The organism is Isoptericola halotolerans (assembly GCF_003003075.1).
In the GTDB taxonomy this organism is placed as follows: domain Bacteria; phylum Actinomycetota; class Actinomycetes; order Actinomycetales; family Cellulomonadaceae; genus Isoptericola; species Isoptericola halotolerans_A.
Genome location: NZ_PVTX01000005.1, coordinates 228,797 through 280,589, shown reverse-complemented (window position 1 = coordinate 280,589; position 51,793 = coordinate 228,797). Strand labels below are relative to the sequence as shown.

At 72.4% G+C, this 51,793-nt stretch carries 44 protein-coding genes, 4 tRNA genes and 1 riboswitch (1 of these 49 only partly in view); of the genes, 39 read left to right on the top strand and 9 right to left on the bottom strand.

What is annotated here, in order from left to right; genetic code table 11:
- Positions 1 to 68: 68 nt before the first annotated feature.
- From BCL65_RS09535 to BCL65_RS09510, 6 genes are all read left to right on the top strand, one after another.
- On the top strand, positions 69 to 365 hold the full coding sequence (locus tag BCL65_RS09535; protein WP_106265076.1) for a WXG100 family type VII secretion target: 297 nt from the start codon (positions 69 to 71) through the stop codon (positions 363 to 365).
- A 298-nt stretch (positions 366 to 663) separates the two neighbouring features.
- On the top strand, positions 664 to 2,031 hold the full coding sequence (locus tag BCL65_RS09530; RefSeq protein WP_106267382.1) for an FAD-dependent oxidoreductase: 1,368 nt from the start codon (positions 664 to 666) through the stop codon (positions 2,029 to 2,031).
- Between the two features lie 167 nt (positions 2,032 to 2,198).
- A complete protein-coding gene (locus BCL65_RS09525) occupies positions 2,199 to 2,582 on the top strand; it encodes a DUF952 domain-containing protein (protein ID WP_106267380.1) in 384 nt (127 codons plus the stop codon).
- Between the two features lie 22 nt (positions 2,583 to 2,604).
- Entirely contained in the window at positions 2,605 to 2,832 is a 228-nt protein-coding gene (locus tag BCL65_RS09520) for a hypothetical protein (protein ID WP_106267378.1), read from the top strand.
- 79 nt (positions 2,833 to 2,911) lie between these two features.
- Entirely contained in the window at positions 2,912 to 3,805 is an 894-nt protein-coding gene (htpX, locus tag BCL65_RS09515; protein ID WP_106267376.1) for a zinc metalloprotease HtpX, read from the top strand.
- A gap of 50 nt (positions 3,806 to 3,855) precedes the next feature.
- Positions 3,856 to 4,716, top strand: a complete 861-nt coding sequence (locus tag BCL65_RS09510) for a potassium channel family protein (protein WP_106267374.1) — start codon at positions 3,856 to 3,858, stop codon at positions 4,714 to 4,716.
- A gap of 1 nt (position 4,717) precedes the next feature.
- Here BCL65_RS09510 and BCL65_RS09505 read toward each other — a convergent pair whose 3' ends face one another.
- The 3 genes from BCL65_RS09505 to rarD all read right to left on the bottom strand — a co-directional run bounded on the left by BCL65_RS09505 (position 4,718) and on the right by rarD (position 7,124).
- Entirely contained in the window at positions 4,718 to 5,611 is an 894-nt protein-coding gene (locus tag BCL65_RS09505) for an HAD family hydrolase (RefSeq protein WP_106267373.1), read from the bottom strand.
- A gap of 7 nt (positions 5,612 to 5,618) precedes the next feature.
- Positions 5,619 to 6,113, bottom strand: a complete 495-nt coding sequence (locus tag BCL65_RS09500) for a YajQ family cyclic di-GMP-binding protein (protein ID WP_106267371.1) — start codon at positions 6,111 to 6,113, stop codon at positions 5,619 to 5,621.
- Positions 6,114 to 6,176: 63 nt separating this feature from the next.
- Positions 6,177 to 7,124, bottom strand: coding sequence for an EamA family transporter RarD (gene rarD / locus BCL65_RS17985; protein WP_165799972.1), 948 nt, complete (start codon positions 7,122 to 7,124; stop codon positions 6,177 to 6,179).
- 106 nt (positions 7,125 to 7,230) lie between these two features.
- On the opposite strand from rarD, the gene BCL65_RS09495 reads away from it, so the two are divergent.
- The 13 genes from BCL65_RS09495 (at position 7,231) to BCL65_RS09435 (ending at position 21,095) form a co-directional block, all read left to right on the top strand.
- Positions 7,231 to 7,312: transfer RNA gene (locus BCL65_RS09495), tRNA-Tyr, on the top strand.
- Positions 7,313 to 7,429: 117 nt separating this feature from the next.
- Positions 7,430 to 7,502, top strand: a tRNA-Thr gene (locus BCL65_RS09490).
- Between the two features lie 65 nt (positions 7,503 to 7,567).
- A tRNA-Met gene (locus BCL65_RS09485) sits at positions 7,568 to 7,644 on the top strand.
- Between the two features lie 94 nt (positions 7,645 to 7,738).
- Positions 7,739 to 7,909: a 50S ribosomal protein L33 gene (gene rpmG, locus BCL65_RS09480; protein WP_106267369.1), complete on the top strand. Its 171-nt coding sequence runs from the start codon at positions 7,739 to 7,741 to the stop codon at positions 7,907 to 7,909.
- A 30-nt stretch (positions 7,910 to 7,939) separates the two neighbouring features.
- On the top strand, positions 7,940 to 8,416 hold the full coding sequence (locus BCL65_RS09475; RefSeq protein WP_106267368.1) for an FAS1-like dehydratase domain-containing protein: 477 nt from the start codon (positions 7,940 to 7,942) through the stop codon (positions 8,414 to 8,416).
- Positions 8,416 to 8,847: a MaoC family dehydratase gene (locus BCL65_RS09470; protein WP_106267366.1), complete on the top strand. Its 432-nt coding sequence runs from the start codon at positions 8,416 to 8,418 to the stop codon at positions 8,845 to 8,847. The genes BCL65_RS09475 and BCL65_RS09470 overlap by 1 nt, the downstream gene beginning before the upstream one ends.
- Before the next feature lie 125 nt (positions 8,848 to 8,972).
- Complete coding sequence (locus BCL65_RS09465) at positions 8,973 to 10,433, top strand: Tat pathway signal sequence domain protein (RefSeq protein ID WP_243400899.1); 1,461 nt, start codon at positions 8,973 to 8,975, stop codon at positions 10,431 to 10,433.
- Positions 10,434 to 10,485: 52 nt separating this feature from the next.
- Positions 10,486 to 10,591: riboswitch (TPP riboswitch) on the top strand.
- Positions 10,587 to 12,353: a phosphomethylpyrimidine synthase ThiC gene (gene thiC / locus BCL65_RS09460; RefSeq protein ID WP_106267365.1), complete on the top strand. Its 1,767-nt coding sequence runs from the start codon at positions 10,587 to 10,589 to the stop codon at positions 12,351 to 12,353. (Overlaps the previous riboswitch by 5 nt.)
- Before the next feature lie 559 nt (positions 12,354 to 12,912).
- Positions 12,913 to 14,493 (top strand): pyridoxal phosphate-dependent decarboxylase family protein, encoded by a 1,581-nt coding sequence (locus BCL65_RS09455; RefSeq protein WP_243400903.1) that lies wholly within the window; start codon positions 12,913 to 12,915, stop codon positions 14,491 to 14,493.
- The gene (locus tag BCL65_RS09450; RefSeq protein WP_106267363.1) at positions 14,490 to 15,872 is read left to right on the top strand and encodes a lysine N(6)-hydroxylase/L-ornithine N(5)-oxygenase family protein; all 1,383 of its coding nucleotides are present in this window, start codon (positions 14,490 to 14,492) and stop codon (positions 15,870 to 15,872) included. Before BCL65_RS09455 ends, BCL65_RS09450 begins: the two co-directional genes overlap by 4 nt.
- Complete coding sequence (locus BCL65_RS09445; RefSeq protein ID WP_243400908.1) at positions 15,869 to 18,343, top strand: GNAT family N-acetyltransferase; 2,475 nt, start codon at positions 15,869 to 15,871, stop codon at positions 18,341 to 18,343. The genes BCL65_RS09450 and BCL65_RS09445 overlap by 4 nt, the downstream gene beginning before the upstream one ends.
- Positions 18,340 to 20,502, top strand: a complete 2,163-nt coding sequence (locus tag BCL65_RS09440; RefSeq protein WP_106267361.1) for a penicillin acylase family protein — start codon at positions 18,340 to 18,342, stop codon at positions 20,500 to 20,502. Before BCL65_RS09445 ends, BCL65_RS09440 begins: the two co-directional genes overlap by 4 nt.
- The gene (locus BCL65_RS09435) at positions 20,499 to 21,095 is read left to right on the top strand and encodes a GNAT family N-acetyltransferase (protein WP_106267359.1); all 597 of its coding nucleotides are present in this window, start codon (positions 20,499 to 20,501) and stop codon (positions 21,093 to 21,095) included. Before BCL65_RS09440 ends, BCL65_RS09435 begins: the two co-directional genes overlap by 4 nt.
- 4 nt (positions 21,096 to 21,099) lie before the next feature.
- Here BCL65_RS09435 and BCL65_RS09430 read toward each other — a convergent pair whose 3' ends face one another.
- The gene (locus BCL65_RS09430; RefSeq protein ID WP_106267357.1) at positions 21,100 to 22,176 is read right to left on the bottom strand and encodes a LacI family DNA-binding transcriptional regulator; all 1,077 of its coding nucleotides are present in this window, start codon (positions 22,174 to 22,176) and stop codon (positions 21,100 to 21,102) included.
- 104 nt (positions 22,177 to 22,280) lie between these two features.
- On the opposite strand from BCL65_RS09430, the gene BCL65_RS09425 reads away from it, so the two are divergent.
- Together BCL65_RS09425 and BCL65_RS09420 are read left to right on the top strand one after the other, a co-directional pair.
- A complete protein-coding gene (locus BCL65_RS09425; RefSeq protein WP_243400910.1) occupies positions 22,281 to 23,570 on the top strand; it encodes an MFS transporter in 1,290 nt (429 codons plus the stop codon).
- An 8-nt stretch (positions 23,571 to 23,578) separates the two neighbouring features.
- Positions 23,579 to 24,805 (top strand): UDP-N-acetylmuramate dehydrogenase, encoded by a 1,227-nt coding sequence (locus BCL65_RS09420; RefSeq protein ID WP_106267439.1) that lies wholly within the window; start codon positions 23,579 to 23,581, stop codon positions 24,803 to 24,805.
- Positions 24,806 to 24,823: 18 nt separating this feature from the next.
- On the opposite strand, the gene BCL65_RS09415 is transcribed toward BCL65_RS09420, so the two are convergent.
- Positions 24,824 to 25,885, bottom strand: coding sequence for a L,D-transpeptidase family protein (locus BCL65_RS09415; protein WP_106267355.1), 1,062 nt, complete (start codon positions 25,883 to 25,885; stop codon positions 24,824 to 24,826).
- Positions 25,886 to 26,098: 213 nt separating this feature from the next.
- On the opposite strand from BCL65_RS09415, the gene BCL65_RS09410 reads away from it, so the two are divergent.
- Both BCL65_RS09410 and BCL65_RS09405 read left to right on the top strand, forming a co-directional pair.
- A complete protein-coding gene (locus BCL65_RS09410) occupies positions 26,099 to 27,391 on the top strand; it encodes a phosphotransferase family protein (protein ID WP_106267354.1) in 1,293 nt (430 codons plus the stop codon).
- Between the two features lie 120 nt (positions 27,392 to 27,511).
- On the top strand, positions 27,512 to 27,946 hold the full coding sequence (locus BCL65_RS09405) for a hypothetical protein (protein WP_106267352.1): 435 nt from the start codon (positions 27,512 to 27,514) through the stop codon (positions 27,944 to 27,946).
- Positions 27,947 to 28,090: 144 nt separating this feature from the next.
- Here the strand turns inward: BCL65_RS09405 and BCL65_RS09400 are convergent, their stop codons facing one another.
- The 4 genes from BCL65_RS09400 to BCL65_RS09385 are packed head-to-tail and all read right to left on the bottom strand — an operon-like array spanning position 28,091 to position 31,641.
- Entirely contained in the window at positions 28,091 to 28,747 is a 657-nt protein-coding gene (locus BCL65_RS09400) for a response regulator transcription factor (RefSeq protein ID WP_106267351.1), read from the bottom strand.
- Positions 28,744 to 30,255: a sensor histidine kinase gene (locus tag BCL65_RS09395; RefSeq protein WP_243400912.1), complete on the bottom strand. Its 1,512-nt coding sequence runs from the start codon at positions 30,253 to 30,255 to the stop codon at positions 28,744 to 28,746. Before BCL65_RS09395 ends, BCL65_RS09400 begins: the two co-directional genes overlap by 4 nt.
- Positions 30,255 to 30,596 carry a hypothetical protein gene (locus BCL65_RS17980; RefSeq protein WP_106267349.1) on the bottom strand — a complete coding sequence of 114 codons (342 nt, stop codon included), beginning with the start codon at positions 30,594 to 30,596 and terminating at the stop codon, positions 30,255 to 30,257. Before BCL65_RS17980 ends, BCL65_RS09395 begins: the two co-directional genes overlap by 1 nt.
- Positions 30,597 to 30,603: 7 nt before the next feature.
- Positions 30,604 to 31,641, bottom strand: coding sequence for an adenosine deaminase (locus tag BCL65_RS09385; RefSeq protein WP_165799974.1), 1,038 nt, complete (start codon positions 31,639 to 31,641; stop codon positions 30,604 to 30,606).
- A gap of 194 nt (positions 31,642 to 31,835) precedes the next feature.
- Here BCL65_RS09385 and BCL65_RS09380 point away from each other — a divergent pair.
- The 16 genes from BCL65_RS09380 to fusA all read left to right on the top strand — a co-directional run.
- Positions 31,836 to 31,911 (top strand) — tRNA-Trp (locus tag BCL65_RS09380).
- 134 nt (positions 31,912 to 32,045) lie between these two features.
- The gene (gene secE / locus BCL65_RS09375) at positions 32,046 to 32,300 is read left to right on the top strand and encodes a preprotein translocase subunit SecE (RefSeq protein WP_106267345.1); all 255 of its coding nucleotides are present in this window, start codon (positions 32,046 to 32,048) and stop codon (positions 32,298 to 32,300) included.
- Between the two features lie 64 nt (positions 32,301 to 32,364).
- A complete protein-coding gene (gene nusG / locus BCL65_RS09370; RefSeq protein WP_106267343.1) occupies positions 32,365 to 33,201 on the top strand; it encodes a transcription termination/antitermination protein NusG in 837 nt (278 codons plus the stop codon).
- Between the two features lie 96 nt (positions 33,202 to 33,297).
- Positions 33,298 to 33,729 carry a 50S ribosomal protein L11 gene (gene rplK / locus BCL65_RS09365; protein ID WP_106267341.1) on the top strand — a complete coding sequence of 144 codons (432 nt, stop codon included), beginning with the start codon at positions 33,298 to 33,300 and terminating at the stop codon, positions 33,727 to 33,729.
- 109 nt (positions 33,730 to 33,838) lie between these two features.
- Positions 33,839 to 34,546 (top strand): 50S ribosomal protein L1, encoded by a 708-nt coding sequence (gene rplA / locus BCL65_RS09360; protein ID WP_106267435.1) that lies wholly within the window; start codon positions 33,839 to 33,841, stop codon positions 34,544 to 34,546.
- Positions 34,547 to 34,817: 271 nt separating this feature from the next.
- Complete coding sequence (locus BCL65_RS09355; protein WP_243400917.1) at positions 34,818 to 35,426, top strand: RNA polymerase sigma factor; 609 nt, start codon at positions 34,818 to 34,820, stop codon at positions 35,424 to 35,426.
- Complete coding sequence (locus BCL65_RS09350) at positions 35,417 to 35,917, top strand: hypothetical protein (RefSeq protein WP_106267338.1); 501 nt, start codon at positions 35,417 to 35,419, stop codon at positions 35,915 to 35,917. The genes BCL65_RS09355 and BCL65_RS09350 overlap by 10 nt, the downstream gene beginning before the upstream one ends.
- A 64-nt stretch (positions 35,918 to 35,981) precedes the next feature.
- The gene (locus tag BCL65_RS09345; RefSeq protein WP_125206513.1) at positions 35,982 to 37,724 is read left to right on the top strand and encodes a S8 family serine peptidase; all 1,743 of its coding nucleotides are present in this window, start codon (positions 35,982 to 35,984) and stop codon (positions 37,722 to 37,724) included.
- Positions 37,725 to 37,826: 102 nt separating this feature from the next.
- Positions 37,827 to 40,316 carry a CHAT domain-containing protein gene (locus BCL65_RS09340; protein ID WP_106267334.1) on the top strand — a complete coding sequence of 830 codons (2,490 nt, stop codon included), beginning with the start codon at positions 37,827 to 37,829 and terminating at the stop codon, positions 40,314 to 40,316.
- A gap of 437 nt (positions 40,317 to 40,753) precedes the next feature.
- Entirely contained in the window at positions 40,754 to 41,284 is a 531-nt protein-coding gene (gene rplJ / locus BCL65_RS09335; RefSeq protein WP_106267332.1) for a 50S ribosomal protein L10, read from the top strand.
- 84 nt (positions 41,285 to 41,368) lie between these two features.
- Positions 41,369 to 41,758 carry a 50S ribosomal protein L7/L12 gene (gene rplL / locus BCL65_RS09330; RefSeq protein WP_106267330.1) on the top strand — a complete coding sequence of 130 codons (390 nt, stop codon included), beginning with the start codon at positions 41,369 to 41,371 and terminating at the stop codon, positions 41,756 to 41,758.
- Positions 41,759 to 42,251: 493 nt separating this feature from the next.
- Entirely contained in the window at positions 42,252 to 45,764 is a 3,513-nt protein-coding gene (rpoB, locus tag BCL65_RS09325) for a DNA-directed RNA polymerase subunit beta (protein WP_106267328.1), read from the top strand.
- A gap of 56 nt (positions 45,765 to 45,820) precedes the next feature.
- Positions 45,821 to 49,702: a DNA-directed RNA polymerase subunit beta' gene (locus BCL65_RS09320; protein ID WP_106267326.1), complete on the top strand. Its 3,882-nt coding sequence runs from the start codon at positions 45,821 to 45,823 to the stop codon at positions 49,700 to 49,702.
- Positions 49,703 to 50,283: 581 nt separating this feature from the next.
- On the top strand, positions 50,284 to 50,658 hold the full coding sequence (rpsL, locus tag BCL65_RS09315; RefSeq protein WP_106267324.1) for a 30S ribosomal protein S12: 375 nt from the start codon (positions 50,284 to 50,286) through the stop codon (positions 50,656 to 50,658).
- The gene (gene rpsG, locus BCL65_RS09310; RefSeq protein ID WP_106267322.1) at positions 50,658 to 51,128 is read left to right on the top strand and encodes a 30S ribosomal protein S7; all 471 of its coding nucleotides are present in this window, start codon (positions 50,658 to 50,660) and stop codon (positions 51,126 to 51,128) included. The genes rpsL and rpsG overlap by 1 nt, the downstream gene beginning before the upstream one ends.
- A 112-nt stretch (positions 51,129 to 51,240) precedes the next feature.
- Positions 51,241 to 51,793, top strand: the beginning of a protein-coding gene (gene fusA, locus BCL65_RS09305) for an elongation factor G (protein ID WP_106267321.1). The gene runs 1,550 nt beyond the window's last position; the window shows 553 of its 2,103 coding nt (coding positions 1-553); its start codon is at positions 51,241 to 51,243; its stop codon lies off the right edge, out of view.

Sequence of the window (51,793 nt, the reverse complement as noted above, 5' to 3'; positions counted from 1 at the left end):
TAGGGTCGTGCTCGACGACGGGCGGCCGGCAAGGGGGCCGGCCGAGGCGACGAACGAGGAGTTTTGTCATGGCGAACATGAACGTGACGTACGACGAGCTGCGGTCCCAGGCGGGGCAGCTGCGCAACGGTCAGCAGCAGATGACCGACATCCTGCACAACCTGCAGACCCAGGTGAACAACCTGGTGTCGTCGGGCTTCGTGACGGACCAGGCCTCGGGGGCGTTCCAGACGTCGTACGAGGAGTTCACGACGGGGACCACGCAGGCCATCGAGGGTCTCGAGGGCATGGCGTCGTTCCTGGAGCAGGCGGCGCAGACGCTGTCGGACGCGGACGCGCAGCTGGCGCAGGGTATCCGCGGCTGACGTCGTTCAGCTCGGTCGGCCCGGTGGGTCGGCTTCTCGAGGGGTGGTCCGGTGCGTCCGGGCCGCCCCTCTGCGTCGTCAGCTGGGGGGAGGAGCCGGGTGACGCGCTGCTGACACTGCGTGACCATCTGCTGCTCGCTATGTGAGATGACCTGTTCACCTCTCGGGACAGATGTGAGAACCTGGGCGTCGAGCCAGCATCCTGGGTGCCAGAGTGAGGTAACCCTCACCAACAAGCCCGGTGAGCCTCGTAGAATCGACACCCACGCAAGCCCCGATCCGGAAGGCGTACCTCGCAGTGAGCAGCTCCCGTCCTCTGCGCGTCGCAATCGTCGGTGCAGGTCCCGCGGGCATCTACGCCGCGGACATCCTGTCCAAGACCGACCTCGACGTCAGCATCGACCTCTTCGAGCGTCTGCCCGCCCCGTTCGGTCTCGTGCGCTACGGCGTCGCCCCTGACCACCCGCGCATCAAGGGCATCATCGGCGCCCTGCACAAGGTGCTGAGCAAGGGTGACGTGCGCCTGCTCGCGAACGTCAACTACGGCGTCGACCTCAAGCTCGAGGACCTGCGCCAGTACTACGACGCGGTGATCTTCTCGACCGGTGCCATCCGGGACGCCGACCTGACGATCCCCGGCATCGACCTCGACGGCTCCTACGGCGCCGCGGACTTCGTGTCCTGGTTCGACGGGCACCCCGACGTGCCGCGCACCTGGCCGCTGGAGGCCCAGGAGGTCGCCGTCCTCGGCGCCGGCAACGTCGCCCTCGACGTCGCGCGGATCCTCGCCAAGCACCCGAAGGACCTCATGTCCACGGAGATCCCGGCCAACGTGCAGGCCGGTCTCGAGGCGTCCCCGGTCACCGACGTGCACGTGTTCGCCCGCCGCGGCCCGGCCCAGGTGAAGTTCTCCCCGCTGGAGCTGCGCGAGCTCGGGCACGTGCCCGACGTCGACATCGTCGTCTACCCGGAGGACTACGACTTCGACGAGGGCTCGATGGCCGCCATCGAGGCGACCAACCAGACCAAGCAGGTCGTCAAGACCCTCACGGACTGGACGCTCGTCGACCCGTCGCAGCAGACGGCGTCGCGGCGCATCCACCTGCACTTCCTGCAGGCGCCGGCCGAGGTGCTCGGCGAGGACGGCAAGGTCGTCGGTCTGCGCACCGAGCGCACCGCCCTGCAGGGTGACGGCACGGTCAAGGGCACCGGCGAGTTTCACGACTGGCCGGTCCAGGCGGTCTACCGTGCGGTGGGCTACTTCGGTTCGCCGCTGCCGGAGATCCCGTTCGACGACCTCAAGGGCGTCATCTCCAACCGGGAGGGCCGCGTCGTCGACCTCGACGGCGAGCACCTGCCCGGGGTGTACGCCACCGGCTGGATCAAGCGTGGGCCGGTGGGCCTCATCGGGCACACCAAGTCCGACGCGTCCGAGACGGTGCGCCACCTCGTGGAGGACGTCGCCGACGACGGCCGGACGGCCCCGCACGGCGAGCCGCAGCAGATCCTCGACTTCCTCGCCGAGCGCGGCGTCGACGTCGTCACCTGGGACGAGTTCTCCCTGCTCGACGCGCACGAGCTGTCGCTCGGCGAGCCGCACGGGCGCGAGCGCATCAAGGTCGTCCCGCGCGAGGAGATGATCGACATCGCGAAGGGCCGCGCCTGACCGCTCTGCTGCCCTCGGTCGAGCTGCACATCGAGGTCCTCGGACGCGAAGACGTCGTGGACTGAGGTCCGCGCATGCGGACCAAGTTCGCTACGTGGTCTCGATCATGTCGTCCATGGGCGGTTGCTCACCGGGGCCAGATCTCGTCGCACCTCTAGTCTGGTCGGATGCCTACCATCTGGCACCTGACCGACCCTGATACCTGGACGCAGGCCCAGGTGCGAGGTGTGTTCAGCGAGTCGACCCGCGGCGCGTCGATCGAGCAGGTGGGCTTTCTCCACGGCTCCTACGCCGACCAGCTCGCGCTGGTCACGAGCTTCGTCTACGGCGACGTCACCGGCCCGATGGTCGCCCTGGGCATCGACCCCGTACTGCTGTTGGCGCGCGGGCTCGAGGTGCGTGAGGAACCGGGCGACCCCGACGACCGGACGCACTTCCCCCACGTCCATGGCGGCGACCTGCCGCTGGACGTCATCACGAAGGTGATCCCGGTGACGGTCACCGACGGGGTCCTCGGGGGGTGGGCGCTGTCCAGGGGCCCCGGAGACTGAGCCCAGGGTCGACCGAGACGGCATGACACCGTTCACGGTCGACGCGACCGTGCAGGACGGGTTCGACGTCTGGTGGGCCGCCGGGCGACCTGACGGGTTCCCCGTGCCTCCGGATGACGGGATCGGTGCGCTCGGTTGGGGTGGTCTGGTGATCGCGATGGCGGCGGTCGTGTGGGGGATCTCCTCCGTCCTGCACGGCTTCCGGCGGTTCGGCTCGGGAAGGCGGGCGGTGGTCCGCACGCCCGCGTGACCCGAACCCGCTGCGCGGCACGGGAACCGGCGACGTAGCCTGCGCGTTGCACTGGTGTCGTCACGGAAGGAGAACAGCGGTGGGTCGTCAGCACTTCAACGGGCTCAAGACGGTGCTCCTCTTCGGAGTCCTGTGGGCGGTTCTCCTGGGCCTGTGGGCGGTGTTCTTCCGCGGCAGCCAGGGCATGCTGTTCCTGTTCACGGCGCTGGGCCTCATCGGCACGTTCGTCGGCTACTGGAACTCGGACAAGATCGCCATCAAGGCGATGCACGCCTACCCGGTCACGGAGCTCGAAGCGCCGGAGATGTACCGGATCGTGCGTGAGCTCTCCACCGTGGCGCGGCAGCCCATGCCCCGGCTGTACATCTCGCCCACCCAGGCGCCCAACGCCTTCGCCACCGGCCGCAACCCCAAGAACGCCGCGGTGTGCTGCACGGAGGGCATCCTGCGCATCCTCGACGAGCGGGAGCTGCGCGGCGTCCTGGGCCACGAGCTGATGCACGTCTACAACCGCGACATCCTCACGTCGTCCGTGGCCTCGGCCCTGGCGGGCGTCATCACGTCGCTCGCGCAGTTCCTGCTGATCTTCGGCGGCGGCGACCGGCGCGAGGGCGGCAACCCGCTGGCCGCGCTCGCGCTCGCGATCCTCGCCCCGTTCGCCGCGATGCTCATCCAGATGGCGATCTCCCGCACCCGCGAGTACGACGCCGACGAGGACGGCGCGAAGCTCACGGGCGACCCGCTGGCCCTCGCCTCCGCGCTGCGCAAGCTCGAGCAGGGCACGGCCGCGGCCCCGCTGCCGCAGACCCGCGACCTCGAGAACGTCTCGCACCTGATGCTCGCCAACCCGTTCCGCGGCGGCGGCCTGGCCAAGATGTTCGCCACCCACCCGCCGATGGCGGAGCGCATCGCCCGCCTCGAGAAGATGTCCGGCGGCACCGGGTTCGGACCCGGCGGCATCACCCGGTACTGAGCTCGGAGGTCAGGTCGACCGTGGTCCGGGCTTCGTTACCCTGAGGCGCGATGACCGACCACACCTCGCCACCGTCCCGTGCCCTGCCGCCGCACCTCGCCGAGGATCCCCGCGTCGCCGACTGGGAACGCCGCCTGGAGTGGCCGCTGATCGCGGTCGCGGGCGTCTTCCTCGTCGCGTACGCCGTCCCCATCGTGTGGCCGCAGGCGTCCGCCACGGTGCAGTCGGTGTGCTCGGCCGTCGTCTTCGGATCCTGGCTCGTGTTCGTCGTCGACTACCTCGCCCGGCTGCTGCTGTCTCAGCAGCGCTGGCGGTTCGTGCGGGGGAACCTGCTCGACCTCGCCGTGGTCGCGGTGCCGCTGCTACGGCCCCTGCGGCTGCTGCTCCTGGTCAAGGCGATCAAGCGGCTCAACCGCGCCGGCGCCACGGCGATGCGCGGGCGTGTCGTCCTCTACGCCGTGGCCGGGTCGGCGCTCCTGGTGCTCGCCGGGGCGCTGGCCGTCACCGACGCCGAGCGTGGCGCCGCCGACGGCACCATCGAGAACGTCGGGGACGGGTTCTGGTGGGCGCTGGTGACGATGGCGACCGTCGGGTACGGCGACACGTACCCGGTGACGATCACCGGGCGGTTCGTGGCGGTCGGCATGATGCTGGGCGGCATCGCCGTGCTCGGCGTGGTGACGGCGACGCTGTCGTCCTGGCTGGTGCAGAACGTCGAGGAGCGCAGCGAGGAGCAGCGCGCCGAGCGTCGGGACGGCACGGACGACCTGTGGGCCCGCCGCGGCGACGTCGAGAGTCTCGTCGCCGAGGTCCGCGCCCTGCGCGAGGAGGTGTCGAGACTGCGGTCCGACGACGGCCCTGGAGTCGGCGCGGCGAGCGGCGCGGCGCGGGGGCACCACCCGCCCGGCTGACTCAGCCGCGCGCCAGCAACGCCTCGAGCGCCTCGGCGACGCCGTCCTGGGCGTGGTGCCCGACGACGACGTCCGCCTCCGCGAGCACGTCCGGGTGGGCGTTGGCGACGGCGTGGCCCCGGCCGGCCCACCGCAGCATCGGCAGGTCGTTCGGCATGTCGCCGAAGGCCCAGACATCGGCGGCCGCCACACCGCGGCGGGCGCACCACCGGGCCAGAGCGGCGTCCTTCGTGACGTGCGGCGCGAGCAGCTCGGCCAGGCCCGCGGCGCCCGAGAAGGCCAGGTGCGCGCGGTCCCCGACGGCAGAGCGCACCGCGGCGAAGAAGGCCTCCTGGGCGTCGTCCGGGGCCGAGCCGCCGTGCTGCACGTCGCCGGGGCGGGTCGAGCCCGCCGCCCGCGGTCGCACGGCGAGCAGCTTGCCGACCGGGGTGCCCAGCGCGGCCGGGGTGCCGCCGTCGGGCAGCGTCTCCTCGACCGGGACGGCGCGCACCGTCGCCGGCAGGCCCTCCTCGTCGCGCGGGAACCACGGGTCGAACGCCGGGCCCTCGGTCCGCTCGAACGCGAGGGCGACGTCCGGCACCGCTGCGCGCAGGTCGGCGACCAACCCGCGGAGGTCCTGGTCGGCGAAGCCGCCCACCTCGAGCGCCGCGCCCGTGGCGAGGTCCCACACGGCGGCGCCACCGAGGCAGACCACGCGACCGTGACCGCCCACGCAGTGGGCCAGGCCGGGCAGCCAGCGCGGTGGTCGGGCGGTGACGAACACGATCTCGACCCCGGCCTCCTCGACGGCGCTCAGCGTCGCGCGGGTGCGCTCGGAGACGGACCCGTCGGGCCCGAGCAGCGTGCCGTCCAGGTCGGTCGCCACCAGCCGGGGGAGGGGGAGGGGCGTCGTCACCGGGCGGTCACCTGTAGTTGACGAACTGCAGCGCCACGTCGAGGTCCGCACCCTTGAGCAGGGCGATGACGGCCTGCAGGTCGTCGCGCTTCTTGGAGCTGACGCGTACCTCGTCGCCGGTGATCTGGGTCTTGACGCCCTTGGGCCCCTCGTCGCGGATCAGCTTGGTGATCTTCTTGGCGTCCTCGCTGCTCAGCCCCTCCTTGAGGGTGGCCGGCAGGCGGTACTCCTTGCCGGAGGGCTGCGGCTCACCCTCGCCGGTGTCGATCGCCTTGAGGGAGACGCCGCGCCGGATGAGCTTGGTCTGGAAGACGTCCAGGACGGCGTTGACCCGGTCGGCGGAGTTGGCGACCAGCACGATCGCGTCACCGCTCCACGAGATCGAGGCACCGACGCCGCGGAAGTCGTAGCGCTGGTTGATCTCCTTGGCAGCCTGGTTCAGGGCGTTGTCGACCTCCTGGCGGTCGACCTTGGAGACGATGTCGAACGACGAGTCGGCCATGGCGTTGCTCCTTGCTGTGTCGGGTGTGTGACAACCGTAGTCGGCGCGCTGGCCGTACCGGGCTCAGCCCGGCCGCGCGGCCCCCGTGGCGACCGCGGCGGCGGCCAGCCGCGTGGCCCGTGCCGAGCGGGTGCCGTCGACCGTGAGGACGACGAGCGCGACCCAGACGAGGGCGAACCCCGCCCATCGGGACGGCGACATGTGCTCACCGAACAGGAGCAGGCCCACGAGGAACTGCAGGGTCGGCGTGAGGTACTGGAGCAGCCCCAGCACGGACAGCGGCAGCCGGCGTGCGGCGGCCCCGAAGAGCAGCAGCGGCACCCCGGTGACGATGCCGGCACTGACCAGGAGCAGCGCGTGGCCGACGCCCTCCTGGCCGAAGGTGGAGACGCCCGTGACGGTGAGCCAGGCGAGGTAGCCCAGGGCGAACGGCGTGGCCACCGCGGTCTCCACCGCGAGGCTCGGCAGCGCGCCGACGGTGCGCCCGACGCGGTTCTTCGTCAACGAGTAGCTGCCGAACGAGAACGCCAGCACCAGCGAGATCCAGGGCAGCCCGCCGACCCCGGTGGAGATGACCACGACCGCGGCGGCGCCGAACCCGAGCGCGACCCACTGCGCCGGGCGCAGCCGCTCGCGGAGCACCAGCACACCGAGCAGGACGGTGACCAGCGGGTTGATGTAGTAGCCCAGCGCGGCGTCCAGGACGTGCTCGCTGAGGACCGCGTGGACGTACGTCACCCAGTTGGTGACGATGAGGACGGCCGCCACCGTGAGCACGCCGAGGGTGCGCGGGCTGCGGAACACCGCGGTGAAGGTCCGCAACGACCGGGTGACGCTCAGCAGCAGCACGCAGAACACGAGCGACCACACGATCCGGTGCGCGATGATCTCCACGGCGCCAGCCGGCTCGAGGAGCGGGAAGTACAGGGGCATCGCGCCCCAGAGGAGGAACGCTCCGAGCCCCAGCGGGAGGCCCCAACGGGCCGCGGGAGGGGCGGCGGTGGTGGTCACCAGCGCAGGATATGCCGTGGGGTGACCAGTGCCACCGCGGACGGATTTCCGCAGCGGCCGACGGGCCGCTATGGTTGTCTCCGCAAGGTCGTCCGCGGCCTTGCTCGGCAGGTTGCCCGAGCGGCCAAAGGGAGCTGACTGTAAATCAGCCGTCATCGACTTCGGGGGTTCGAATCCCTCACCTGCCACCGCACGGAGCGGTCCTCATCTCGGTGAGGTTGCTCCGGCACCCGGGGAGGGTGCAGGTGCGGCCACGCGAGCTGGATTTCGTCCGGACCGCCCAGGCCGTGTAATGTTCTCTCCGCGCCCCGATAGCTCAGTCGGTAGAGCATCTCCATGGTAAGGAGAAGGTCAAGGGTTCGATTCCCTTTCGGGGCTCTGTGACACGACGCGGGTCCGCCTCCCGAGACAACGGGTGGACGGTCCCGCGCTGAGTCACGCGCGGCGGGGTAGCTCAGCTGGTCAGAGCGCACGACTCATAATCGTGAGGTCGCGGGTTCGAGCCCCGCCCTCGCTACCAACCACACGGCAACACACGGTTCGACGGCCGGCGTCGGACCACCCAGATCCTTGACGCACGTTGCGCCTTCCGGGGGCGCGAGAGGTGACACACCATGGCTTCCAAGAGCGCGGACGTCCGCCCGAAGATCACGCTCGCCTGCGTGGACTGCAAGGAGCGGAACTACATCACCAAGAAGAACCGCCGCAACAACCCGGACCGCCTCGAGATGGCGAAGTTCTGCCCGCGTTGCGGCAAGCACACCGCTCACCGCGAGACCCGCTGACGCGGTCTCGTCGCGAGACTCCACACCGACGTGGCGAACACCCAGCCCGACACCGCCTTCGCAGGCCGTGAGTACCCGGCCACCGAGCCGTACCAGGTAGGGCGCGAGAAGATCCGCGAGTTCGCCGCCGCCGTCGGCGCCCAGCACCCCGCGCACCACGACATCGTGGCGGCGCGGGGTCTCGGCTATCCGGACCTCGTCGCGCCACCCACGTTCGCGGTGGTGATCGCCCAGCGTGCCGAGTCCCAGTACGTCGCCGACCCCGCGGCCGGGATCGACTTCTCGCGCGTGGTGCACGCGGACGAGAAGTTCGAGCACCATCGCCCCATCGTCGCCGGCGACGAGCTGGTGACGATCCTGCACGTCGACTCCGTGACGCAGCGGGCCAGCATCTCCATGGTCACCACGCGGTGCGAGATCTTCGCCGCCGGGACCGACGGCGCCGCTCCGGGCGAGCACGTCGCCACGGTGACCTCCAGCCTGGTCGTCCGCGGGGAGGACTCCTGATGTCCGAGCAGGGACCCGAGCTGGCCTCGCTCACGGTCGGCGACGTCGTCGCCTCCCGCGCCATCGAGCTCGACCGCGCCACGTTGGTCCGCTACGCGGGTGCCAGCGGCGACTTCAACCCGATCCACTGGGACGAGGGGTTCGCGACCGAGGTCGGGCTCCCGGGCGTGATCGCTCACGGCATGTGCACGATGGGCTCCGTGATCGGCGTCGTCACCGACTGGGTCGGCGACCCGGGCGCGATCGTCCGGTACGGCACACGCTTCACCAAGCCCGTGCCGGTGCCGGCCCGCGGCACCGCCGTCGTCGACGTCGTCGCGACGGTCGGCGCGGTCGACCCGGACGCCGGCACGGTCCGCGTCGACCTCACGGTCACCCACGAGGACGTCAAGGTTCTCGGCCGGGCGCAGGCCGTCGTCCGCCTGGCCTGAGCCCTCCTGCGAGAGCAGCCCCTCCGGAACCGCCCGGTGACGCCTCTTCACGCCGGCGGGTGACACGAGTAACCTTTGAGTGCTGCCCCCAACGGTGGGGGTGCGGACCATCGAAGGAGATGCTCATGTCCAGTTCGTCACGCGTCCCACCCGCCCCGACCGCCGAGGTCGTCCCCGCCCCGCCCGCGGCGATCTCACGCCGCGGCGTGCTCGTCGCGGGTGCCGCCGGAGCGTTCACGATCGCCACCGGTGCCGAGGCGTGGGCCGCCGGGCGCACCGGCCGAGGTGGCCCGCCGTGGCCCGGCCACGGCGGCGGGCACGGCGGGTCCGTCCGGCGGGCCCACGAGTTCCTCGGCGTGATGACCGACGCCTACCCCGAGGTCAACACCGGTCCCCGGCTGGCTCAGTCCTACGCCGACCAGCTCGGCCTGTTCTCGACCGCCTTCGTCTACGACGTCGCCCTGACGATCTGCGCCTCGCTCGCCGGTGGCCACGTCGAGCGTGCCGCCGTCTTGGCCGACGGCCTCGTCTTCGCCCAGGAGCACGACCCGGCCTACGACGACGGCCGCCTGCGCCAGGGGTACAACGCCGGCCCGTACACGTTCTACGACGGTTCGGAGCAGGCCTACGGACTCGAGCTGCCTGACGGCACCGCGAACATCGGCTGGCAGTTCGGGTTCCTCGGGACCGCGGTCGGCGACATGGCGTGGCCCGGGATCGCGCTGCTGCACGCCTACGACGTGACGGGCGAGCGCCGCTACCGGGACGCCGCCGTGCGGATCGGCGAGTGGATCCTCGACAACACCTGGTCCGAGCGCCCGCTCGGTGGATTCTCCTTCGGCGTCGACGCCGCGAACGCCCCGGTGCCCAACGGTTCGACCGAGCATAACGTCGACTGCGTGGCGTTCTTCCGCCAGCTCGACGCCCTCGCGGGTGGACGGCGGTGGCGCCGGGCGGAGCGGCACGCGCGCGAGTTCGTCGACCGCATGTGGGACCGGCGCGGCGGGTACTTCTACACCGGGACGAACGACGGCGAGGAGATCAACCCCGACCCGCTGCCCCTGGACCCGGCGACCTGGAGCTGGCTCGCGCTGCGGGCGAACCGGTACGGCCGGGCCGTCGACTGGGCGGCCGCGGACCTCGCCGCCCGCGACGTCGCGGGCACCGGGAACTCGCAGCTACCCGAGGGAACCTCCATCTCCGGCGTGACGTTCTCGAGCGCGAGCCTCACGACGACGGCCTCGTACGAGGGCATCCCGGCGCACCAGGACGCCGTCTGGCTGGAGGGCACGGCGCAGCTCGCCTGCGCGCTGACCGATCGCGGGCGCGGGCGACGCGACGCCGGACGCGCCGAGGACCTGCTGGCCGAGGTCCGCCGGACGCAGGACCTGCTCGGCGGCGGCCAGACGGTGGGCGGCGCCCCGCTGCCGGCGCGCTCCGGCGTCGTGGCCGCCTCGAGCCTCGTCGACACCGGGTTCGGGTTCGGCTACTTCCAGGTGCAGCACACGGGGGCCACGTCCTGGTACCTCATGGCAGCCGCCGGGGCGAACCCGCTGCAGGTCGGAGGCCTGCGCCGGGGCAGGTGACCGGCGGGCAGGGTGCCTGAGCAGGGCGGCGGTGCGTCGTGCTACGTTGCGGGTGATCCCACGGGAGCCTCACGCAGGGGCTGAGATCGGGCTGACGCGGCCCGGACCGTCGAACCTGACCGGGTCATGCCGGCGTAGGAAGATGGAGTACACATGTCGCACGACGCACCGTCGCGCGCGCTCGCCTTCGAGCGCGACACCGAGACCGGGATCGTCGTCCCGGTCACCGAGATCACCCTGGCCGACGCCCCCGACGGGTCGGCCAACCCGCCGGTGCGGATCTACCGCACCGACGGCCCGGGCGGCGACCCCACGCAGGGGATCCCGGGCCTGCGCACGGCGTGGATCGCCGAGCGGGAGGACACCGAGGAGTACGAGGGGCGCGAGCGTGACCTGGCCGACGACGGCCGGGGAGCCCGCCGGCGGGGCGCCGCGTCCGCCGAGTGGCAGGGCGAGCGGCGCACCCCGCGTCGTTCGTTGCCGGGCCGCACGATCACCCAGATGCACTACGCCCGCCGCGGCGAGATCACCCCGGAGATGCGGTTCGTCGCCATCCGGGAGGGCGTCGACGTGGAGCTGGTGCGTTCGGAGGTCGCGGCCGGACGCGCGATCATCCCCAACAACGTGAACCACCCCGAGTCCGAGCCGATGATCATCGGGCGCGCGTTCACCGTGAAGGTCAACGCCAACATCGGCAACTCCGCGGTGCACTCCACGATCGCCGAAGAGGTGGAGAAGCTGCAGTGGGCCACGAAGTGGGGCGCGGACACGGTCATGGACCTGTCCACCGGCGACGACATCCACACCACCCGCGAGTGGCTGCTGCGCAACGCCCCGGTCCCGATCGGCACGGTGCCGATCTACCAGGCCCTCGAGAAGGTCGACGGCGACGCCTCCCGGCTCACCTGGGAGATCTACCGCGACACCGTCATCGAGCAGTGCGAGCAGGGCGTCGACTACATGACGGTGCACGCCGGCGTGCTGCTGCGCTACGTCCCGCTGACGGCGAACCGGGTGACCGGCATCGTCTCGCGCGGCGGGTCGATCATGGCCGGCTGGTGCCTCGCCCACCACCAGGAGAACTTCCTCTACACCCACTACGACGAGCTCTGCGAGATCTTCGCGCGGTACGACGTCGCGTTCTCCCTCGGGGACGGCTTGCGGCCCGGCTCGATCGCGGACGCCAACGACGCCGCCCAGTTCGCGGAGCTGGACACGCTGGCCGAGCTGACCAAGCGGGCCTGGGAGCACGACGTCCAGGTGATGGTCGAGGGCCCCGGTCACGTCCCGCTGCACCTGGTGCGCGAGAACGTCGAGCGGCAGCAGGAGCTGTGCGACGGTGCCCCGTTCTACACGCTCGGGCCGCTGGTCACGGACATCGCGCCGGGCTACGACCACATCACCTCGGCCATCGGCGCCACGGAGATCGCCCGGTACGGCACGGCGATGCTCTGCTACGTCACGCCGAAGGAGCACCTCGGCCTGCCGAACCGCGACGACGTGCGCACCGGCGTCGTGACCTACAAGATCGCGGCGCACGCGGCCGACGTCGCCAAGGGCCACCCGGGGGCCACGGAGCGGGACGACGCGCTGAGCAAGGCCCGGTTCGAGTTCCGGTGGCGCGACCAGTTCAACCTCTCGCTGGACCCGGAGCTGGCCGAGTCGTACCACGACGAGACGCTCCCGGCGGAGGCGGCCAAGACGGCGCACTTCTGCTCGATGTGCGGGCCGAAGTTCTGCTCGATGCGCATCTCGCAGGACATCCGCGACGAGTTCGGCGACGCCGGTGCGCAGCAGGACGTCGTGGCCGCCGCCGAGTCGGAGATGGTGGCGGGCATGGCCGCCAAGTCGGCGGAGTTCCGCGCCGCCGGGGGAGAGGTCTACCTCCCGACCCCGACGATGCCCGCCCCACCGAGGTAGTGCCCCGCCCGCCGAGGTAGTAGCGCTCGCTCCGAGGTAGTGGGTCGTCCGCCGAGTTAGTAGCGCTAGGCCCGGGGAGTGGGTCGGTCGCGCGAGGTAGTAGCGCGCGGCGCGAGGTAGTGCCCGACGGCGTGAGGTAGCGCCGGGCGGGAACGTCGAAGCCGGGTGTCGGGTCCCGTGCACGGTCGTCAGTCCCGAAGTGGAGGGCGCCCTGCGCCCGTGAACGCGACCGTGCACGGGACCCGACACCCGGCGGAACCCGAACCGCCCCGCGCTACCTCGGCACGAGCGCTACTACCTCGGCACGAGCGCTACTACCTCGGCACGAGCGCTACTACCTCGGCACGAGCGCTACTACCTCGCGCGACGCGGCGCTACCTCGCGCAACCGCGCACTACCTCGGAGCGAGCGCTACTACCTCGCGCAACCGCGCACTACCTCGGCGCGAGCGCCACTACCTCGCGGTCTCAGATGGTGGCTCGTCTGGACCTGCGACTTAGGGGAGGCTAAGTTAGGTGAGCCTGACCAACCCATCCCCTCCTGCGAGGAGCACACGGACGTGTCCACCACTCCGCCCGACGCGACGCTGACCTGCACCGACGCCCTTCTGAACAGCAGCACGGCGGGCACCTACGCCCGCACCGTCGGCCGCGTCGTCGACGACGTCGCGGCCCGTCTCGCCGTCGTCGACCAGCCCTGGAGCGGGGCGAGCCGCACCGAGCTGGCCGCCCTCGTGGACGGTGTCGACCTCGACGCGCCGGGCATCGGTGCCGACGACGCGCTGCGCGAGACGGCAGACCTCTACGCGACCCACGCGGTGTGGTTCCACGACCCCGCGTACGCGGCGCACCTGAACTGCCCCGTGGCGATCCCGGCCGTCGGCGCGGAGGCGATGCTCGCCGCGATCAACACGTCGGTGGACACCTACGACCAGTCCACGGTGGCGACGCTCATGGAGCGGCGCCTGATCGCCTGGACCAACGAGCGCATCGGCTTCACCGGCGGGGACGGCGTATTCACCTCCGGCGGCACCCAGTCCAACCTGCACGCCCTCCTGGCGGCGCGGGAGAGCGCGCTGACGGGGCCGGACGGCACGCGCCTGCGGGGTGTCGCGCGGCACGGCCTGCAGGACCGGCTGCGCATCCTGACCACGAGCAGCAGCCACTTCTCGGTGGCGAAGTCCGCCATGATCCTGGGCCTGTCCGACGACGCCGTGGTCACTGTAGGTGGGGACGCCGACGGCCGCATGGATCCGGGGGCGCTCGCCGCGGCGCTGGCGACGACGGCGAGGGCGGGCGACGTCGTCATGGCGGTGGTGGCCACGGCGGGCACCACGGACCGCGGCTGCCTCGACCCGATCACGGCGATCGCCGAGCTGTGCGACGCCACCGACGTGTGGCTGCACGTCGACGCGGCCTACGGTGGCGGACTGCTCGTCTCGAGGGAGCGGCGCCACCTGCTGCGGGGTATCGAGCGGGCGCGCTCGGTCACGGTCGACTTCCACAAGACGTTCTTCCAGCCGGTGTCGGCCAGCGCGGTGCTGGTGCGTGAGCCGGCCGACCTGGCGCGGACGTCCTGGTACGCCGACTACCTCAACCCGGTGCCGGAAGCGGGCGCGGCCGACGCCGAGATCAACCAGGTCGACCGGTCGCTGCAGACCACGCGCCGGTTCGACGCCCTCAAGCTGTGGGCGACGCTGCGGGCGGTGGGTGCCGACGGGATCGGCGAGATGGTCGACGCCGTCTGCGACCTGGCCGCCGCGGTGCACGCGGACCTGGCGGGCGACCCGGAGCTCCACCTGATCGGCCGCACGGACCTGTCCACGGTGCTGTTCCGCTACCAGCCCGAGGGGGTCACGGACGCCCAGGCGGACGCCCTGGTGGCCCGCGTGCGCCGGGTGCTGTTCGACTCGGGGCGCGCGAGCGTCGCCCGGACGGTCGTCGACGGCCGGCCGTGCCTCAAGCTCACGCTGCTCAACCCGGAGGTCACGCTTGCCGACGTCCGCCGCGTCCTGGGGCTGGTGCGCGGGGCGGCGCACGGCATCCTGGCCGGTCAGGCGCTCGCCGACGAGCAGGAGCCGCCGTGCCGGGACGTGCACCCGCACCTCGACCGCTACGACACCGTGGAGGCCGCGCGATGAGGACCTACGACGTCGTCGGCATCGGCATCGGCCCGTTCAACCTGGGTCTCGCCGCGCTCGCCGACCCGTTGGCTGACGTGGACGCCGTGTTCCTGGACCAGGCGGACGGGTTCCGCTGGCACCCCGGCATGATGCTCGAGGGCGCCACCATCCAGGTGCCCTTCCTCGCGGACCTGGTGACGATGGCGGACCCGACCTCGCCGTTCTCCTTCCTGGCGTTCCTCAAGGCGACGGGACGGCTGTACCCGTTCTACGTCCGCGAGTCCTTCTACCCGCTGCGGGCCGAGTACGACCAGTACTGCCGCTGGGTGGCCGGGCAGCTGGACACCCTGCGGTGGGGCCGCCGGGTGGTGGCGGTCGAGCACGATGCCGCGCGGGACCTGTACGTCGTCACGGCGGAGGTCACGGCCGGCGACGCCGGCACCCCGGGGGCTCGCCGTGAGCAGTACCTCGCCCGCCACGTGGTGCTCGGCGTGGGCACCACGCCGCGGCTCCCCGCCCCGCTGGCCGAGCTCGCGCGGTCCGCCGCCGGTCTCCCCGGTGCGGGCCCGGTGGTCCACACGGCCGACTACCTGCCGCACCGGGACGCGCTGCGGGCGAGCGGCGCGGTCACGGTGGTGGGCTCGGGGCAGTCCGCCGCGGAGGTGTACCGCGACCTCCTCGAGGACGCCGGCCCCTACCGGCTCGACTGGGTGACCCGGTCACCACGGTTCTTCCCGATGGAGTACACCAAGTTGACCCTCGAGATGACGTCGCCGGAGTACACCGACCACTTCCACGGTCTCGCGCCGGAGCTGCGCGACCTGGTGGGCCGCGAGCAGCGCAACCTCTACAAGGGGATCAGCGGCGACCTGATCGACGACATCTACGACACGCTGTACCGCCGCACCGCGCTGGGCCGCGAGGTCCCGACCACCCTGCTCAGCGACACCGAGGTGGTCGCGGCCCGCACCGAGCCGGCCGACGACGGCGGGCTCGAGCACGTGCTGACGCTGCGGCACGCGCAGCTCGGCCGCACGGTGGAGCACCGCACCCGCGCGGTGGTGGCCGCCACGGGCTACGGCGCAGGCGTGCCGGGGTTCCTCGACCCGGTCCGCGACCGGCTGCTCCTCGACGACCGCGGCCGGTTCGACGTCACCCGTGACTACGCGGTGAGCGCCGACGGTCGCCTCCACACCCTCAACGGGGAGGAGCACACGCACGGCGTCACCGCGCCGGACCTCGGGTTCGGGCCCTGGCGCAACTCCGTGGTCCTCGCGAAGATCACCGGGCGCGAGCCCTACGCGGTGGAGCGGCGCATCGCCTTCCAGCAGTTCGGCCTGCCCGACGGCGGCACCGCGGTCGCGTCGTCCGCGCCGGCGACGGAGGTGGCCCGGTGAGCGCCACCACCGCCTCCGCCGTCGTGCCCGCCGCGGAGCGGGCCGTGTTCGTCGCGCCCACCGGGCTCGGGGACCTGACGTTCACCGCGGTGTCGCCGGTCCGGGACGCCGCGACGGTCCAGTCCTGGCTGACGCACCCGGCGTCGTCGGCGTGGGCGATGGCCGATCTCGACGTGGACGGCGTGCGCGACTACCTCGCGGCGGTGGCCGCGGACGAGGCGCAGGAGGGCTGGCTCGGCCGGCTCGACGGCGAGCCGGTCGTGTACACCGAGACGTACGACCCGGCCCGGGTGCTGCTCACCGCGGTGCACGCCGCGGAGCCCGGGGACATCGGCATGCACCTGCTGGTCGCACCGCCGCCGGACGAGCCGGCCCGCCGCCGCACGGGGCTGACCGACGCCGTCATGGGCGCCGTCGTCCGCTTCTGTCTCACGGACGTCGCAGCGGGAGGTCGTGGGGGAGCGCGCGTCGTGGTCGAGCCCGACGTGACGAACGCGAAGATCGCCGCGAAGAACGCGGCGGCCGGGTTCCGGGTGCTGCGCGAGGTGCCGGTCACCGACGCGGGCCGCACGAAGACCGCGGCGCTGAGCGTCTGCACCCGGGCCGACTTCGCGGCGTCGCCGCTGGGTGCCGGTACCCCGGTCGCTGCCCACCTGCGCGGCGACCTCGCGGAGGTGGCCCACCGGCACCTGGCCGCCAAGGCGCTCGCGGAGCTGGCCCACGAGCGGCTCTTCGCGCCGGCCCCGGACGGCCCGGCCGGTTCCGGGAGGTACCGGCTCGACCTGGCAGGGGCGAGCTACGCCTTCGCAGCCCGGACGTTCGCGCTCGAGCACTGGGTGGTGGATCCGGCGTCGATCACCCGGACCTCCCCGGACGGGGCGGCCCTGCCCGTGGACGTGCTGGACCTGGTCGCCGAGCTCCAGCCGCTGCTGCAGGTGCCGGACGCGCTGCTCGCCACGTACCTGGAGGAGCTGTCGAGCACGTTGGCCGCGGCGATGGCCAAGCGGGAGCGGGAGCTGACGGGCGTCACGCCGAACGCCGCCCGGCTGGTCGCCGGCCTCACGGCACCGGTCCCCGCGGCGCGGGAAGAGGACCACCGCCGGACCGCAGGCACCTTCCAGGCCGTCGAGGGTGCGATGAGCGAGGGGCACCCCGGCTTCCTCGCGAACAACGGGCGCATCGGCTTCTCCCTGGACGACTACGCGGCGTTCGCGCCCGAGCGCAGCGGCCGGCTGCGGCTGCAGTGGGTCGCGGCACGCCGCGAGCACACCCACCTGGCCCTCGGGGGGGACCAGACCGAGGACGCGCTGTACGGCGCCGAGCTGTCCGGCGCGGAGCGTGCCGCGTTCGCCGGTCGGCTCACCACGCGCGGGCTGGACCCGGCCGACTACCTCTACCTGCCCGTGCACCCGTGGCAGGCGCAGCACCGGTTGCCGATCACGTTCGCGGCCGACGTGGCACGCGACGACCTGGTCCCGCTCGGGCCGGGCGCCGACGAGTACACGCCGCAGCAGTCCATCCGCACGATGTTCAACCGCACCCGCCCGGAGCGCCACTACGTCAAGGTGGCGCTGGCGATCCAGAACATGGGGTTCCTGCGGGGCCTGAGCCCGGCGTACATGCGGGCGACCCCGGCGATCAACGACTGGGTCGCCGGGCTCGTGGAGGGCGACAGCACCCTGACCGGCTCGGGGTTCGGCGTCCTGCGCGAGCTGGCGTCGGTCGGGTACACCGGCGACGTCTACCACCGCACCCCGCAGCCCAACGCGCACCGCAAGATGCTGGCCGCGCTGTGGCGCGAGTCCCCGCTGCCGCGCACCGCGCCGGGCGAGCGGCTGGCCACCATGGCGAGCCTGCTGCACCGGGACGCCTCCGGAGCGGCGGTCGTCACGGGGCTCGTCCGGGCGTCGGGCGTCGGCGCCGAGGCCTGGCTGCGCGCCTATCTCGACGCCTACCTGTACCCGCTGGTGCACTGCCTGCGCGCCCACGACCTGGCCTTCATGCCGCACGGCGAGAACCTGGTGCTCGTGCTGCGCGACGGCGTCGTACGGCGGGCGTTCATGAAGGACATCGGCGAGGAGGTCGCGCTGCTCTCCGACCGTGCGCTGGCCGCCGGCACGCTGCCGGACGACGTCGCCCGGGTCGTGGCGCCCGTGGACGACGCCGAGAAGGCGCTGGCGATCTTCACCGACGTGTTCGACGGCGTGCTGCGCCACCTCGCCGGGATCCTGGCGGTCGACGGCGTGCTCGGTGAGGACCGGTTCTGGGCGCTGGTGGGCGAGTGCCTCGACCGGCACGACGCCGAGCACCCGGGGCTCGACTCCGGGGTGGACCTGCGGGCGGCGCGGTTCGCGCACTCGTGCCTGAACCGTCTGCAGCTGCGCAACACGCTGCAGATGGTGGACCTGGCCGACCAGTCGAGCTCGCTGATCTACGCCGGCACGCTGGCGAACCCGGTGGCGCGCCCGTGAGGTTCGAGACCTTCCGGGACGCCTGGGGCGTGCCGCACGTGCGGGCCGCCACGGAGCCGGACCTCGCCTTCGGCCAGGGGTACGTGACGGCCCGCGACCGGGGCTGGCAGCTCGAGTCCGACCGCTGGCGCGCCGAGGGTCGCCTGGCCGCCCGGATCGGCCCGGGCGGCCTCGCCTGGGACCGGTTCGCCGTGCAGGTCCGGCTCGCCGACACCGCCCGGCGGGTCCATGCCGCGCTCGCCGCGCCCGAGCGGGCCTGGCTCGCCGCCTACACGGCCGGGGTGAACGCGGGGCTGGCCGACGGCGGACGCGACGTGCCCGAGCTCGACGTGCTGGCGAGCGGTGGTGCGGTGCCGGGAGAGCTGCCGCCGCACACGCCGTGGCCGGACTGGGCGCCGCTCGGGGTGTTCCTGACCAACCACGTCCTGTTCAGCGGCTGGCCGCACCTGCTGTGGCGCGAGCACGTCGCCCGGACGTTGGGCCCCGACCACGTGCTGCTGGGTGGTGCCGACGGTGAGGCGGGCGCGTCCTCGGGCTCCAACGCCTGGGCGCTCGCGGGCGGGCGGACGGCGAGCGGGGCCCCGCTGCTGGCCGGCGACCCGCACCGGTTGCTCGAGCTGCCGGGGGTCTACCAGCAGGTGCGTCTCGCCTGCGACGAGTACGACGTGGTCGGGCTGGCCTTCCCGGGCGTCCCCGGCGTCCAGCACTTCGGGCACGCGACGGTGCGCGACGGCGCCCCACCGGACGGTCCGGACGGGTCGGTGGCGTGGGGCATCACCAACGCGATGGCGCACCACGTCGAGCTGTTCACGGAGACCGCGGACACGCTGTCCGGCTCCGCGGGGGAGGTCACGACGGTCCGCGAGACCGTCCCGGTGCGGGGCGCCGAGGACGTCGAGGTCGCCTGGACCGAGACGCCCCGCGGCCCGCTGGTCACGGACCGCCACAGCCTGCGCTGGCCCGCCCGGGTCGACGCCGACCTCGGTGTCGCGTCCTGGCGCCGGCTGCTGCGCTCGCGGACCGCGGGGGACGTGGCGGAGGCGTTCGCCGGCTGGGTGGATCCGGTCAACCGGGTGCTGACGGCCGACTCGGCCGGGACGGTGCTCAGCCTGACCGCCGGCCGGGTGCCGGACCGCGCACCCGCCGAGCGCGTGCTGCCCCACGCCGTCGGCCCGGGCTGGCGGCCACCCTGGCGCTCGCTGCCGGGCGCGGTGGAGGTGCACGACCTCGCCGTCGACGCGAACGACCGTCCCGTCCCCGGCGGCCGGGCGCCCGACCTCGGCCATGCGTACGCCCCGCACCGCGCCCGGCGGATCGCAGCGTTGCTCGCCACGGCGCCCGACGACGGCGAGCGGCCCGGCGGCCAGTCCCGCGTGTTCGGCGACGTGTCCGACGGCGGTGCAGCCAGCCTGGTGAGCCTCCTCGCAGGGGTGCGGGGGTCCGGTGTCGGCCCTGCCGCCGCCCGGCTGCGCGACTGGGCCGCGAGCGGCGCGCGCATGGACGCCGGGTCGGTGGACGCGGCGCTGTTCGTGCGGTGGCGGGACGCGCTCGCGCGACGGGTGTCCGCCCACCCTGCGCTCGCCCCGGTGCACGCGCCGACCGGGCTGCCGGCGCTGTTCGACCCGTGGTGCGACGTGGTTGCGCGGGTGGCCGGGGCACTGGAGCCGCTCCTGCGTGCCGGCGCCACCTGGGACCCGCCGCAGGACCCGGCCGCCGAGGCGGAGGCCGCGCTGGCCCAGGTGACCCGGCGGGCCGCGGTGGGACCGGCCGGCGGTGCCTCGAACGTGCCGGTGACGTGGGGTGACCTCCACCCGGTGCTGCCGCTGCACGGGCTGGCCGAGGTCACGGTCCTCGACCCGGCCGGTGTGCCGCGGGTGCCGGACGTCCACCGGGTGCCCGTCGGCGGGGCTGCCGACACGGTGTGCTGCACCGGCTCCGTACCGGGGGTGGCGACCGCGTCCTGGCGAGGCTCCGTGGCCCGCTGGGTGTGGGACCTCGCCGACCGCCGCCGCAGCCGGTGGGGGGTGCCGTTCGGGTCGAGCGGCGACCCGCGTTCGCCGCACTTCACGGACCAGCACCCGCAGTGGGCGGCGGCCGGCACGCACGAGATCGAGACGGACTGGGCGCGGCTGCGCCCCGAGACCTGGGAGACACGATGACCCGACGGCTGCACGAGGGGACACCGGGCGAGGAGGTCTGGCGCTCGTCCGCCGGGTCGGGTCTGCGGGTGACGGTCCTCGACCCGGCCGCCGACGTCGACGTGCTGCACGACTGGGTGACGCGGCCGCACGCCGGGTTCTTCGGCCTGGGCGAGCTGACGCGCGACGAGCTGCGCGCGACGTACGAGTTCGTCGACTCCTTGCCCACGCACCACGCCTACCTGGTGCGCGCTGGCGACGACCCGGTCGCGCTCGCGCAGCTCTACCACCCGGAGGACGACCCGGTCGCCGCGGCGTACGACGTCGAGCCGGGTGACGTCGGCGCGCACTTCTTCCGGGGCGGCGACTCCGTGGGATGGGGGGTGCTCGGACCGGCGCTCGTCGAGTTCGCGTTCTCGCTGCCGGACGTCGAGCGGATCGTGGTGGAGCCCGACGTGCGCAACCGCCCGGCCGTCGCCCGGACGGCGGCGATGGGGTTCGAGCTCGCCGGCGAGGTCCGGTTCGAGTCCCCGCACGGCCCGAAGCACGCGATGCTGGCGTTCCTGACGCGCGAGCGGGCCCTCGCCGCGGTGACCCAGCCGGCGTCGGGCTGAGCGACTACCGGGGCACCGGCCCCGTCGTCGTCCCCGGCGTGAGGCCCACCGGGAGGGTCACGGTGGTCGGTTCCTCGCCCGCCAGCAGCCCGATGACGGCGCGGCCGAGCGCGGCGCCCTTCTCCCGCAGCGGCTGGTGCACGCTGGTGAGCACGTCGGGGGAGAGCCAGGGCAGGTCGATGCCGTCGAACCCGGCGATCGAGACGTCGTCGGGCACGGACAGTCCGAGCTCGCGTGCGGCGATGACGGCGCCCGCCGCGAGCAGGTCGGAGTGCGCGACGATCGCCGTCGGGCGCTCGGTGGCCGGGACCCAGGTGGACAGGATCTCCGTCGCGGCGTCACGGCCGTGCTCGACGAGCGAGGCGGGCGTCTCCCACGTCAGCACGGGGTCGACGGCGTCCCGCACGCCCGCGAGACGGTTCGCCGTGGGCGTCCGCTCCACCCGGGTCAGCCGCTCGGCGTCGACGGGACCGGAGCGCTCGCCGTGCCCGAAGGGCAGCGCGATCTCCGCGATGCGGGTGTGCCCGAGCCCGACGAGGTGGCGGGTGGCCTCGGCGATCCCGGCGCGGTCGTCGAGTGCGACGAGCGGCGCGCCCTCGACGGCACGGCCCTCGCCGACGGCGACAGGGACGTTGCGCCGCTGCAGCGCGGTCAGGATCGGGTCGTGCGTCAGCACGCCCCAGACGAGGACGGCCACGTCCATGGCCGCCGTCTCCAGCAGGGGGTCCACGCCGTCGGCGGACGGGCTGACCCCGGGGATGAGCAGCACGCCGAGCCCCTGGGTGCCGAGGACGTCGACGAGACCGTCGAGGACCTGCACGGCGACCGGGTCGCGGAAGGCGCGGCCGGGATGGTCCCCGATGACGACACCGACGATGCCGGACCGCCCGCGCCGGAGCTGGCGACCGAGCGGGTTGGGACCGGTGTAGCCGAGCTCTGCCGCGGCGGTGAGCACCTTGTCGCGCGTCTCGCCGGTGATCGGGCCGGACCCGGAGAAGGCGAGCGAGGCCGTGGACACGGAGACGCCGGCGTGCTCGGCGACCCGTGCGAGGGTCGGGCGGCTGCCCGGTGTGCGGCCCATGCGGCTCCTTCCGCCGTCGGTGCGGGCCGCCAGCCTATCGGTGCGGGACCCGACCCGCTCGAAACGATTTGACCGAACGGTCGGTGCTCCTGGATCGTCGTGCCGTGAACAACTCTGTCCCCGCTGCGGCCGCCGACGAGCGCCGCCTCCGGTCCGCCCTGTGGGCCGTCTTCGGCGTCTTCACGACGGCCGGGTTCGGCATGGCCACCTGGGCCTCGCGGATCCCGGCCGTCCGGGACGGCCTCGGCTTCTCCGAGGGGCAGATGGGGCTGCTGCTCCTCACCGCCTCCATCGGGTCGATCTGCGCGCTGCCGCTGTCCGGCATGATCAGCTCGCGCCTGGGGGCGTCGCGCACGGTGCTGTTCTTCGCCGTCGCCTCGGCGGTCGGGTTCGCCGTCGCCTGCTTCGGGGTCGACGCCGGGAACCACGTGTGGGTCCGCGTCGGCCTGTTCCTGGCGGGCATCGGCGTCGGGGTGTGGGACGCCGCGATGAACCTCGAGGGCGCGGTCGTCGAGCAGCGGCTCGGCCGGGCCGTCATGCCGCGCTTCCACGCGGCGTTCAGCGTCGGCACCGTCGCCGGCGCCGGCGTCGGGGCGCTCGCGGCCTGGCTGCAGGTGCCCCTGACCCCGCACCTGGTGAGCGTCGTGGTGCTGGACTCGATCGCCGTCGCCCTCTGCGTGCGAGCTTTCCTGCCGGCGCACGACGCCGGTCCCACCACCTCGCAGGCCGGCGCCCAGGACTCCGTCGCGGACCCCTCGACCGCCGTCGAGCCGTCGCACGGCCACTCGCTCCGGGACACGCTGGCCACGTGGCGCGAGCCCCGCACCCTGCTCGTGGGCCTCATCGTGCTCGGTGCGGCGCTGACCGAGGGCGCCGCCAACGACTGGGTCGGCCTGGCCACCGTCGACGGGTTCGGCGTCGGGGACGGGCTCGGGGCGGTCGCGCTGGCGGTCTTCCTCGTGGCGATGACCGTCACCCGGATGGTCGGCACGGCCCTCATCGACCGGTTCGGCCGGGTGTGGGTGCTGCGGGCCAGCGGCCTGTCCGCCATCGCGGGCGTGCTCGTGTTCGCCCTCGTGCCGCACCTGCCGACGGCGCTGGTGGGGGTCGCGCTCTGGGGTGCCGGCTCGGGCCTCGGGTTCCCGATGGGGATGTCGGCGGCGTCCGACGACCCGCGGCGCGCCGCCCTGCGTGTCGCCGTCGTGTCCACCGTCGGCTACTCCGCGTTCTTCGTCGGGCCGGCGCTCATCGGGTTCCTGGCCGAGCACACGGGCTACCGGCTCGCGCTCCTCGTGCTGGCCGCGCCCGTCCTGCTCGGCATCCTCGTGGCGGGAGCGGCGAGGCCCCCGCAGGACGACACGGCCGCGGTGCGGCCGTCTACCCTGGACAGGTGAGCCAGACCGTGCCGAGCGCCGCCACCGAGCCGACCGCCACCGAGCCGACCGCCGCCGTCGGGGCCGACGCCGCCCCGACCCTTGCCGACCTGACGACGCTGCGCGTCGGGGGACCGGTCGGCCGCTACGTCGAGGCCACCACGGAGGCCGAGCTGATCGACGCGGTGCGGGGCGCCGACGACGCCGGGGCGCCGCTGCTCGTGGTGGGCGGCGGGTCCAACCTGCTCGTCTCGGACGAGGGGTTCGACGGCGTGGTGGTGCGCGACGTCCGCCAGGGCCTCGACGCGGACCTGGCCGACTCCTGCGGGACGGACGGTGCCTGCGGCGGCGCGAGCCTCAGCCTGCCCGCGGGCCAGGACTGGGACGCGTTCGTCGCCGAGGCCGTCGCCAACGAGTGGGTGGGCGTCGAGGCGCTCTCCGGGATCCCCGGGACCGTCGGGGCCGCTCCGGTGCAGAACATCGGGGCGTACGGGCAGGAGGTGTCGGGCGTCGTGGCGTCGGTGCGGACCTGGGACCGGGCGACGGGGCAGCGCAAGACCCTGACGCTGTCCGAGCTCGAGTTCGGGTACCGCTCGAGCCTGCTCAAGCGGACGATGCGGGCCGACCCGACGGGCGGCGACCTCTGGTACCCGACACCGCGGTACGTGGTGCTCCAGGTCGACCTGCAGATGCGCCTCGGTTCCCTCTCGGCGCCCATCGGCTACGGCGAGCTGGCGCGACGCCTCGGCGTCGAGGTGGGCCAGCGGGCGCCGTCGGCCGAGGTGCGCGAGGCCGTGCTCGAGCTGCGGGGCGGCAAGGGGATGCTGCTCGACGGCGTCGGCCCGGACGCACGGTCGGGCGACCCCGACCGCTGGTCGGCCGGCTCGTTCTTCACCAACCCGGTGGTGCCTGTCGAGGCGGCCGAGGTGCTGCCGGCCGACGCGCCGCGGTTCCCCGTGCGGTCGGCCACGCCGACCACGACGACGGGGCCGGCGCTGGGCGAGGTCGACCCGTCGCTCGTCAAGACGTCCGCGGCGTGGCTCATCGAGCGCGCGGGGTTCACCAGGGGCTTCGGGCTGGCGGGGGAGCACTCGCCGGCGCGGCTGTCGACGCGGCACACGCTGGCCGTGACGAACCGGGGCGGCGCGACGGCGCAGGACGTCGTGGCGCTGGCCCGCGCCGTCCGCGACGGGGTGCGGGACGCGTTCGGCATCGAGCTGGAGCCGGAGCCCGTCCTGGTCGGCCTCACCCTCTGACCTCGCACGCCACGACGGTCAGTAGACGACGACCGGGGTGCCCTGGGACATGCCCCAGGTGTCCCAGAGCCAGTTCATCGCGGAGTTCGACACGCGGACGCACCCGTGCGACGCCGGCCACGGCGGGATCGACCCCGACCCGTGGACCGCGAACGACCCGTGGAAGTACTTCGGCCGGTACATCGACCCGAGCTCCAGCGTCGACTCGTGGAGGTAGTCGCGCTCCATGTACACCGCGAACGACCCGCGCGGGGTGCTCGCGGTGTAGGTCCGGCCCTTCGCCTCGTACGTCTCGCCGTTGCCGGAGGACGCGTTGAGCACCCGGGTGACGCGGCCGTCCTCGACCGTCATGAGGAGCTGCCGGGCGAGGTCGATCTCGACGACCTTGCCCGACGACGACTGCGGTGACGGCCGGGCGCCGGAGTCGAGCGCCTCCTGGGTCCGCGGCCCGACGACGCCGTCCCGCCCCAGGCCGGCGGCCTTCTGCAGCGCCCACACCGCCTGCTGGGTCGCGGGGCCGAACTGCCCGTCGACCTCCGGCAGGAAGTAGCCGAGGTCGACCAGCCGCTGCTGGAGCGCGGTCACCTGCTGGCCGGACGCCCCGTAGGCCGGCCAGTCGGGCTCCTCGTCCTTCTTCTCGGCCTTGTCCTTCGGGGCCTTGTCCTTCTTGTCCTTCTCGTCGTCGCCGGCCTGCTCCTCGGCGCCGCCGTCGCTGGTCTCGTCGTCCTGCGCGGCCTGGCCCGTACCGTCGTCGCGCCTCTCGTCGTCAGGGGCCGCCTCGGCAGCGTCGTCGTCCGTCCCGGTGCCCGACGACGGCGACGCGGCTGCCGAGGGACGCTCGGCGGGCGGTTCCTCGACCGCCGGCGCGTCCCCGGTCCCGGCGTCGTCGGCCGGGGCGGGTCCCGCGGGCGGGCTCTCCGGGCTGCTGGAGGCGTCCTCGGTGGCCGTGCTCGACTCCGCCGCCACCGGCTGCGGCCCGGCGACGTCCGACAGCGCCGCGCAGCCGGGCACCAGCAACAGGGCGAGGCCGATCGCGGCGGCGCTCAGCCGCCGTCGCCTCGTCGTCGTGGTCGTCGTCATCGTGCACACCTTTCCCGGAGCGGCCGTCGTCGGGCCGGGCCCGCGACCGCGGACTCCTACCGTGCCGTGCCGATGACGGCTTGGCGAGCGCGCGGCGCCGTCCGGCCCGCGATCGACACCGTCTCGTGACCTGGGACGCCGTCGCCGTCGCGGATGAGAGGACTCTCATCGGCCTCTCACCGCCTGCACGCGCGGGCGCGCTGCGATGGCCGCATGACCGTCACGACGTCCGGCACCCGGACCTCGCCCCACGACCACGGCGCCTGGCGCGAGCTGCTGACCGGGCCCGGGGCGGAGTCCGTCCTGGCGGCGGCGCTCGGCGCCGACGGGGCACGCCTCGACACCTGGCACGTGCGCGAGCTGCACGCCCGCCCGGGTGCCGAGCTCACGGTCGCCTACGACGTCGTCGCGCGCCGCCGGCACGGGAGCACGGAGAGCACCGCGCACGAGCACCTCTTCGCCACGAGCGCTGCAGGCCTGGACCCCGGTGCCACCGCGCCGGACGACGGCGTGGTGCGGCTCGACGACGGCACGCACGCCCTGCTCGTCTGGCGCCACCCGCACGACCCGGCGCTGCCCGGCCTGGCCGTCGGCACCACGCCGGCGCGGCTGACGCAGCGGCTCCGGGAGGACGGCGTGACCGCCGAGGTGCTCTCGCTCGAGACCGTCACCTACCGCCCCCTGCGGCGGGCCGTGCTGCGCGCGCGGACCACGGCCGGGACCCTGTACGTCAAGGTGGTCCGGCCCACCCGGGTGGCTGCCCTGGTGCAGCGGCACGAGCTGTTCGCCGCCGGGGACGGGCTCGTCGCCCCGCGGGTGCTGACCCGCGGCGAGGACGGCGTCGTGGTGCTCGCCGAGCTCTCCGGACCCTCGCTCGCCGACCACCTCGCGGCCACGCCCGCGCACGGGCAGCCGGACGCCGTCGACCCGGCGGAGATCGTGCGCGCGGCCGCGTCGTTGCCGCCCGCAGGTGTGGGGCTGAGCCGGCGTGCGCCGTGGGCGGACCGGCTGGGCCGCTACACGGCGGCGCTCGCCGACGCGCACGGGGTCGACGCCGACCGGCTGGCCCGGCTGGCGGCCGGGGTGCACGCCGCGCTGCGTGGCCGTGACCTCGGGCCGGTCGTGGCCACCCACGGCGACCTGCACGCCGCGAACGTCGTGCTCAGCACGGCCGGGGCCGACGGTGCCGGCCCGGGCGCCGCGCCGCGGGTGGTGGGCGTCCTCGACGTGGACACGCTGGGTCCCGGCCACCTGGTCGACGACCTCGCCTGCGCCGTCGCGCACCTCGCGGTGCTGCCCGCCCTCGCGCACGGCACGTACGACGGCGTCGAGGGCCTGGTGGAGCGCTGCCTGACGGTGTTCGGTGCCGAGGTGGACCCGGTGGTGCTGCGCGCCCGGGCGGCCGCCGTCGTCGTGTCCCTGGCCGTCGGGGCGCCGGACCGCGCGGTCGCCGACGCCTGGATCACCGTCGCGGAACGGTGGGTGGCCGCGGCCGACGGTTTCTGAGAGTCCTCTCACCGAGGCCTCCTCGAGGTCTCACCCGGGCCGACGAGTCTGGGGCCATCAGGCAGCCGCAGGGTTGCGCACCCGGGACCGACGGTCCTCGTCACGAAGGAGCTGGAACTCATGAAGGCACGCAACGTCTGGATCGTCAGCGGAGCGCTCGGTGCGGTGGCGCTGGGCACCACGGTCGCCGCGGCGCAGGGCACGTTCGACGGGCCGGCGGACAGGGTCGTCTCCTCGGCCGTCACGGTCGGCGACGCAACGACCGGCCCGGTGCCCGACGCGCGCACCAGCACGGCTCCGAGCACCCAGGCCGCCTCGCCGTCGCCGGCCGCCGTGCAGAACAGCACGTCGATCACCACGGTCACCGCGGGCTCGGTCGCCAGCGCGACCACCGCGCCGACGACGGACACCCCCGGCTCGCCGATCAGCCCGGTGACGGCCACCAGCCCGGTCAGCCCGGCGACCCCCCAGTCGGCGCAGTCGCCCCGGTCGGCCGCGAGCGCCCAGAGCGCCCAGTCCGCCCGGAGCGCCCAGTCCGCCGCCTCGGCGGACTGACGCCGGACCACGAGCCACCCAGAGGGCGAGGACGGAAGCCGCCGCGCGGTCGTCAGGCGGGAAGCGCAGGTCGCGCAGCGACCGTGAGCGCGACCGCGCGGCGGCTTCCGTCCTCGCCCTCGACCGCACAGGGCAGGGCGGACATCACGCCAACCGGTACCCCATCCCCCGGACCGTCACGAACCGCTCCGCACCGAGCTTGTTGCGCAGGTAGCGCACGTACACGTCCACCACGTTGGACCCGGGGTCGAAGTCGTAGCCCCACACCCGCGAGAGCAGCTGCTCGCGGCTGAGCACCTGCCCAGGGTTGCGCAGGAACGCCTCGGCGAGCGCGAACTCCCGGGCGGAGAGGTCCACCTCGACGTCACCGGCGCGGGCACGTCGGGTGCGCAGGTCGAGGCTGAGGTCGCCGTGGCTCACCACGGTCGCCTCACCGCCGGGCTCCGTGCGCAGCCGGAGGCGGATGCGGGCCAGGAGCTCCTCGAAGCGGAACGGCTTGGGCATGTAGTCGTCGGCGCCGCCCTCGAGCCCCGCCACGGTGTCCGAGACGGAGGTGCGCGCGGTCAGGATGATCACGGGCATCGTCACCCGCGCCTCCCGGAGCCGGCGCAGCACGGTGAAGCCGTCCTGGTCGGGGAGCCCGAGGTCCAGCACGAGCAGGTCGAAGTCGCCGGAGGCCGCGAGGTCGAAGGCCTCGCGAGCCGTGGCCACGGTGGTGCTGGCGTACCCGGCGGCGCGGAGCCCCTTGGCGATGAACGAGGCGATGCGGGACTCGTCCTCGGCGACGAGGATCTGGCTCACGGGTCGGTCCTTCCGTCGGTCGGCGCGCCGTCGGGGGCGCCGGGCAGCACGGGCAGCACGGGCAGCTCGATGGTGAAGGTCGAGCCGAGCCCGGGCTCGGACTCCACGCGGACCGTCCCGTCGTGTCCCTCGGCGATCGCGGCCACGATGGCGAGGCCGAGCCCGGAGCCTTCCCGGTGCGCGCCGCCGTGCCGGCCCCGGGCGAACCGCTCGAAGATCGTGGCGACGTCGTCGGCCGCGATGCCCATGCCCTCGTCGCGCACCCAGAGGTGGGCCCGCGAGCCGTCGGCAATGGTGCGCGAGCCGATCGCGACCACGCTGCCCGGCTCCGAGAACTTCACGGCGTTGGCCGCGAGCTGCAGCCACGCCTGGGTGAGCCGCTGCGCGTCGGCCAGGGTCGACACGTCGGTACGGGCGTCCACGAGCCACGTCCGGTCGCCGAGCGTGCGCACCTTGTCGAGCACGTCGTCGGTGAGGCGCCCGAGGTCCACGGGGGCGAGGCGGACGAACTCGGGCTGACCGACGGTCGCGAGGGTCACGAGGTCGTCGGTGAGTCGCCGCATCCGGTCCAGCTCGTCGAGCGTGAGGGCGCGGGTCTCGGCCGCGTCGTCGGCGTCGTGCGGGTCCATGAGCTCCAGGTGCCCCTGCACGATCGTCAGGGGCGTGCGCAGCTCGTGGCCGACGTCGTCGAGCAGCCGACGCTGCGCCTCGAAGGATCCCTCGAGGCGGCCGAGCATCCCGTTGAAGGCGCGCGTGAGGTCGGTCAGGTCGTCGTTGCCCGTCTCGGGCAGGCGTGCCGACAGGTCGGTGTCGCCGATCCGTTGCGCGGTTCGGGCGAGGAGGCGGATGGGTCGCAGCAGGCGCCCGGCCACGAGCCAGCCGACGACCCCGGTGACCAGGAGCGAGGCGAGCGCCACGGCCGCGTAGGTCCGGAACACGGCCTGGGTCTCGGCGTGCTCGGCCCGCCGGTCGTAGGCCAGCACCAGGGCCGCCGGGGCGTCCGCGGCGCTAGCCGCGTCGCCGGCAGCGGTGCCCGCAGCAGTGGAGGTGACCGGCACGACGACGGCACGGTAGTCGGTCGTGGCGGTGTGCACGAGCCGCAGGACGGAGCTGTCCGCCTCGACCAGGGGGGAGACGGCCTCGACGAACGCCGCGTCGTCCTCCAGGTGCACGGTGACGGCCTGCTGGCTCACCAGCGGGCTCCGGCCGGTGCGCAGCCCGATGATGCCCTCGTTCCGGCTGGGGACGGTGAGCTGGATGGCGGCGACGACGACGTCCTCGGGCGAGGTGAAGCGCTCACCGGTCACGGGGTTGACTCCGGACTCCGCCAGGGCCTCGAGCTCGCCGATGTCCTGGACGAGGTCGGCGTCGATACGGGTGTCGACCTGCCGGTACGCGAGCCAGTAGGCGGTCCCGCCCGCCAGGGCGAGCGCCAGCAGGGTCAGGGCCAGCAGGGCGGCGAGGATACGCGTGCGGACCGTCAGGCCGCCGGTGGAGGTCCGGGCCATCACCCGTCCCCGTCGTCGTCATCGTCGTCTGTCTCGCCGTCGTCGTCCCCGTCGCTGGCCCCGCCGTCGTCATCGTCGTCTGCATCGTCATCGTCGTCCGCCGGTGGCACCGGCGCGACCTCGCCGTCGTCCCGCTCCGGGCCGCCCGAGGGCGTGGGGTCGCCGGAGGAGTCCGGGCCGGCGGAGACCGACGGCGCGGGAGCGGGGGAGATGACGACGACGGGCCCGACGTCGAGGTCCTCGGGCTCGCCGGTCGTGGCGGCGGCCACCGCCACCCCGGCCGTCCCGAGGAGCAGCCCGACGAGCACCCAGGCGAGCAGGCGGATCGTCGGACGCGTCATGAGGAGATCATCCCGCGGCGGGATGAGACGGAGATGAGAGCCAGTCGTCGATCCCCGCGAGGAGGCGCTGCTTGGTCGCGGCGGAGGCGCGAGAGCCCCGGACGGAGGCGCGGGCGAGGTCCGCGAGCTCCGCGTCGGTGAAGCCGTGCACGGTGCGTGCCGTCTCGTACTGCTGCACCAGCCGTGAGCCGAACAGCAGCGGGTCGTCCGCGCCGAGCGCCACCTGGGCCCCGGCGTCGACCAGCGTGCGCAGGGGGACGTCGTCGTCCCGCTCGTACACGCCGAGGCTCACGTTGGAGGCCGGGCACACCTCGAGGGTGACGCCCGACTCGACGAGGGACGCCAGCAGGGCGGGATCCTCCACGGACCGCACCCCGTGGCCGAGACGGTCGGGTGCCAGCGTCCCGACGACCTCCTGCAGGTGCGCCGGGCCCAGCAGCTCGCCCCCGTGCGGCACGGAGGCCAGCCCGGCACGGCGCGCGATGCGGAACGCGTGCGCGAACTCGGAGGTGTCGCCGCGGCGCTCGTCGTTGCTCAGCCCGAACCCGACGACCTCGCCGGGGCCGTCCCCGGCGTACCGGGCCGCCAGCCGGGCGAGCGTCCGTGCGTCCAGGGGGTGCCGCATGCGTGAGGCCGCGACGACGACGGCGACCTCCAGCCCGTGCGCGGCGCTCGCGGCGCGGGCCTCGTCGAGCACGATCTCCACGGCCGGAGTGATGCCGCCGACGAACGGGGCGTACGACGTGGGATCGACCTGGATCTCGAGGCGGCCCGACCCCTCGGCGGCGTCGTCGGCCGCGGCCTCGTCGACGAGCCGGCGCATGTCGGCCTCGGACCGGACGCAGTGCCGGGCGGAGTCGTAGAGCCGTTGGAAGCGGAACCAGCCGCGCTCGTCGGCGGGGACGCGCAGGGCGACGCCGTCGGTCAGGGCGGCGGGCAGGCGCATCCCGTGCTCGGCGGACATCTCCCGCAGGGAGCTGACCCGCAGCGATCCCGTGAAGTGCAGGTGGAGATGAGCCTTCGGGAGCTTTGCCAGGTCGCGCACCCGGACAGTCTGGCACCACTCGCACGAGCCGGCCGCGCCGCCGCGACCGTGGTGGACGAGCGTGTGACCGACGTGTCGCCAGGGCGGTTCGACCCACGGCGCGGGTTCGCGTACAGTTGTCCCTCGGTGGTTGACGGCCGCCATGCTGGACCGCGCCCTCAGGGGCTCGACCGGTGTGACGTCGTCGGGCACGAAGGGTAGTGGCGCAATTGGTAGCGCAGCGGTCTCCAAAACCGCAGGTTGCAGGTTCGAGTCCTGTCTACCCTGCCAGCGTGATCCCCCGCGGGGCCGCGCGCAGCGGGGCCATGCGACACGTATGACCCGAACGCCAGGAGTCTGTGCCGTGGGTACGTCGCCGGCAGGCGGCGTGGCTGCGGTGTGATCGCGAAACGGGGTAGGTCGAAGTGAGCGAGTTGCCGGCTGAGGCCGCTGGGACGCACGATGCCGGAACGGGCAAGGAGCGTCGCGGCATCTTCGCCCGCATCGCGCTGTTCGTCCGTCAGGTCGTGGGTGAGCTCCGCAAGGTCGTCACCCCGACCCGGTCGGAGCTGATCAACTACACGATCGTCGTGATCGTGTTCGTCACGGTGGCGATGCTCTTCGTCACCGGGCTCGACCTCGTCGTCGGTCAGGGCGCCGGCTGGCTCTTCGGGAACTGATCCCGACCAGCCGTCGAGCACCCGGGCCGCAACCCACATCCGAAGTCAGAAAGCAGGTTCGTTCGTGTCCCAGGACCCTCTGGAGCAGGCGGAGAACGTCGACCCCACGCAGCCCGACGCCCCCGGCGTCGAGGCCGACAACGACGTGCCCGGAGCCCCCGAGGGGACCGCGGCCGCATCTGACGACGTCGCGGACGCCGCGGACGCGCCCGGCACCGACGCCGAGGCGGCGGACGAGGCCGAGTCGGCCGACGAGGCCGACGTCACCGCGGAGATCGAGGACCCCGCCGACGAGCTCCGTCGCACGCTGCGTGCGCAGCCGGGTGACTGGTTCGTCATCCACTCCTACGCGGGCTACGAGAACCGGGTCAAGGCCAACCTCGAGAACCGCACCCAGAGCCTCAACATGGAGGACTACATCTTCCAGGTCGAGGTCCCCATGGAGGAGGTGACCGAGATCAAGAACGCGCAGAAGAAGACCGTCCGCCGCGTCCGGATCCCCGGTTACGTCCTGGTGCGCATGGACCTGACCGACGAGTCGTGGGGCGCCGTGCGCCACACGCCGGGCGTCACCGGCTTCGTGGGCCACACCCACCAGCCCGTCCCCCTGTCGCTGGACGAGGTCTTCGGGATGCTCGCCCCGACGATGCTCGAGCAGTCGCCCGCCAAGCCGGCCACCGCCGGCGCCGGCGCGGGGACCGGCGGAGCGTCCGCGCAGCCCTCCATCGAGGTCGACTTCGAGGTCGGCGAGTCGGTCACCGTCACGGACGGTCCGTTCGACACGCTGCCCGCCACGATCTCCGAGATCAACGCCGAGGCCCAGAAGCTCAAGGTCCTCGTCTCCATCTTCGGCCGGGAGACCCCGGTCGAGCTGTCGTTCAACCAGGTCGCCAAGATCTGACCGGAGCGCCGGGACTCCGGCGCTCCGCGCGAACGACGTCATGCAACCGGGTCATCGCCCACGGCGTCGGCCCACGACACAGAGAGGGGAAGCAGCATGCCTCCCAAGAAGAAGGTCGCCGGTCTCATCAAGCTCCAGATCCAGGCCGGGGCCGCGAACCCCGCCCCGCCGATCGGGCCCGCGCTGGGTCAGCACGGCGTGAACATCATGGAGTTCTGCAAGGCCTACAACGCGGCCACCGAGTCGCAGCGCGGCAACGTGGTGCCGGTGGAGATCACGGTCTACGAGGACCGCTCCTTCACGTTCATCACGAAGACCCCGCCGGCCGCGGAGCTCATCAAGAAGGCCGCCGGTGTGGCCAAGGGCTCGGCGACGCCGCACACGACCAAGGTCGCGCAGCTCACCCAGGACCAGGTCCGGGAGATCGCCGAGACCAAGATGCCGGACATCAACGCCAACGACATCGAGGCCGCGAAGAAGATCATCGCCGGCACCGCTCGTTCGATGGGCATCACCGTCCAGGGCTGACGTCCACCCCCGTCCGTCACGGACGGACAAGTCCCGACGACAGTCGTCGGGCACGTGGGAGGGTCTGCGCAGACCCGACGAACCACGACTGCAGCAAGGAGACATGCAGATGGCACAGCGCAGCAAGGCGTACCGCGCCGCCGCGGCGAAGATCGACCGCGACAACCTGTACACGCCCCTCGAGGCCGTGAAGATGGCGAAGGAGTCGGCCTCCTCGAAGGCTGACGCGACCCTCGAGGTGGCCTTCCGCCTCGGCGTCGACCCGCGCAAGGCGGACCAGCTGGTCCGCGGCACGGTCAACCTGCCGCACGGCACCGGCAAGACGGCCCGCGTGATCGTCTTCGCGAACGGCCCGAAGGCCGAGGAGGCCATGGCGGCCGGCGCCGACGAGGTCGGCGGCGACGACCTCATCGCCAAGGTGGCCGGCGGCTACACCGACTTCGACGCGGCCGTGGCCACGCCGGACCTCATGGGCAAGGTCGGTCGTCTCGGTAAGGTCCTCGGTCCCCGCGGCCTCATGCCGAACCCGAAGACCGGTACCGTGACCATGGACGTCACCAAGGCCGTGAACGACATCAAGGGCGGCAAGATCGAGTTCCGCGTCGACAAGCACGCGAACCTCCACTTCATCATCGGCAAGGCCTCGTTCTCCGAGGAGCAGCTGGTGGAGAACTACGGCGCCGCCCTCGACGAGGTCCTGCGGCTCAAGCCGTCGTCCTCGAAGGGTCGCTACATCACCAAGGCGACGCTCGCGACGACGTTCGGCCCGGGCATCCCGCTCGACCAGTCGCGCACCACGCGCCTCATGGAGAGCTGACCCCGGTCTCCGCACCACGACGGCCCGGCACCTTCCTCGCGAGGGTGCCGGGCCGTCGTCGTCCCCGGGCGCCGAGCCGGCCGCCCGGCGCCCGCCCGATGTATCAGGGCGGCGGGCCGCGCCTCCCTCCCCACGACAGAGCCGATCGTGCGGAGGGTGAAATCTCATGGGCGGACCCGGAGGGCGCCGCGCGTCACCGCGTCCCGCCCTACGCTCGTGGGGAGCCGCCGGAGCGTCCGGCGCGCGGGACCACGAGGACGCGCGACGAGAGATGACCAGTCCCCCAGAGACGGAGAGCCTCGGTGACCGAGCCGCGGCAGCGCTGCTGGGATATCGCGAGGGCCGCGCGGACGCCATGAGCGAGTTCGTCCGTGAGGCGACCCCGCTGCTGTGGCGCACGGTGCGCGCCCAGGGCGTTCCTCGCGAGGCGGCCGACGACGTCGTCCAGCAGACGTGGGCGGCGCTCGTCGGGCACGTGGAGTCGATCTCCGAGCCGAAGGCCACGCTCAAGTGGCTGCTGGTGACGGCGCGCCGCGCCGCCTGGGAGGTCGTCCGCAAGGGACGTGCCGACGAGCAGCGACGCACGGAGCTGCCCGACGACGACGCCGAGACCTCCGCGACGCTGCCGGACCCGACCCCGGGCCCGGAGGCCGAGCTCCTGCGCGACGAGCGGGACCGGCTGCTGTGGGGTGCGTTGCGCCAGCTGCCGGACCGGTGCCAGGAGCTGCTGCGCCTGGTCTCCCTCGCCGACCGTCCGGACTACCGGTCCATCTCCGCCGCGATCGGCATGCCGGTCGGGAGCATCGGCGCCACCCGGGGACGGTGCCTCGCCAAGCTGCGCGCCGTCCTCACCGAGCAGGGGGAGACCTCATGGACATGACCTACTTCGACGACGTCCCCGGTGCCGAGGAACCCCTGGACGCCTCCGACGTCGCGCTGCTCGCCCGCGTGGCGGAGCTGAGCGAGCGCGCGGACCCGGTGCCGGAAGGGCTCGTCGAGCGGTCGCTGTTCGCCATGACCCTCGCGGGCCTCGAGTCCGAGGTCATGGAGCTCATGGTCCTGGAGGCGCCGGCGGGCACGGTGCGCAGCGACGCGCCACCGCTGGAGACCCGCACCATTACCTTCACCCACGAGCGGCTCACCGTGATGATCGCGCTGTCGCCCGGGAACACCCCGCGCACGGTGCGCGTGGACGGCTGGCTCGCCCCCGCGGACACGCTGACGATCGTGCTGCGCCGGCCCGACGGCGACCACCGCACCACCGCCGACGACGACGGACGGTTCGTCCTGGAGGACGTCCCCCGCGGCCTGGCCAGCCTGCTCGTGGAGCAGGACGACGTGCCGATCACCACGCCCGTCATCGAGCTGTAGACCTGACCGTCCCTGACCTGACACACCGGTGGGCACGTCCGTGCCCGCCGCCGAGGAGGAGCACGTGAGCGAGACGACCGTCGCCGACGCCGCCGGAGGGCGGCGTCCCGTCCGGCACCTGGACCCCGACCGGGTCCGCCGGAGCCCGGGCGCCTCCCGGGTCGACGCGACGACCTATGTCGCCGACCGGCTCATCGTCCGGGGAGACCTGCCGGACGCGCTCCGCGAGGCGGTAGCCCCCGAAGTGGAGCGACTGACGGCCGGCGGCGAACGTGCCGTGGCCGTTCTCGACCCCTGGCCCGTGGACGCGACGGAAGAGCCGCAGACCTGGATCGACGGGGTGCGACGCATCGCCACGGAGATGGGCTACCGACTCACCTACGACGGCACCCTCGGAGACCTGGCGGTCGACGACGTCGACGACGAGACGTTCGGCTACGCCCTCCGGCTGGTCCCGGAGAGGGACGACGACCTCGAGGTCGACACGTGGCAGGTGCTCGAGCGGATCACCGCCGAGCTGAGGGACCTCGACGAGCGGGACGAGCTCGACGAGGGGGAGGAGCGGACGCCGCGCGTCGGGCTCGACCACGTCCTGCGGGCGCAGCGTGGCAGGACGACACCCCTGCCCTTCGTCCCGGTGGCACGCCCCCGGACGACGCCGCTGCCCGTCAGTGCCGTCGACGAGTACGGTCGCCCCGGCACGGGCGGTCTGACGCCGGTGCGCTACCTGGGTGGTCCGCCGCGTCGCGCCCTGGACGACGGACCCACACCGTGGGTCGCTGCCGACGGGACGCGACGCCCCGTCGTGGCCATCGTCGACACCGGCATCGGGTCGCACCCGTGGTTCGGCGAGTACGACCCGCAGGATCCTCAGGACAGCGCGGTGGTGGTGCGGACCGCCTCGCTCGACGGAGCTCCCGTGGGGACGTTTCCCGTACCGCGCTTCGATTCGGAGGACGCGGAGTTCGGTGGCCTCAGCGTCGACCCGCTGACGGGTCCGCTGGACCCGGTGGCGGGGCACGGGACGTTCATGGCCGGGATCGTGCACCAGGTCTGCCCGGACGCGGTACTCATGGCGGTCCGCGCATTCGGGGGCTCGGGCGAGGTCTCCGAGTGGCAGGTGCTGCACACCCTGTGGCGGGTGCTGCGCTATCACCGCCGGGGGGCCCAGGGCGACGACGGCTACCATCGCGTCGACGTCGTCGTGCTGGCCATGGGCTACTACCACGAGCAGCCCCTGGACTACGGGTACGACGGTCCGCTGCGCCGCGTGCTTCGGGCGCTGCGCCGCGCCGGCGTCGTCGTCGTGACCGCGTCCGGCAACGACGGGACGACGAGACCGATGTTCCCCGCCGCCTGGGCCCCGCGCCTCCACCGCGAGGGTGGTGCGGTGGCCCCGGTCGACGACCGGCAGCTCTCGGCGGCGTACCCCCCGCTGATCGTGGCCGGGGCAACCAACCCGGACGGGACGACAGCGATCTTCAGCAACGACGGTCCTTGGGTCACGTGCGTCCGTCCGGGTGCCTCCGTGATGTCGACGATGCCGACGACGGTCGACGGTCCCGAGACCCCGGCGGCACGAGTGGCGGAACGGCTGCGCCCGGGGGTCCGGGCCACCGTGGACCCGGACGACTTCACCGGGGGGTACGCCACCTGGAGCGGGACGTCCTTCGCCGCGCCGTACCTCGCAGGCGAGGTGGCGGGAGCGCGGCTTGCCCACGGTGGTGCGGACACCGGGGTCCCCGCCGCGTGGGATGCTGTGACCAGCGCGACCACCCTGACGGGGCGTGGCGACGACGGCAGGTAGGGGGCAGGAATCGACCGGGCGGCGTACGACGAACGGCTCCGTGAGGCGCAGGAGCTCAACGCGGCGTCCCGCGTTCGGCCGGCGTCGCGGGCCTATCGCTCGTTGCTGCGTGACATCGCCCCACTCGATCCGGAGCGGCACGGCGTCTGGGTCGTCGAGCTGCGTGTGCGGGCGCTCGTGGGGGAGGCAGCCTGCGTCTACGCCCTGACCGGGTCGCTCGGCAACGCGCGGCGGCTGGTCGGTGAGGCACTGGCGGTCGCGACCGCCGCGGGGGAGCCGCGTCTCGAGGCGCTGGCCCACGGGCAGGAGGGCCTGCTGCACGTCAGGTCCGGGAATGCCGGCGCGGCACTGGACGCGTTCGACCGGGCGCTGCGTTCGGTCGAGCCGTCGAACCATCGTGATCTGGCGGTGCTCCACATCAACCGCGCGGCCGCTGCCCTGGAGATCGGCGACCTCGCGGCTGCCGTCCGGAGCAACGAGTCGGCGCTGGCCCACGCCCAGGCCGGTCAGTACGACCGGTACGCCGCCTTCGCGCAGCTCAACCTCGGACTCGCCCGCTACCGCGAGGGCGACTTTCCCGCGGCGCTGCGCGAGCTGGAGGCGGCCGCAGCGCGGCAACCGGGTGGTCCGGACGGCTGGTCCGAGGTGAGCAGGGCCCAGATCCTCCTCGACGCCGGCCTGGTGTCGGAGGCGGAGCAGGTCCTCGCCGACGCGGCGGACCTCTTCGTCACGGACGACCTGACGGGAGAACGCGCGGACGCGCTGTACGGCCGGGCCCAGTGCGCTCTGCTCCTTCGTCGGTTCGACGACGCGATGCGATGGGCGGCGCAGGCCGCGCGTGCGTTCACACGTGTCGGCAACAGCGTGTGGGCGCTCAGGGCGACGGTGGTCCGGCTCGAGGGCAGACTGGCGGACGACCGCGAGCGCGCCGGCCTGAGTCGCTCGACGCTGCGCCGGCGGGCTGAACGGGCGCTGAGGCTGGCCGACGACGGCGAGGCGCACGGTCCCGGGACGGGCCGAGACGTCGCCGTGGCCGCCCGTCTGCTGGCGGTGGAGTGGGCTCTGCTTGCCGGCGACGTCGCTCGCGCGGTGGAGATCGCACGCGCTGTGCCGCGCCGGCTGAGCTCTGACAGCCCTCTCCCGCTGCGCGTCCACCACCGGTCGGTGCTGGCCCAGGTGGCCTTCGCGCAGGGCGACCGGCGGGCCGGGTTGCGGGCGGTGCGCGGAGGCCACCAGATCCTGGCGGACCACCGGGCGCGGGTCGGTTCCGTCGACGCGGTGACGGCCGCCGCCGCGCACGGCGGAAGGCTCGCGCGGGTCGACGTCGAGGCGGCGATGGCCACGGGTCGCGCTTCCGCGGTGTTCGACGCCACCGAGCGTGGCCGTGCCGCCTTCGCCGGCGCGGCGCGGGTCAGACCGCCGAACGACCCGGGGCTCGCCGAGCTGCTGGTCCAGGCCCGGCGGGCCGGCGAGGACGCACGAGAGCTGGCCGCCGGCCCCGAGGCCGACGACCGCACTCGCTCCGCGCAGCGGGCGGCGGAGTCGTACCGCCTGCAGGAGCAGGCACGGCGCCGGTCGTGGCAGCTCTCGGGGTCCGCGGGAAGCCTGGTGCCCCGGCCGGCCACGGCTGCCGCGACCGTCGACCGCCTCCGCAGGGCGGGAACCGAGGAGGTCGTGGTCTCGTACCTGCTGACCGAGCGCATCACGGCGCTGCGTGCTGACGGCACGGGGGTGCGGTCCGTCAACCTGTGCCCGGCCGCTGAGCTCCTCGAGCTGGTCCGTCGAGTACGCGGGGACACCGAGGTGCTGGCCAACGGACTGATCCCGCCGCGGATGCGGGATGTGGCCGCTGCTTCCGCACGCCGGTCCCTCGCACGGATCGACGACCTGTTGCTCGCGCCGCTCGAGGTCTCCGGCGCGCTCTACGTCGCTGCCCGGGGCGATCTCCTCGGCGTCCCGTGGGCGGCGATGCCGTCACGGGCGGGCCGGGCGACGTCGGTGAACTCGTGGGTCGACCTGAGCAGCATCGGGCCGGCCCCGGCTCCGCCACGGGTGGTGGTCGTCGCCGGACCGGATCTCGCCGCCGCGGAGGAAGAGGCACGGCTCGTCGCCGATGTCTGGGACGATGCGCTGCTGCTCGCCGGTCCCGACGCCACGTGCGGCAGGACCGGGGCAGCGCTCGAGGGTGCCACGGTGGTGCACCTCGGTGCGCACGGCAGGCACGAGCCGGACAACCCGCTGTTCTCGGCCGTCCGGCTCGCGGACGGCTCTCTCTATGCTCACGAGCTCGACGGGACGGACCTCAGCGGCGCGGTCGTGGTGCTCTCCGCCTGCGAGGTCGGTCGCGCCTCCACCCGGGTCGGCGGTGAGCCGCTCGGCCTGACGAGCGTGCTCCTGCGGCTCGGGGCAAGGGCGGTGGTGGCCGCGGTGGCCCCGTTGCGCGACGACGTCGCCGTGCGCGTCATGCCCCGCCTGCACGCGTCGCTCAGGGAGGGCCTCGAACCGGCTGCGGCACTCGCCCACGCGCTGGCGGACGAGGTCGAGCCCGTCCCGCTCGTGTGCTTCGGCCCGATGCCGCTGGTGAGCCCGTGACCGTCGTGAGCGGTCCCCTGGCATGCGAACGCCGCTGACCTGCGGCGACGACCATGACGAAGAAGCTCCGCCGTGCCGCCGTCGGGGCGAGCGCTGCCGCGGCGATGCCCATGACGGCGAGCCGCTGACGTGGTCGGCGGCGTGCGGCCGCTCCGGAGGCACACCGCCGCTGTGACGCGTGCCTCCCGCCTCGGGTGCCGCACCGCCGTCGTCGTCGTGTAAGGTTCTCGGGTAACCCAAGACCGCCGGTCGTCAGATGCTGCCCGGAGCCCCGCTCCGAACGGCTGAAGACCGAAGTCCCGCGAAGAGCGGGGGCCTGCGCAGGTGACACGACGACGATCCACAGTCCTGCTGTGAGCTCCGAGCCCCGTGCGCCTGCGCCGGGGCTCTTTCTCTTTCCCGGGGTGACCGGTGGCTCCACCACCGGAAGGATTGCCATGGCGAGGCCGGACAAGGCAGCCGCCGTCGCGGAGATCGCGGACAAGCTCCGTGAGACCAACGCGGCCGTGCTGACCGAGTACCGCGGGCTCACCGTCACGCAGCTCCAGGAGCTGCGGCGGTCGCTGCGCGGCAACGCAACCTACGCCGTGGTGAAGAACACGCTGACCACGATCGCGGCCAAGGAGGCGGGTGTCGAGGGTCTCGACGCCGACCTCAAGGGCCCCTCTGCGATCGCGTTCGTGACCGGGGACCCGGTCGAGGCCGCCAAGGGCCTGCGTGACTTCGCCAAGGCGAACCCTGCACTGGTCATCAAGGGCGGTGTCCTCGACGGGAACCCGCTGACCGCTGCGGAGATCACGAAGCTCGCGGACCTCGAGTCCCGCGAGGTTCTCCTGGCCAAGGTGGCTGGTGGGCTGAAGGCCACGCTGACGCGTGCTGCCTATGCCTTCTCGGCCAAGCCTGCCCAGGTCGCCCGAGTCATCGATGCCCTGCGTCAGAAGCAGGACTCGGAGGGCGTCGCCGCCTGACCTGGCGGACGCCCTGACACACAAACCCCTGCTTCTGGCGGGCCGTCCGGCCCGCGAAGCGCTGATTGAAAGGAACGCCACATCATGGCGAAGCTCAGCACCGACGAGCTCCTGTCCGCCTTCGAGGAGCTCACCCTCATCGAGCTCTCCGAGTTCGTGAAGGCCTTCGAGGAGAAGTTCGACGTCACCGCCGCCGCTCCGGTCGCCGTGGCTGCCGCGGGCGCCCCCGCCGGTGGCGGCGAGGCCGAGGCCGCCGAGGAGCAGACGGAGTTCGACGTCATCCTCGAGTCGGCCGGCGACAAGAAGATCCAGGTGATCAAGGAGGTGCGCGCGCTCACGTCCCTCGGCCTCAAGGAGGCCAAGGACCTGGTCGACGGCGCGCCGAAGCCGGTCGTCGAGGGTGTCGACAAGGACGCTGCGGAGAAGGCCAAGGAGGCGCTCGAGGGCGCCGGCGCCACCGTCACCCTCAAGTGAGCCTCGCGGCCTGAGCCGCACTCACGGGTGATGCCGCGACCCCGGTCGCGGTGAGTCTCCGGTCCGAAGGCCCGTTCCCCTCCGGGGGAGCGGGCCTTCGGCGTGCCCGCGTGGGGATCCTGTGAGGGACCGGGGGAGTGTGAGCAACGGCTCCGCCCGACGGCTGGCCACAGTGCCTGGAGGGCGGTAACGTCGGTGGGTACCGTTTCTTGGGCGGCATATGGCGGCCACCGAGACAACGTCCTCACAACCAGCGAAGCCGAGGACGTCTGCTCGCGCGCCCACGCGGGTGGACAGGTTCCTCGGTTTCGGCTACGCTAGCGCTTTGCGCTCGCCTGTGCCCTGACGCCCCTCCCGCCGACGATGTCCCGCCTGCTGAGACCACCGTGGTCACCCCCCGGATGGCTCGTGGAGCGGCACCTTCGCCCGCGGCTCGGCGCCCGTCGCAGCACGAGCGTACAGCGTGCCATCGAACTGCAGGGAAGGACCCCTCTTGGCTGCCTCGCGCACCCCTTCTGCTCCGTCCGCCGACGCCATCGCGAACCGCACCGCCTCCCGCCGCGTCTCCTTCGCCCGGATCCACGAGCCGCTCCAGGCGCCCGACCTCCTCGGGCTCCAGGTCGAGAGCTTCGACTGGCTCCTCGGCAACGAGGCCTGGCAGGCCCGGGTCGAGGCCGCGGTCGAGGCCGGTCGCCACGACGTCCCGGACGCCTCCGGTCTGGAGGAGATCTTCGAGGAGATCTCGCCGATCGAGGACTTCGGCCAGTCCATGTCCCTCTCGTTCTCCAACCACCGCTTCGAGCCCCCGAAGTACACGGTGGACGAGTGCAAGGAGAAGGACTTCACCTACGCGGCCCCGCTGTTCGTCACGGCCGAGTTCGTCAACTACACCACCGGCGAGATCAAGAGCCAGACGGTGTTCATGGGTGACTTCCCGCTCATGACCGACCGCGGCACGTTCGTCATCAACGGCACCGAGCGCGTCGTCGTCTCGCAGCTCGTGCGCTCCCCGGGCGTCTACTTCGAGCGCACCCCGGACAAGACGAGCGACAAGGACGTCTACTCCGCGAAGATCATCCCGTCGCGCGGTGCGTGGCTCGAGTTCGAGATCGACAAGCGCGACGCCGTCGGCGTGCGCGTCGACCGCAAGCGCAAGCAGCCGGTGACGGTGCTCCTCAAGGCGCTCGGTCTGACCGAGTCGGAGATCCGCGAGGAGTTCGCCGAGTTCCCGACGATCCTCGACACCCTGGAGAAGGACCACGTCCACACCCAGGACGAGGCCCTCGTCGACCTGTACCGCAAGATCCGTCCCGGTGAGCCGCCGACGGTCGAGGCCGGTCGCGCGCTCGTCGAGAACTTCTACTTCAACCCGAAGCGCTACGACCTGGCGAAGGTCGGCCGCTACAAGATGAACAAGAAGGTCGGCGTCTCGGCCGAGCTGAGCGAGAGCACGCTCTCGGTCACCGACGTCGTCGCGACGATCAAGTACCTCGCGGCGCTGCACGCGGACAAGGCGACCCTCGACGGCACCCGCGACGGCGAGCCCTACGAGGTCCGCGTCGAGACGGACGACATCGACCACTTCGGCAACCGCCGCATCCGCGCCGTGGGCGAGCTCATCCAGAACCAGGTCCGCACGGGTCTGTCCCGGATGGAGCGCGTCGTGCGCGAGCGCATGACGACGCAGGACGTCGAGGCGATCACGCCGCAGACCCTGATCAACATCCGCCCCGTGGTGGCGTCGATCCGCGAGTTCTTCGGCACCTCGCAGCTGTCGCAGTTCATGGACCAGAACAACCCGCTCGCGGGCCTGACGCACAAGCGTCGTCTGTCCGCGCTCGGCCCGGGTGGTCTCTCCCGCGACCGTGCCGGCATGGAGGTCCGTGACGTCCACCCGTCGCACTACGGCCGCATGTGCCCGATCGAGACCCCCGAGGGTCCGAACATCGGTCTGATCGGCTCGCTCGCGTCGTTCGGCCGCATCAACCCGTTCGGGTTCATCGAGACGCCGTACCGCAAGGTCGTGGCGGGCAAGGTCACGGACGAGGTCGTCTACCTGACGGCCGACGACGAGGACCGCCACGTCATCGCCCAGGCGAACACCACGCTGAACGAGGACGGCTCCTTCGCGCTCGACCGCGTCCTGGTCCGCACCAAGGGCGGCGAGACGGACGACATCCTGGCCGCCGACGTCGACTACATGGACGTCTCGCCGCGCCAGATGGTCTCGGTCGCGACCGCGCTGATCCCGTTCCTCGAGCACGACGACGCCAACCGTGCGCTCATGGGCGCCAACATGCAGCGCCAGGCCGTGCCGCTGGTGCGCTCGGAGGCTCCGCTGGTCGGTACCGGCATGGAGCGCCGTGCCGCCGTCGACGCCGGTGACGTCATCGTCGCCTCGAAGCCCGGCGTGGTCTCGCAGGTCTCCGCCGACCTCATCACGGTCCAGAACGACGACGGGACCACCACCACGTACCGCGCGGCGAAGTTCCGCCGCTCGAACCAGGGCACGAGCTACAACCAGCGGGTGCTCATCGATGCCGGCCAGCGGGTCGAGGTGGGCTCCGTGCTCGCCGACGGCCCCGCGACCGACGAGGGCGACCTCGCGCTCGGCCGCAACCTGCTCGTGGCGTTCATGTCCTGGGAGGGTCACAACTACGAGGACGCGATCATCCTGTCGCAGCGCCTCGTGGAGGACGACGTCCTGTCCTCGATCCACATCGAGGAGCACGAGGTCGACGCCCGCGACACCAAGCTCGGGCCCGAGGAGATCACGCGGGACATCCCGAACGTCTCCGAGGACGTCCTGGCGGACCTCGACGAGCGCGGCATCATCCGCATCGGTGCCGAGGTCGGCGCCGGCGACGTGCTGGTCGGCAAGGTCACCCCCAAGGGTGAGACCGAGCTGACCCCGGAGGAGCGCCTGCTGCGCGCGATCTTCGGCGAGAAGGCCCGCGAGGTCCGCGACACCTCCCTCAAGGTGCCCCACGGCGAGTCCGGCACGGTGATCGGCGTGCGCGAGTTCAACCGGGAGGACGGCGACGAGCTGCCCGCCGGTGTGAACCAGCTGGTGCGCGTCTACATCGCGAACCGACGCAAGATCACCGTCGGCGACAAGCTCGCCGGCCGCCACGGCAACAAGGGCGTCATCTCGAAGATCCTGCCGCAGGAGGACATGCCCTTCCTGCCCGACGGCACGCCCGTGGACATCGTGCTCAACCCGCTCGGTGTGCCCGGCCGCATGAACGTCGGTCAGGTGCTCGAGACCCACCTGGGCTGGGTCGCCAGCCGAGGCTGGGACGTCGAGCTCGCCGAGGGCGACGACCTGCAGTGGCGCGAGAAGCTCCCGGAGCACGCCAAGCGCTCCGAGCCGGGCACCCCGGTGGCGACGCCGGTGTTCGACGGCCTGGAGGAGGACGCCCTGCGCGGCCTCATCTCGACGACGCTGCCGAACCGTGACGGTGACCGCATGGTCGGTCTCGACGGCAAGGCGGCGCTGTTCGACGGCCGCTCCGGCGAGCCGTTCCCGGACCCGGTCGCGGTGGGCTACATGTACATCCTCAAGCTCCACCACCTCGTCGACGACAAGATCCACGCGCGCTCGACCGGCCCGTACTCGATGATCACGCAGCAGCCGCTGGGTGGTAAGGCGCAGTTCGGTGGTCAGCGCTTCGGCGAGATGGAGGTGTGGGCCCTCGAGGCGTACGGCGCGGCCTACACGCTGCAGGAGCTGCTCACCATCAAGTCCGACGACATCCCGGGCCGCGTCAAGGTCTACGAGGCGATCGTCAAGGGCGAGAACATCCCCGACTCGGGCATCCCGGAGTCCTTCAAGGTCCTCCTCAAGGAGATGCAGTCGCTCTGCCTGAACGTCGAGGTGCTCTCGAGCGACGGCATGCAGATCGAGATGAAGGAGTCCGACGACGAGGTGTACCGCGCCGCGGAGGAGCTCGGTATCGACCTCTCCCGCCGGCCCAACTCCGCCACCACGGTCGACGAGATCTGATCCAGCGACCAGCTGAACTACGGAACATCCGAAAAGCTTTGAGGAAGTAGGACATCTTGCTCGACGTCAACGTCTTCGACGAGCTGCGTATCGGCCTGGCCAGGGCCGACGACATCCGTGCCTGGTCGCACGGCGAGGTGAAGAAGCCCGAGACCATCAACTACCGCACCCTCAAGCCGGAGAAGGACGGGCTCTTCTGCGAGAAGATCTTCGGCCCCACCCGGGACTGGGAGTGCTACTGCGGCAAGTACAAGCGGGTGCGCTTCAAGGGCATCATCTGCGAGCGCTGCGGTGTCGAGGTCACGCGGTCCAAGGTGCGCCGTGAGCGCATGGGTCACATCGAGCTCGCCGCCCCCGTCACGCACATCTGGTTCTTCAAGGGTGTGCCCTCCCGCCTGGGCTACCTGCTCGACCTGGCGCCGAAGGACCTGGAGAAGGTCATCTACTTCGCGGCCTACATGATCACGTGGGTCGACGACGAGGCGCGCCAGGAAGACCTCCCGAACCTCCAGAACGAGATCGACCTGGAGAAGAAGGAGATCACCGACCGCCGCGACAACGACATCAACACCCGCGCCCAGAAGCTCGAGGCCGACCTGGCCGAGCTCGAGGCCGAGGGTGCCAAGGCCGACGCGCGCCGCAAGGTGCGCGACTCCGCCGAGCGCGAGATGGCGCAGCTGCGCAAGCGCTCGGACGCGGAGCTCGACCGCCTGGAGCAGGTCTGGGACCGGTTCAAGAACCTCAAGGTCGCCGACCTCGAGGGTGACGAGATGCTGTACCGGCAGCTCGTCGACCGCTACGGCACCTACTTCGAGGGCTCGATGGGCGCCGCGGCGATCCAGAAGCGTCTCGAGAGCTTCGACCTGGAGGCCGAGGCCGAGACGCTGCGCGAGATCATCCGCAGCGGCAAGGGGCAGCGCAAGACCCGGGCGCTCAAGCGCCTCAAGGTCGTCAACGCGTTCCTGACGACGACGAACTCGCCGTCGGCCATGGTGCTCGACGCCGTGCCGGTCATCCCGCCGGACCTGCGCCCGATGGTGCAGCTCGACGGTGGCCGCTTCGCGACGTCGGACCTCAACGACCTGTACCGCCGCGTCATCAACCGGAACAACCGCCTCAAGCGGCTGCTCGACCTCGGTGCGCCCGAGATCATCGTCAACAACGAGAAGCGGATGCTGCAGGAGGCCGTCGACTCGCTGTTCGACAACGGCCGCCGCGGCCGCCCGGTCACGGGTCCCGGCAACCGTCCGCTGAAGTCGATCTCCGACATGCTCAAGGGCAAGCAGGGCCGGTTCCGCCAGAACCTGCTCGGCAAGCGCGTCGACTACTCGGGCCGTTCGGTCATCGTGGTCGGCCCGCAGCTCAAGCTGCACCAGTGCGGCCTGCCGAAGCAGATGGCGCTCGAGCTGTTCAAGCCGTTCGTGATGAAGCGGCTCGTGGAGCTCAACCACGCGCAGAACATCAAGTCGGCCAAGCGCATGGTCGAGCGGACGCGTTCCGTGGTGTGGGACGTGCTCGAGGAGGTCATCACCGAGCACCCCGTGCTGCTGAACCGTGCGCCCACCCTGCACCGCCTGGGTATCCAGGCGTTCGAGCCGCAGCTCGTCGAAGGCAAGGCCATCCACCTGCACCCGCTCGTCTGCGGCGCGTTCAACGCCGACTTCGACGGTGACCAGATGGCCGTCCACCTGCCGCTGAGCGCGGAGGCGCAGGCCGAGGCCCGCATCCTCATGCTCTCGAGCAACAACATCCTCAAGCCGTCGGACGGCCGCCCGGTGACCATGCCCTCCCAGGACATGATCATCGGTCTGCACCACCTGACGGCGGACCGTCCGGGGGCCAAGGGCGAGGGCCGGGTGTTCTCCTCGCAGGCCGAGGCGATCATGGCCTTCGACCGTGGCGAGCTCGACATCAACGCGTCGATCAAGCTCCGGATGTCGGACCTGGTGGCGCCGACGCGCGGCTTCGAGGCCCCTGAGGGCTGGGAGCCGGGGCAGACGCTCCTGTTCACGACCACGCTCGGCCGGACGCTCTTCAACGAGGCGCTTCCCGTCGACTACCCGTTCCAGAACGAGATCGTCGGCAAGAAGGAGCTCTCGACGATCGTCAACGACCTGGCGGAGCGCTACCCCAAGGTCGACGTCGCGACGTCGCTGGACGCGCTCAAGGACGCCGGCTACCGGTGGGCGACCCGCTCGGGCGTGACGATCTCGATCACCGACGTCGCGATGCCGGTCGAGAAGAACGAGATCCTCGACGAGCACGAGGCGCGTGCGCTCAAGGTCCAGGGCCAGTACGAGAAGGGCCTGATCACGGACGACGAGCGCCGTCAGGAGCTCATCGAGATCTGGACCCAGGCGACCGACAAGATCGCCGCGGTCATGCGGACGCACCTCGAGAACGACGAGCGGAACACGCTGTACCGCATGGTCTCCTCGGGCGCCCGTGGTAACTGGATGCAGGTCCGTCAGATCGCCGGTATGCGCGGTCTCGTGGCGAACCCGAAGGGCGAGATCATCCCGCGCCCGATCAAGTCCAACTACCGCGAGGGCCTGTCCGTCCTCGAATACTTCATCGCCTCCCACGGTGCCCGCAAGGGCCTCGCGGACACGGCGCTGCGGACGGCGGACTCCGGCTACCTGACGCGTCGTCTCGTCGACGTCTCGCAGGACGTCATCATCCGCGAGGAGGACTGCGGCACCGAGCGCGGTCTGCCGCTGCCGGTGGCCGAGCGGATCGGCGACCAGCTGGTGCCGGACGCTCGCGTGGAGACCTCGATCTACTCGCGCACGTTCGCCACGGACGTCGTGGCGGAGGACGGCACGGTCATCGCCGAGGCCGGCTCCGACGCGGGCGACATCATCATCGACAAGGTGATCGCCGCCGGCATCGAGGAGGTCCGGGTCCGCTCGGTCCTGACCTGCGAGTCGCGCGTCGGCACCTGCGCCAAGTGCTACGGCCGCTCCCTGGCCACGGGCAAGCTCGTGGACATCGGCGAGGCCGTCGGCATCATCGCGGCGCAGTCGATCGGTGAGCCGGGCACGCAGCTGACGATGCGTACCTTCCACACCGGTGGTGTCGCCTCCGCGGAGGACATCACGCAGGGTCTGCCCCGTGTGACCGAGCTCTTCGAGGCCCGTACCCCGAAGGGTGAGGCGCCCATCGCGGAGTACACCGGTCGTGTCACGATCGAGGACACGGAGCGCACGCGTCACCTCGTGCTCACGCCGGACGACGGCGGCGAGGAGATCCGCTACCCCGTCACCAAGCGTGCGCGCCTGCTGATCGCCGACGGCGACCACGTGGCCGTCGGCACGCAGCTGGTGCAGGGTGCGGTGGACCCGAAGAAGGTCCTGCGCATCCTCGGCCCGCGTGCCGCCCAGAAGCAGCTCGTCGACGCGGTGCAGGACACGTACCGGTCGCAGGGTGTGGACATCCACGACAAGCACATCGAGGTCATCGTGCGGCAGATGCTGCGTCGCGTGACCGTGCTGGACGCCGGGGACGCCGCGCTGCTGCCGGGTGAGCTCGCCGAGCGCACCCGCTTCGAGGACGCGAACCGCAAGGCCGTGGCGGAGGGTGGCCAGCCGGCTGCCGGCCGTCCGGAGCTGATGGGCATCACGAAGGCCTCGCTCGCCACCGACTCGTGGCTCTCGGCCGCCTCCTTCCAGGAGACGACGCGGGTGCTCACGGAGGCGGCGATGAGCGGCCGTCGGGACCCGCTGCTGGGCCTCAAGGAGAACGTCATCATCGGTAAGCTCATCCCGGCCGGTACGGGTCTGCCCCGCTACCGGAACATCGAGGTCGAGCCGACCGAGCAGGCCAAGGCGGAGCTCTACCCGAGCTTCGGCTACGACGAGATCGACTTCCCGACGCTCGGCATGGGCTCGGGCGAGGCGATCCCGCTGGAGGACCTGGACTTCGGCGACTTCCGCTGATTCCTGTACGGCGCGGGGAGACCCGCCGTCGTTCCGGTCGCGTTCACGCGCCCCTGGGGGCGCTCCACTTCGGGAATGCGGACGACCGGAACGACGGCGGGTCTCCCCGCGCCGTCGTCGTTGCTGCGGAACGGTCGCGGGACGACGGCGGAGGCGGCTGGGGTGCATCGGTGCGGGTAGGTGCGGGTAGGTGCGGTCGTCGGGGTTGTCGCCGGGCGGGGCGACGGACGTCACAGCGGGGCCGCCGTCTCGCCCTTTGACCCCGCTTGTTTCCGGCGGTAGCCTAGGAAGCCGTGCCCGTGCCGTCGCACCGTGCATCCCGCTGGTCGCCCGAGGAGTGCTCCACAGCACCTCTCGGGAGAGCCGCCGGAGGCGCCGCCGATGCGTGCACGAGCATCCCGGATGACCGCTCGGACCGTTCGCAAGGACGGGGGAGCGGACCCGGGCCATCGAGCCGGTGGTAAGTGGCGTTGCGGTCCGTGAGGATCGCGGGTGCCGCCTGCGATCGGCACGCACAAGCCAGACAGACCACCGTCGAGGGCCACCAGGCCCTCGTGAGCTCGAGAGACGACGGAGACGTAGTGCCTACGATCCAGCAGCTCGTCCGCAAGGGCCGGACCTCGAAGGCCGGGAAGTCGAAGACCCCGGCCCTCAAGGGTTCCCCTCAGCGGCGCGGCGTGTGCACCCGTGTGTACACCACCACCCCCAAGAAGCCGAACTCCGCGCTCCGCAAGGTCGCGCGTGTGAAGCTTTCCTCCGGCATCGAGGTCACGGCCTACATCCCCGGTGTCGGTCACAACCTGCAGGAGCACTCGATCGTGCTCGTGCGCGGCGGCCGTGTGAAGGACCTTCCCGGTGTCCGCTACAAGATCGTGCGCGGCGCGCTCGACACCCAGGGTGTCAAGGGCCGTCAGCAGGCGCGTTCCCGGTACGGCGCGAAGAAGGAGAAGGCCTGATGCCTCGTAAGGGTCCGGCCCCCAAGCGGCCGCTCATCGTCGACCCCGTCTACGGGTCGCCCGTCGTGACGCAGCTGATCAACAAGGTCCTGCTCGACGGCAAGAAGTCCACCGCCGAGTCGATCGTCTACGGCGCCCTCGAGGGCGTCCGCGACAAGACCGACCAGGACCCGGTCGTCGTCCTCAAGCGTGCGCTCGAGAACGTCCGTCCGGCCCTCGAGGTCCGCTCCCGCCGAGTCGGCGGCGCGACCTACCAGGTCCCGGTGGACGTCCGGCCGTCCCGGTCGACGACGCTGGCGCTGCGCTGGCTCACCGACTTCTCCCGCGCTCGCCGTGAGAAGACGATGACCGAGCGTCTGATGAACGAGATCCTCGACGCCTCGAACGGCCTCGGTGCCGCGGTCAAGCGCCGCGAGGACATGCACAAGATGGCCGAGTCCAACAAGGCCTTCGCGCACTACCGCTGGTGATGCGCTGGGACGACCCCGGGAGCATCCCGGGGTCGTCCGCGGATCTGGAGCCGGCAGACGCCGGGTCTCCGCACCGGTTCCGACGTCCCACTGACCCGAGGGGTAAGACACCGTGGCACTCGACGTGCTGACCGACCTGAAGAAGGTCCGCAACATCGGCATCATGGCCCACATCGATGCCGGCAAGACCACCACCACCGAGCGCATCCTGTACTACACGGGTGTCAACTACAAGATCGGTGAGACGCACGACGGTGCGTCGACGATGGACTGGATGGAGCAGGAGCAGGAGCGCGGCATCACGATCACGTCCGCCGCGACGACCTGCTACTGGAACGACAACCAGATCAACATCATCGACACCCCCGGGCACGTGGACTTCACGGTCGAGGTGGAGCGTTCGCTCCGCGTCCTCGACGGTGCCGTCGCCGTGTTCGACGGCAAGGAGGGTGTCGAGCCGCAGTCGGAGACGGTGTGGCGTCAGGCCGACAAGTACGACGTCCCGCGCATCTGCTTCGTCAACAAGATGGACAAGCTGGGTGCCGACTTCTACTTCACGGTCAAGACGATCGTCGAGCGCCTCAAGGCCAAGCCGCTGGTCATCCAGCTGCCGATCGGTGCCGAGAACGACTTCACCGGCGTCGTCGACCTGCTGCAGATGAAGG

Excerpts from the sequence above, each read along its gene's own strand:
- BCL65_RS09410 (WP_106267354.1), top strand. The coding sequence starts at position 26,099 with ATGACCGTCACGACGTCCGGCACCCGGACCTCGCCCCACGACCACGGC.
- BCL65_RS09500 (WP_106267371.1), bottom strand. The coding sequence starts at position 6,113 with ATGGCCGACTCGTCGTTCGACATCGTCTCCAAGGTCGACCGCCAGGAG.
- BCL65_RS09520 (WP_106267378.1), top strand. The coding sequence starts at position 2,605 with ATGACACCGTTCACGGTCGACGCGACCGTGCAGGACGGGTTCGACGTC.
- BCL65_RS09395 (WP_243400912.1), bottom strand. The coding sequence starts at position 30,255 with ATGGCCCGGACCTCCACCGGCGGCCTGACGGTCCGCACGCGTATCCTC.
- thiC (WP_106267365.1), top strand. The coding sequence starts at position 10,587 with ATGTCGCACGACGCACCGTCGCGCGCGCTCGCCTTCGAGCGCGACACC.
- BCL65_RS09435 (WP_106267359.1), top strand. The coding sequence starts at position 20,499 with ATGACCCGACGGCTGCACGAGGGGACACCGGGCGAGGAGGTCTGGCGC.
- BCL65_RS09405 (WP_106267352.1), top strand. The coding sequence starts at position 27,512 with ATGAAGGCACGCAACGTCTGGATCGTCAGCGGAGCGCTCGGTGCGGTG.
- rplA (WP_106267435.1), top strand. The coding sequence starts at position 33,839 with ATGGCACAGCGCAGCAAGGCGTACCGCGCCGCCGCGGCGAAGATCGAC.
- BCL65_RS09535 (WP_106265076.1), top strand. The coding sequence starts at position 69 with ATGGCGAACATGAACGTGACGTACGACGAGCTGCGGTCCCAGGCGGGG.
- BCL65_RS09430 (WP_106267357.1), bottom strand. The coding sequence starts at position 22,176 with ATGGGCCGCACACCGGGCAGCCGCCCGACCCTCGCACGGGTCGCCGAG.
- BCL65_RS17980 (WP_106267349.1), bottom strand. The coding sequence starts at position 30,596 with ATGACGCGTCCGACGATCCGCCTGCTCGCCTGGGTGCTCGTCGGGCTG.
- rplL (WP_106267330.1), top strand. The coding sequence starts at position 41,369 with ATGGCGAAGCTCAGCACCGACGAGCTCCTGTCCGCCTTCGAGGAGCTC.
- BCL65_RS09465 (WP_243400899.1), top strand. The coding sequence starts at position 8,973 with ATGTCCAGTTCGTCACGCGTCCCACCCGCCCCGACCGCCGAGGTCGTC.
- BCL65_RS09510 (WP_106267374.1), top strand. The coding sequence starts at position 3,856 with ATGACCGACCACACCTCGCCACCGTCCCGTGCCCTGCCGCCGCACCTC.
- BCL65_RS09450 (WP_106267363.1), top strand. The coding sequence starts at position 14,490 with ATGAGGACCTACGACGTCGTCGGCATCGGCATCGGCCCGTTCAACCTG.
- BCL65_RS09350 (WP_106267338.1), top strand. The coding sequence starts at position 35,417 with ATGGACATGACCTACTTCGACGACGTCCCCGGTGCCGAGGAACCCCTG.
- rpmG (WP_106267369.1), top strand. The coding sequence starts at position 7,739 with ATGGCTTCCAAGAGCGCGGACGTCCGCCCGAAGATCACGCTCGCCTGC.
- BCL65_RS09355 (WP_243400917.1), top strand. The coding sequence starts at position 34,818 with ATGACCAGTCCCCCAGAGACGGAGAGCCTCGGTGACCGAGCCGCGGCA.
- rpsG (WP_106267322.1), top strand. The coding sequence starts at position 50,658 with ATGCCTCGTAAGGGTCCGGCCCCCAAGCGGCCGCTCATCGTCGACCCC.
- BCL65_RS09525 (WP_106267380.1), top strand. The coding sequence starts at position 2,199 with ATGCCTACCATCTGGCACCTGACCGACCCTGATACCTGGACGCAGGCC.
- BCL65_RS09415 (WP_106267355.1), bottom strand. The coding sequence starts at position 25,885 with ATGACGACGACCACGACGACGAGGCGACGGCGGCTGAGCGCCGCCGCG.
- rplJ (WP_106267332.1), top strand. The coding sequence starts at position 40,754 with ATGGCGAGGCCGGACAAGGCAGCCGCCGTCGCGGAGATCGCGGACAAG.
- rplK (WP_106267341.1), top strand. The coding sequence starts at position 33,298 with ATGCCTCCCAAGAAGAAGGTCGCCGGTCTCATCAAGCTCCAGATCCAG.
- BCL65_RS09470 (WP_106267366.1), top strand. The coding sequence starts at position 8,416 with ATGTCCGAGCAGGGACCCGAGCTGGCCTCGCTCACGGTCGGCGACGTC.